Here is a 57,462-nt window from a genome sequence, read left to right on the forward strand (position 1 = left end):
TATTTAAAGTATTTTCTTTCTGCTACTATTATCCCTCCGAAAAAACCTTTTAAATCAATAGTGAAATTACTTTAATCTGTTAATAGTCACTGTTAGATATTTTTTAAAAGGGTGGTTATTTTAACTTAAGTTAAATTTCGACCATTTATTTATTTCTGCTATAGCATTTAATCTTTTATTGAGAATATTGAATTTATGATGAAGAAAATAGTGTTAGCCGCGACCTTAATAACCGCAACTTTATTAAGCGGTTGTGCGACTGAGTCCTCCCGTTCGTTAGAAGTGGCCAAGGTTGCCTCTTACGGCACGCAATACAACGGCACGCGCAGCCCCATTTCCGTTGGCAAGTTTGATAATCGTTCAAGCTATATGAGCGGAATCTTCTCTGATGGTGTGGATCGTTTGGGGGGGCAGTCAAAAACCATTCTGGTGACTCACTTACAACAAACTGGCCGCTTTAATGTATTAGAGCGCACCAACATGGAAGAGTTGAAAAATGAAGCGGCTATTTCTGGGCAAAACCAGCAACTGAAAGGGGCGACTTACGTTGTCACCGGCGATGTGACGGAGTTTGGCCGCAAAGAAACCGGCGACCGCCAGTTATTTGGTATTTTAGGCCGGGGTAAATCTCAGGTTGCTTATGCCAAAGTGAATCTGAATATCGTTAATGTGAATACCTCTGAAGTGGTGTTTTCTTCACAGGGTGCGGGTGAGTATGAACTGTCTAACCGCGAAGTTATTGGCTTTGGCGGAACAGCCAGTTACGACTCAACTTTGAACGGCAAAGTATTGGATTTAGCGATTCGGGAAGCAGTGAATAATCTGGTCGCGGGTATTGAATCAGGTGCATGGCAACCGGCGAAATAAATCTTAATGACGAGTATGGATACCGCAATATGAAACTGACACAAAAGATGTCTCTGTTATTGGCCGCTGCTGTGCTGGCGGGGTGCGCTACGGCACCGAAACCGATTTACCACTGGGATAATTACCAAGCTACGGTTTATCAATACTATAAATCCGATGCCAACCCTGAACAGCAAATTGCTGCTTTAAAAGAAAGTATTGAAAAGTCACGCGCTAAAGGTCTGCCAGTCCCCCCTGGTTTACATGCCCACTTGGGGATGCTGTATGGCAATACCGGTCATACAGACTTAGCGATGACTGAATTTAACACGGAGAAATCGGCATTCCCTGAGTCTGCGCCGTTTATGGATTTCTTGATGAGCAAGGATAAAGGGGCATTTAAATGAAATCTATTTTTGCGATATGTGCTGTCATGATGGCGCTGTTATTGACCGGTTGCGCCAAGCCAGTGCCACAGGACTATTCTGCGTTTAAGCAAAGCAAACCCAAAAGTATTTTGGTGCTATTGCCACAAAATCAGTCACCTGAAGTGTCAGCCAGTCATGGCATGTTATCTCAGGTCACTTACCCGTTATCTGAAGCGGGCTATTATGTATTGCCAGTGGCCGTGGTTGACGAGACCTTTAAACAGAATGGCATGACCAATGCGGGTGATATCAGTGCGGTCAGCCCAGCTAAACTCCACAAAATCTTTGGCGCAGATGCCGTGCTGTACATCACCGTGGTTCAATATGGTACCTCATATCAGATAATTACCAGTGATACTCGGGTCACGGCGACGGCAAAACTGGTTGATTTAAAAACTGGCAAGTTGCTGTGGAGTGGTAGTGCGACGGCATCCAGTAATGAAAGTGATAATGCCTCCGGCGGTATTATTGGCATGTTGGTTCAGGCGGCAATCTCCCAGATTGCCAATACCATGACGGATAAAAGCCATGATATAGCGGGCATAACCAGTGTCAGAATGCTCTCTGCCGGGACGCCAAATGGTATTTTGTACGGCCCGCGTTCTCCACAATACGGTAAAGATGGCAACTAAGTTTCTTTAGTGCCCATGCCCCTGAAATTATCGGGGGCATTTGTTGACTCCCCAATAACGCTTAATTTAATCCCCCATTCTCTAGCTTGTTAATGCCATTTCCAGTGCCATTGCCGGGCACTTAACCACACATTCACCGCACCCATCGCACAGCTCATCAACTAAAGTTGGAGGCTGGTTGGTCTGCCAGACTAGCGCTTGTTTCTCACAATAATCGGCGCAACTATCACAATAGATATAAATATTCTGGCAGGGATTTTTTATCACCGGATGAGGGTGACTTGCCGGTGATGAGTCGCTAGCCGCCCCTTTTAATAAGCCACGAAATAGCCCCCGGCGGCTAATAACCCGGCTTTCCATATAGGCTTTATAGTAGCGTTCGTCTCTGTTCATCGATTTTTTATCACCGATATAGCTCATGGGGATGGGGGAATAAACCCAATTTCAGTTGCAGGGTTTTCAGGTAACACTCGGAAATCTCAGCCAACAGCGGATAAACCTGATGCTCAAGCTGCGCATTTTTGACCAACTCAAGATAGCGCCAGGCCCAGGGTAGCAGGTGCTCAGTGAGCAGCATTATTGCCGCGTCAGTTGGCTGTTGTTGGGCTGAATGTGGCTGCTGCTGAGTTAAATGTGGCTGTTCAATGAGATGCACCCAAGCCAAAAGCATTAAACCAAACTGGTCTTCCGGCTCATGAATCGCACTCTGACTTGCCAGCCCTAATGTTGACAGAAATTCACGATATTGCAGGGTGCTGGTGCCCATCAGAATATTTTCTTTATCCAGATAAACTGACCCCCACGGCGGCGCGGGCATTTCACCTTGCCCCTCAAACAGCACCGAGAAGTCATATTCCAATTGTTCTGGTGAAATATCAGGTAGCTGTTGGCAACAGCGAGCAATGTTGGCCGGGTGGGGCCATGGGAAAAGATCTTTTATTTGCGGCAGCAATGGCCAGAGACGCCGCACTGTATCGGACTGCGGGGGATAGTAAAAACATGCGCCGAGAATGCGTGGCAAGGTGGTGTTTAGTAACGTCAAAATCTTCTCTCCAGGCCCGGTCACTTTAGTCTTGAGTCGCCGCAGGGGAAGGCGGCGACTCGGTTATTAAAAAAAATCAGTAAGTTAAATTACATCGGAACTTGCCAGAGATTATAGAAAGCAATGCGCCCAGCCAATTCACCGATGACTAGCGCTGAAGCACTCACCGCCAGTGTCGTGCGGGGGATTCGGTCTTTCAGTAATGCAGCTGCGGCCACAAAAACGCCCAGAGTGAGCAGCAGGATTTGTACTCCCCAAAACACAGATTGTTGGCTGCTGAGATCCACGGAGCTTTGCCCCAGGAAACTTAAATAGCCGGGTTTATTCACCAACGTCACGATAGCGCCGACTAACAAGGCCGTGGCACCCAACTGACGTGCGCCAGTGAGGATGGCGAAAGCACCGCCGCCGACCAATACTGTCATCCATAGCTGCAATGAGGTATATGAGGTATCCCAGTTAGGCACTGTGGTTAATTGATAAACTTGAGTTATTGACCACGCAAAGGCTAAGCCAAAAATCACTGTCGCCACATTACACAGCATGGCCAGCATGGCATTTTTCACCATGGCGGAGAAGAACACCGTGCCACAAGCCATCGCCACCAACAGACTACTGAGCAGTATTTCATTGCTCATCGGGGAGCGGCCGACGCCGAGTAACATGTTCATCGCGCGTAGGGGTTGCCCAACATGCAGCGCGCCAATGACTAAGCCCACAAGCATCAAGATCAGGCCGAGAATATTAGCCTGTTTGAGCTGCTGTGCCGTGGTCAGGCCGAGTTGGTGACTGAAGAACACTAAAGCAAACAACCCGACGGCGGTTTGCCCCAGTACGGTGAAGAATACCAAAGGTAATTCATGCATTTTATACCTCCGTCGGATTTTGGATGCGGCCTGATGTATCACCGGATGGTTTGGCATCACGATGGCTTCTGATAACCAGATTAGGGTGTGTGAGATGGGCATGAGGCAGGGGCGCTACCGCATTTTCTTCGCCATATTTATCACGTAATACTGTGATTTCATCGAAATCTAATGCTCGCTGCGGGCAAGATTCGACACAAACTGGTTTATGCCCTTCGGCCACACGTTGATAGCAACCATCACACTTGGTCATCAGTTTCTTTTTGGCATCAAATTGCGGCGCACCATAGGGGCAGCGCATCTCACAGTAACGGCAACCCACACACAGATCTTGATTCACCACCACCAAGCCGTCTTCTTCACGTTTGTGCATCGCGCCGGTCGGGCAGCCGGTGACACAAGTCGGTGACGAACAGTGATTACAGGCAATGGACAGATAATAATTGAACACATTTTGTACCCAAATATTGCCCTGTTGCGTCCAACTTCCTCCGCCATATTCATAAACACGGCGTAATTTCGGCCCGAGATCCAAGTTCTTCTCATCCTTGCAGCTGATTTGGCAAGTTTTGCACCCAGTGCACTTGGTGGAGTCGACAAAAAAACCATATTGCTTCATTTTTCAACTCCTTATGCGCGTTTAACTTCAACGAGGTTAGTGTGTTGCGGGTTACCTTTCGCTAATGGCGAAGGGCGCTGGGTCGTCAAAGTATTGATACAACCGCCCACATCAATGCCCTCCTTGTTGATATTGCGCCATGCGCCTTGTGGCACGCTAATGACACCGGGTAAAACGCGCTCGGTAATTTTGACCGCGATACGCATTCGCCCCCGATCATTGAATATTTCGACCATATCGCCGGGTTGAATGCCACGGGTCTGCGCATCAATGGGATTCATCCAAAACTGGTGTGGCACCGCTTCGCGCAACATGGCGACATTATAATAAGATGAGTGACAATGGCCTTTAACATGGAAACCGGTCATTTGTAGTGGGTAGGTTTTCAGGGTTTCTAAATCACTGACACCTTCAAATGTCGGGCAATATTCAGCGACGGCAGTAATGCGATCTCCGGGTGCCAATTGCCACTCTTTTTCCAATGTGGCGAGCGCTTCAGAGTAGATCTCAATTTTGCCAGATGGGGTTTTCAATGGGTTATTTTGCGGGTCATCGCGGAAGTCTTTTAAGGCGATATATTGGCTGCTATCGGCATAAATTCGGTCAATTATTCCTTTGTCATTGGTTTGCTCAAAGGGCGGCAGTGCCGGGTTCTTTTCGCGCATTTTGTTATAACTGATTTCAATCCATTCTTGCTGGGAATGCCCTTCGGTAAAGGCTTCCCCAATGCCACATTTGGTGGCAATTTCGGCTAAAACATCATAAGACGGGCGACATTCCCACATCGGTTCGATAGCATTTTGCAGCCGCGTCACATAGTGATAAGCCCCGCTGGCATAGGAATTATCAATCAAATCATTTGATTCCACCGAGGTGACATCGGGTAATAATAAATCAGCATATTTCGCCGAACGGGTCATGTGGTTTTCCCACACTAAAATAAATTCGCACAGTGATTCATCTTGCAAGATACGGTGGGTTTTATTCAGGTCAGAATGCTGATTTCCAATCACATTACTGGCGTAATTCCACATAAACTTAATATTGGTATCAAGTTTATCTTTATTCTTCACATGGGCATTTTTAGCGGTCATCTCAGTGCCACGGAAAATAGCGTCTGTCCACATAAAACAAGGAATAGCCGTTTTTACTGGATTGGGAATACTGAATCCCGGCACTGGATATTTAACATTCCCGCCCCAGGCTCCGGTATTGGTACCGGCTTTGCCGATATTACCGGTCATCAATGGCAGCATCATAATTGAGCGCGCAGCTTGCTCACCATTGGCACTGCGCTGAATGCCCCAACCTTGGGAAATCCAGGCAGCACGGGCATTTCCTAACTCGCGTGCGAGTTGGATAATACGGGTTGGTGCAATACCGGTTATTTCACTGGCCCATTGCGGTGTTTTTTCTACACCATCGATACCCAGACCTAAAATATAATCTTTATATGAACTATTGGCCGGGGCAGAAGCGGGTAATGTGCTGGCATCCCAGCCTACACAATATTCCTTCAGGAAATCCTCATCGGTCAGGTTTTCTTTAATTAATACATAGCCCAATGCGGCGACCAGTGCGGCATCGGTGCCGGGGAGTATCGGTATCCACTCAGCATTGAGGGTGGTGACACTGTCGGTCATCCGTGGGTCGATAATAATGACTTTAGCTTTACTCTTCCCCAGCGCATGAACTGTTTCAATATATTGGCCACCGCCGGACATGCGTGTTTCTGCCAGATTATGGCCGAACATCACCACTAAGTCGGAGTTTTTAATTTCATCCAACAGGGTTTCATCGGTATTACCATAAATATAAGGCATCACGGTATTAATTTGCGCCGTGGAGTAGGTGCCGTGTTGATCCAGAAAACCGCCGAGTAAACTGAGCATTCTTTTACAAGCATTACGGCCTTGTAAATTAGCCCCGGTAGAGCCAGAACCATATTGATAATAAATGGCTTCATTGCCGTGTTGTTGAATGGTTTTTTTTAGATTGTCAGCCACAATAGTGGTGGCTTCATCCCAACTGATTCGTTTGAATTTACCTTCGCCGCGTTTGCCCACTCGCAACATGGGATATTTTACTCGGTCGGGATTATATGTTTTCCATCTGACCGAGCGGCCACGTAAACAGGGGCGAATTTGATGTTCGCCAAAGGTGGAATCATCATAAATAGCTTCATTAGCAATTTTAATAATTTCGCCATTTTTGACATGTACTTTTAGTGGGCAGCGGCTGCCGCAGTTAACCAGGCAAGCACTGTATTTAATGGTTTCTTTGTTGACTGGGGCCGCCTGTTCTGGCGCGGCTTGCACAGAGAAAGGCAGGGTGATTGAGCCAGCAATTGCCGCAGCCCCGGTGACTGCGGCAGATGTTTGAATAAATTCACGGCGGCTCAGTGATCCAGCGATAGATCTTTTATTGTTATTCATCGACATTCCCTTTGCGAAGGACACTATTTTGACGAAAATAAAGCATAGAATAGAGTGTTAATACTCCACCTTAGGAAATAATTTGTTACTTTCATATGATATAAATCAATTAAGACGGGATAACGAAAATAGAGACCTTATTTATGTGAGCATGCCGAGGGTTATTAATGATTTAACGCGAGATATTAACTGTTCTCTATACATAAAATTAATATATTTAATGTAATTAAGTGCTGTAATAAAGAATCAATCTCAAATGAAAGGAATGTATTACTATTTCCGAGTTTATTTGATTTTACTTAATTATAATTGAGAAAACTCTTAATATACCCTAAATAATTCGAGTTGCAGGAAGGCGGCAAGGGAGATAATCCCGATGAGCTTACATAAGTAAGTGATTCGGGTTATTGAGCGTAGCCAACGCACATGCAGCTTGAAGTATGACGGGTATAAATGACTGCTGATTATTAGTGACTCTTCCCTGAAATGGATTTCAAGGGCATGAGAGTTATGCAAAAAATGGCTAAAAATATAAGTTTATTTTTTTCTAACGGAAGAGAAAATCGGCATCACGATTTTTAGCTCTGCCCTGAGTAAACTGCTATTCTATATCGATACTCTTCATAGTATTACCATGCAGGGAATGAGTGCGATGTTGAATATGAAAAATCGATTTGAGCGTAATAACCTCTTCGGAGAGAAAAATATCCATGCTGTTTTTGAAGTCAGCCTGCTGCTGAAAGCGATATTAGCTATCATGGAGGTTGTGGCGGGTATTTTAACCTTCTTTATTACTCCCCAGTTTTTACTGAATATATTGCATCGCCTCACACAAGTTGAATTTATTGAAGACAGGGGCGATGTGGTCGCCAATTATGTGTTGCATGCGGCACAAAACCTTTCCATCAGCAGTCTGCACTTTGCCGCTTTTTATTTACTCATACATGGCATTGTTAAGCTGTGGATCATTATTGGCTTGTGGCGCAAAAAACTAGGTTATTACCCTGCGGCAATAGTGATTTTTAGCTTGTTTATTGTCTATCAACTCTATCGTTATACCTTTACTCATTCGGTGCTTTTGATCCTGATAACGGTACTGGATGTGGTAGTTATCGTGCTGACCGTGCTGGAGTATCGGCAGTTGCGACTGAAACAAAAAAGGCCCTAAGCGAGGCCGTTGTAATAGCGATTAAATAGCTACTTGAGCGATTAAATAGCTATTGGGCTATCAGCGGCGGGTGATACCTTCATAAATCAAACGCAGCCCAAATGCCCCCACGGCAACCCCGATAATACCACTTAACAGATGTTGAACTTTACCATATGCACGCCGCACTGCTGGGCGCGAGAATGCCATGCTAAGCAATGACCGCCAGAGGACAGAGGCCAGAACAATACCGAGCCAGGCGACTATTTTTGCCCATGCGGGTGTGGTCGGAGTGAGCGTTACCGAGAAAATACTGATAAAAAACAGCACGGTCTGCGGGTTAGATAAATCAGTCAATAGCCCACGGCGGAAGAACACATACCAAGGTGTCACCGAGGAAGTGGCGACAGCCCCCATGCCCATATGCAGTTCCTGACGGTGGCGCAGCATATTATAGGCATACCACATCAGATACAAACCGCCGCCGATTTTAATTGCCGAGAACAATGCGCCGCCCTCAGCAATCAGTGCAGCCATACCAAATAACCCCAATCCTGAGTAAATCGCGTCCCCCAAGGCCACACCCAGCCCAGTGAGTAAACCTGCATTTTTGCCAGAGCTGAGGCTGGTTTGCACCACAATAAGTAAGTTAGCGCCAGGATTGATAAAGGTGAGTACAAATAGCCCGATGGTCAATATGATGACATGCATTTCATCCATTCTGTGCGGCTCCGGTAGTCGTGATTTCAGTAGCATAATGCAATCTGCGGGAGCGAACAGCGCATTAATCGTGTTTATTGCATTCAGTTAATAGAAATGTGTCGTCAGTCACTCAGCAAAAATATGGGCCTGACCCACTATCGTCAAATCAACCATTAAGCCAACATGGAGCCCTTCGCGACTGATGGTTTTAATTTCTACCATTTCGTCATGTTGAATAACTTTCTCATGCTGGACAATAGATAAAGTGAGCGTCGAAATAAAACCAGCAAAATCAATACTGATAATTTTAGCCAGACAGTGAGTTGGATAATGGTGAGCCGCGGGCAAAGGTGTGATGGTCACTTGTTCGGGACGCAGCATAATGCGAGCTTGCCCATGACGTGTTGCGTCGTCAACGTTGACCCGGCCTAGTGCGCAATCGGCCCATCCGGCCTCAATATGAGCAGAAAGAATTAGCGTTTCACCCAGGAATGTGGCGGTCGGCTCATCAATCGGTCTCAGATAAAGTTCTTGCGGTGGGCCAACATGAGCCAACTTGCCCGCGCGCATTACGGCCACCTGATCGGCAAAAGACAGCGCTTCGCTTTGGTCGTGCGTAACTAAAATGGAGGCGATATTAGCTTGTGACAGTAACTCGGCCACTGCTTTGCGGGTTGATGCGCGCAAGGCGGTATCCAGTGCTGAGAAAGGTTCGTCCAATAACATCAATACCGGACTTTGCGCCAATGCTCTGGCGAGTGCGACCCGTTGTTGCTGACCGCCGGATATTTCATGGGGCCAAAGCTGTGCTAATCGCCGGTCTAGCGCGACCATTTCCATTAACTCATCAACCCGCCGGGCTTTATCCTGTTTACTGCCTTTTAGCCCATAAGCAATATTGCCCGCCACGGTAAAATGTGGAAACAAAGCACCATCTTGTGGGACAAAGCCAATCCCGCGTTTATGAGCAGGCACCTGGATTGAGTGGTCAAATACGGGATTCCCTTGCAAAATTACCTTGCCGCTATCCGGCGTTTCGAAACCGGCAATAATACGCAGTAAGGTCGTTTTACCCGAGCCAGATGGCCCGACAATCGCCGTGCGGCTTCCCGCCGTAACCTGTAAATCAATGCCGTCTAATACATTGACCGATTGGTAAGATTTGCCAATTTGTTGAAGTTCAAGCGTGCTCATAATCCTGCCGTACGTTGAGATTGAGAATAAAGAAGCCAGGTTAGCGGCAGGGAGAGCGCCACCATGAGCAGGGCGTAAGGTGATGCAGCAACGTAATCTATTTCACTGGTCAATGCCCAAAACCCTGTCGCCAATGTGCGGGTGCCATTCGGGGCCAATAACAAGGTGGCGGTCAGTTCATTGGAGATAGCTAAAAATACCAAGGCCGCGCCCGCCGCAGCGCCGGGGGCCGCCAAGCGCATCGTGGTGCTCCAGATAGCTTGGGTGGGCGTTTTCCCTAAACTGCGCGCCACGTTCTCAAGTTCGACCGGCGCGGTCGCAATACCGGCCCGTAAACTGATTAAGGCGCGTGGCGTAAACATCAATAAATAGGCCAGTAAAAGAGTAAATTCGGTTTGATACAGTGGCCGTGCAATCCGGATGGTGATGGTCACCAACGCCAGTGCGACCACAATACCGGGCAGCGAACTGGTGACATAATTACAGCCCTCCATGACCCGGTGTAAACGGCCTGGGTAGCGCACGGATAACCAGGCCATCGGTATGGCGCATAGGGTGATAATCACCGCGCCACTCAGCGCCAATGCCAATGTTTGTTTCAATGCTGGCAGCAATTCAGGATTCAACCATACATCAATGCCGCCAATATAGAGCCAGCGGGTGAGAGTGATAAGGGGCACGCCGAGCGAGAGGGCTGTCATCGCCAGTGGTAACAGCAGACACAGTAAGGTGAGGGCGGTTCCCATTGAATAAGCAGTTTGTCTGCGTGCGCTACCCGAACCCACGCGCGCGTAGCGGTTATAGCCGCGGCTGGTGGCTTCAATTAGCAATAATCCCAAGCAACATAACGCCAGAACACCCGCTAACATATTGGCCGCCGGGCCATTAAATGTAGATTGGAATTGATCAAAAATCGCGGTGGTGAAAGTATCGAAACGGATCATGGCGTATAGCCCATATTCTGCTAATAAATGCAGTGCAATCAGTATCGAACCACCCCAAACAGCTAATTTTAATTGTGGCAATACCACCCGGAAGAATACTGCGGCAGGCGTGCTACCCAGTGAGGCGGCTGCATCCTCAAGGCCGGGATCAAGGCGGCGCAATACTGCTGAAGCGGGCAGATAAATAAAAGGAAAATAGGCAATAACAGAGATAAATACCCCCGCGCCCAGCCCATGCATTGAGGGTATCAGGCTAATCCAGGCATAACTTTGCACAAAAGCAGGAACAGCCAGCGGGGCGATAGCCAGCAGTGACCAAATTCGTCTGCCGGGTAGAGCGGTGCGTTCAGTGAGCCACGCCAAAGCCACACCAATAATGGCGCAGAGTGGCAAGGTGAATGCCACCAGTAATGCGGTGTTAAGCAGCAACTCCCCGACGCGAGGGCGGAAAACAAGTGCTTTTACTGTTGGCCAGCCAGAATCAATGGCAATGCCAATAACAAACCCCAGCGGCAACAGGGATAGTAATGAAAGCATCACGGCAATGGCCACAATCCTAGATCCGGGACGGCGGCTATAGTGCACTTGAGCGGCTTGACTCAGTGGCATTGGGATAACATCGGGGTTTACATTGGCCATAATCGTCAAGGCACTCGGCGTGTTAATGCCCGTCGGGTCAGAAACTCGACGGGCTAAAAGTACATATTTTCAGCAGGTTGACTTTATTACAGCAAGCCAGCTTCTGTCATCAACTCAACCACTTTCTTGCTGTTCAGTTTAGACGGTTCTACTTTTGGCGCATCCAACTCTTTCAGTGGCACTAATTTAGGGTTAGATGCAGCATCGACCCCCACGGCATATTCAAAAGCATTATTAGTGCGCAAGATATCCTGACCGGATTTACTGGTTATCCATTTCATGAATTCCTGGGCTTCTTTCGGATGCTTGCTTGATGCCAACACGCCGCCGCCTGAGATACTCACAAAGGCACCTGGATCTTGATGTTTGAAGTAGTACAATTGAGTCTTGCCGCTGTTCTCACCGGTTTTGGCTTGGTCAACAAAGCGATAATAATGATAGATAACCCCGCCATCAATCTGGCCGGCGTTGACTGCTTTCATCACCGTGCTATTGCCCTTATACGCGGTGGAGTTGGCTTTCATGGCTTTTAACCATTCCAATGTGGCTTTTTCGCCTTTCAGTTCCAGCATGGCGCTAACAATTGCCTGGAAATCAGCTCCGGAGGGTGATGCCGCCCAGCGGCCTTTCCACTCAGGTTTTGCCAAATCCATAATAGATTTAGGTAACTCGGCTTCACTGATTTTTTCCGGATTATAGACAAAAACAGTGCTGCGGGCGGCAATGCCAGTCCAGCGGCCATGTTCAGGGCGATATTCTTTCGCCACCTGAGCTTGTGTTGCCGCATCCAATGGCGCGAACAATTTTGCATTATCGACCAGCACCATGGCGGGGGAGTTTTCTGTCAAGAAAACGTCTGCGGGTGATGCGCTACCCTCCTGAACCAACTGATTACCTAACTCGCTGTCCCCGCCGTTTCGCAGGGTCACTTTAATTCCGGTATCTTTGGTAAAGCCGTCAACCCAGGATTTCACCAGATTTTCGTGTTGGGCGTTATACACCACAATGCCTTCGTCATTGGATGCTGCATTAGCGGAAAACGCCAGCATCATTGAGGAAGCCAATAGAGCTGCGGGGCAGAGAGAGGATAAACGTAACTTCATAAAGACATCCTTTAACAGGTCAAAGAAGAAAACGAAAGTGTCAGGCAACAGCGAAACAGCTCGATTGTATAGAAAATCAGCATTAATGATAGTGAAAATCATTCGTATTATTTGCTACGAAATGTTTCACTAATGTTGCCATAATTCCTTATTGTTCAAGGGGTTTAGTGTGGTTTTTCCTGAAAAATAAAGGGCGGTGAGCACAATTTCTTGATCAATTACTGCGAAGTATCCCGCATTTTCCTGTTTGTTCGTTACAGACAATGACTTAACATAGCTATTACTTTTTGGCATGGTTTATGGATATACGATGCGTCATTTAGCTGTCATTCTTCCCTCACTCATTTTGCTTTCCGCCTGTAGCAGCAAGCCGACGCCTCCTGTTGCTGCGACGCCGTCAGATAGCCTGACACACAGCGGTTTTTTACTTGAACCACAGCATATGGGCCACGTGCCAAACGGTGATTTTGCCTATAATGCAGATACCGCCCGTTTTGTTGACAAAATGGTGCGTGAGCATGGCTTTGAACGTCAGCAACTCCATGATGTATTAGCACAAACTAAAAAACTGGATTTTGTTATCCGCTTGATGGATAAGCAAGCGCCGAGTTCTGGCCGCCCCTCGGGGCCAAATGGTGCCTGGAACCGCTATCGCAGCCAATTTATTACTCCGGATAATGTGCAGAATGGCGTGAATTTCTGGAATCAATATGAAGATGCCCTGCAACGCGCTTATGAGGTATACGGGGTTCCACCAGAAATTATTGTCGGCATTATCGGTGTTGAAACTCGCTGGGGCAGGGTGATGGGTAAGACCCGTATCATTGATGCGCTGGCAACACTTTCCTTTGCTTATCCCCGCCGTGCCGAGTATTTCTCCGCAGAGCTGGAAACCTTCTTGCTGATGGCGCGGGCCGAAGGTAATGACCCGCTCAGTTTACGTGGCTCTTATGCCGGGGCCATGGGTTATGGTCAATTTATGCCATCGTCATTCAAAGATTATGCTGTTGATTTTGATGGTAATGGCCATGTTAATTTGTGGGATCCGGTGGATGCTATCGGCAGTGTGGCGAATTACTTTAAAGCACATGGCTGGACCAAAGGGGCGGTGGTCGCGATACCGGCAAACGGGCAAGCGCCGAATCTCGACAATGGTTTTAAGACCAAATACCCGGTTTCGGCTTTATCTGCCGCAGGGCTAAGCCCAAGGGGTTCGCTGGGTGATTATCAGGAAGCCAGCTTGCTGCGCCTGGATGTCGGCACCGGTTATCAATATTGGTATGGTTTGCCCAACTTCTACACTATCACTCGCTACAACCACAGTACCCATTACGCCATGGCAGTGTGGCAGTTGGGCGAGGCGGTCGGCCGGGCGTGGCGCGGTTAATTTGAACTGAGCGGATATAACAAAGCAGAAGGCGAACAAAGTTAAATGAAGGGGAATCGTGCCGTCGGGGTCGTAGTCGCTTAAGCGACCGGAGCGCCCCTAGGGGCGGTAAACCCTTCACTCACTGAGCTATCAATTGTTTTGTCATTTATCTTAAACCAGGGCCACATTAAGTAGCCCTTTTCACTCATCACAGTAGATGGGAAATATCATCCGGATGAACTGATGGCGGGGATTGACGCCAGCCGCGAGTGAGCCACAGCAGGTAAATAAAGCCCGCCAGTAACCACAGCAGGCCCACCTCCAGCGCGCGCTGTTCGAGGTGAACCCACAGCCAGACTGACATCACAAACCCCATCATCGGCAACAGCCCGTATTTAAACATGGCCGAAGCGCCACGACGTTTCTCATTGAAAATAAAGTGTTTTATGACACTCAAATTCACAAAAGTGAACGCGCCGAGCGCACCAAAGCTTATCATCGACACCACTAAATTCAGGTCAAGGAACAGCGCCAGCAGCGAGATGGTCGCCACGAATACAATCGCGCGCCATGGCGTATGGAACTTGCGATGCAGATGGAAAAATACTTTGCGCGGCAGCACACCCTCGCGCCCCATGGCATAGAAAATGCGCGACACACTAGTTTGTGCGGTCATCGCCGAAGCATAAACGCCGGTCAGGTAAGTGGCCATAAAGAAGTTATACATCCACTTCCCGCCGACATGCTCGGAGATAATCAGGCTGGCGGTGTCCTGATAAGGAATTAATGATTTCCAGTCTGGATAAGCCAAGTGTGCAGCATAAGACACCGCAATAAAGATGGCACCGGCGCTGATTACGGTAAACAGAATCGCGCGTGGCAGGGTGCGCTTAGCATCGTGGGCTTCTTCTGCCATGGTGGCGATAGCATCAAAACCGAGGAATGCCAGACAAAGCACCGCAGCGCCGGATAATAAGCCCGACATATCACCCGCGTTGACCAACAGCGGCTTCATTAATGCCGCCGGGCTTAAATCCGCCTGACTGAAAGAAAGCGCAATAAATAAGACGATAAACACCATTTGTGCGGCGATCAGCGAGAAATTCACTGAAGTAAGCAGACGCACACCCAGAATATTCAGCAGGCTGACACTGACGATAGACGCAATAATAAAGACCGGAGCCGGGATCGCCGGGAATGCCTCGTGCAAGAAAATACCTAAAACCAAATAGTTAAGGATTGGCAGGAACAGATAATCCAAAATTTGCGCCCAACCCACCAGAAAACCGGTTTTCCCACCAAAACTACGCTGAACGTAAGAATAGGCGGAACCTGATAACGGCATGGCGTTAGTCATCCGGCAATAACTGAGGGCGGTAAATAGAATGGTGGCGACGGTGACCAGGTAGGCAATGGGTAAATGCCCTTGACTTAATACAGTCACCTGTCCGTAGGTCGTAAATACGCCCAAAGGCACCATATAGGCAAGCCCGAAAGCGACCAGCGCGGGGGTTTTAAGCACTCTGCGCAACTGAATGTTTTGTGGCATTACCGTATCATCTCCTGGTGTGGATAAGCACCGCTAAGCTGTATTTCACAGCTTTAAAATATAAAGGAGCGGATTTTGACACAAGGGGAACAGGTTTGAAAGCCAATCCCTTTCCGACTGGGTATTGCCGCGTTATTCGCCAGATTGATGAGTTGGCCCATTCATGGGAATTACTGTTGATTTTGGCATATTTAGCCCCCGAATCACCGAGTTACGCCAGTGACTCGGGGGCTAATGCCTATTTATCCGGCCTGATAAACCACTTTACCGCCGATCAAGGTAGATTCTACCTGAGTTTGATAAATCGTCTCTGACGATTGCTCAAACAGGTTATTTTTCAGAATGATAATGTCGGCGAATTTGCCCGCTTCCAGTGAACCAATATAGTGTTCTTTGGCAATCATATAAGCCGCATCAATGGTCGCGGAGCGCAATGTCTCAATCAGTGTCAGGTCGCGGTCATTATCCAGCCGAGGGCCAGCAGGATTGCCGTCAAGATGCCATGCACGGCGGGTCATCCCCACTTGCAGGTTGTACCATTCATCCAAGCGGTCAATCGGCCAGTCACTACCATAAGCAATGCGCGCCCCGGCATCGAGGAAACGCGCCGCTGGCTCCATATGTTGGAAACGGGCTTCGCCCAGCATCTCGCGCTCTTCATCAATCAGCACCCCCGGCAAACCGCCCCACTGGAAAGAGAGCACCGCAGTGGCCCCTAATTTGGCAAAACGGTCATACTGATGGGGAGCTACCAGCTCATTGTGGGCCAGCCCCGGCCGGATATCTTTGCCCGGCAAGGCGGCGCGCATCTGTTCCACCGCGTCCAGCACCATTTCAATTGCGCCATCACCCACCGTGTGAGTGTGCGGGTGCAGACCGGCGCGGGCACATTCCAGAATCACCGCATTGACCAGCGGCGCGGTAAAATAGAGGTCGCCATAGTGCTCGGTTGGCTGCCAGTCTGGGTTTTCTGCCGTGCCGTGGTTGGCGCGATAAGGTTCGAGCAGAGCGGCGGTCATGGTGGGTGGCTGTAATACACCGTCGATAAACAATTTCAAGTGATCGACGGCGAATCCCGGTGCCGGTGTCCACTGATTACTGCCCCACTGGCGGCCAAATTCCACCACTTCCTGCACCACACGCGCGGCATCTTCCGGCCCTTGCAGGCTATCTGGCGTCACTTCTTTGGCCCCCAGAACCCGCAAAGTCAGCTCATTGCGCTGATATAACTGATGGAAAGCGACTAATTGCTCGGAAAATACGCGGGTATCCATCACTGTTGTGACGCCCTGAGCATTCAAAACTTGCTGCACATGGGCGGCAATTTGCACATTTTTTTCTGGCGTAGCAGAAGGAATGCTGTCAAAGGCGCGCATGGCGGGCGCATCTTCCAAAATACCGGTGAGTTTTCCGTTCGCATCACGGGCTATTTTGCCGTCCGGCGGGATGGGGGTATTTTCGTCAATGCCGAGCAACTCAAGCGCGCGGCTATTGGCCGCCAGCGTGTGACAGTCATTTGAGAATAAAGCTACCGGGCGACGAGTATTGAGTGAGTCGAGGGCGGCTCGGCTCATATCGGCCCCGACCGGCGTCATCGCCTGGCGTTGCCAGGCGCGGACGGTCAGCCAGTCATTTTCACCCTTAAAAGGGTCACTATCGAGATGTTGCTGGATGATATCCAACGTCTGCTCAACACTCAGTGCCGCATAATTAAGATTACAACCAATCAGCTGCTTACCGCCCCAAAAGGGGTGCATATGGCTGTCGATAAGGCCGGGCATCATAAACTTACCCGCCAGATCGATAAGTTGAGTTTTCGGGGAGGAAAACTGGGGGATGAGTTCATCACCGCCAGTTGCCAGAATATAACCCTGGCCCAGTGCAATGGCGCTGCAAACCCGGTTATTGGCATCAGCGGTGTAAATCGTGCCGTTGTAATAGATAACATCGGCGACAGTAGATTGTTGAGTCATAGTTGGCTCTCAATAATCCCTTTTTTCCTTGATGTTGCAGCAGTTTTCACGACTTTGCAGCAACACCACGATTTTGGGAATCGGTGGATTTATAGCCATCATGACCGGTGTCTCGAGTAAAACCTGTGATAAAAGACCGGCTGAGGCTGGTGTTAAGTTAAGGGGTTTTAAGTAACTCGGTCTGCATCATGACCGCCAGATGGCGCAGTATCTCGGCTTCGGAAAAACCTAATTCAGTTAATTGTGTCAATCCATCCAGACCACAGACCAGCCCAATCAAGCGCCATGCGACATCACCGGCATTGATATCAGAGCGAAATTCATCATTGGCTATTCCTGCATTAATCACTTCGACGGTGGCTTGATGCCAATCCGACATTGAGGTGGCGCAGGCCGCTTTAATCAGGTCATCGCGCTCGGCGAGTAGCGAGATTTCATTCCATAACCGAGTCTCGCGTTTGCCCGCTTCATCTTGCGGATAGCCCAATACCAAGAGCACCCGTTCGGAGGCAGGCAAGTTTTGGCTGTTTATCGCGAAAGCCGCCAAAGATTGTTTCACTAATAATAGAAAAGCATCAGCCCGCAGCCGTGAAACTGACGAAAAGTGATGATGCACTTGCCCGACAGCCACCCCCGCTTCACTGGCGACACGGCGCACGGTAGTGGCGGCCATCCCCTCAGTGATTGCAACACGCATCGCCGCTTGCAAAATGGTGTTGTGCCGCTCTTCACGGTTCAAATAGGCCAAAGAGATTCCTTTATCTGACTCATTAGTGTTTTCACCATTATGTGATGAATTGGACGTTAGTTCAACTTTCCGCTATTATTGCAATATTGAACAAGTGTTCAACAATAATATATCTCTAATCCGAGCGTTTTTGTATGTCTAAAAAGTGGATGATTTTCTACGTTATTATTCTGATGTATCTCCCGGTTTCTATTGATGCAACCGTACTTCATGTGGCCGCCCCCCGGCTGGGGATCGCCCTGGCGGCCACCGGTAGTGAGTTACTGTGGATTATTGATATTTACTCATTGGTGATGGCCTGTTTATTACTCCCGATGGGGGCACTGGGTGATCGCATCGGTTTTAAACGCTTGGCTTTACTGGGATCGGTACTGTTTGGTTTGGCCTCTCTGGGGGCGGCTTTAGCACCTTCGGTGGCGGCGTTGATTACTGCGCGCGCCTTTTTGGCGATTGGCGCGGCGATGATTCTGCCCGCGACATTGTCTGCGGTGCGCCATATCTTTACCGATGAACGCGAAAGGGCTTTGGCGTTAGGGATTTGGGTGGCTATCGGCACCATGGGCGCGGCGATGGGGCCGCTGGTCGGTGGGCTGTTAATGGAATACTTCTATTGGGGCTCCGTTTTCCTGATTAATATCCCCATTATTATTGCGGTAGTTATTGCTACATTGGTGGTTATTCCTCAGCAGCCCATGCGCACTGAACAGACGTGGAAAATAGCCCCTGCACTGGTATTGGTGACCGCGATCCTGATGTTGGTTTATGCTGCCAAGACTGGGCTGCGCGGTAACGGCGATCCGCTGATGACGTCACTGGCGGCATTGGTGGGCGGCGTGATGTTATTTGCTTTTGTGCGCCATCAATTATCAGCATCCGCTCCAATGATCGATTTTCGGCTGATAAGCCAGCGAGTTATTGCGGTGGGTATGGTCATGGCGATGACGGCGATGATAACGCTAGTGGGGTTTGAATTACTTCTGACTCAAGAATTGCAATTTGTGTTAGGGAAAACGCCACTTGAGGCGGGGATATTTTTGCTACCGCTGATGATAGCCAGTGGGGTGAGCGGGCCGCTATCGGGCTGGTTAGTGGCTAAACTGGGGTTGCGCACCGTCGCCAGTGCCGGTATTGCATTGAGCTCATTGAGTTTTCTGGGATTGGCCTGGACAGATTTTGCCACGCAGATTTATCTGGCATGGGGGTGGATGATATTACTCGGTTTTAGTATTGAAGCTTCTCTATTGGCTTCCACTGCGGCAATCATGAGCGCCGCCCCCCCTGAAAAAGCCGGTGCGGCGGGTGCAGTCGAGGGCATGGCTTATGAGTTGGGGGCAGGGCTGGGGGTGGCAATCTTTGGTTTGATGCTATCGCGGGCTTATACCGCCTCCATTGTGCTGCCAGAAGATTTGCCGCTGAGTTTAGTCGAGCAGGCCAGCGCCTCCATCAGCGAAACCATTCAGGTGGTAAATAACCTTGGTGGTTATGAAGCACTGCTCAATAGTGCCAAACTCGCGTTTTCAGCCTCGCACAGCTTAGTGCTCGGTACTGCCAGCGGTTTGTTGATCCTGCTGGCGGTCGTGGTGTGGTTTGCAATGCCGGGGCAGCGCGTATCGCAGTGGGAAAAAACACCGCACGACAACGCCACCTATTAGCCGCCAGAGGTTAAATTCTCAGTAAATAAATAGTCCTTACTCTTTAGCCATTACACTGAGTAAAGTGTGTGATATACCTATTTAAGGTAGTGATGTGCGTTTTGATAGCTAAATAGTTTTTATAGGCTAAATGGTTTTTATAGGCTAAATAGTTTTTATAGGCTAAAGAGTATCAAAACCCTATTCCAATAAAGAGTAAGGCTTTATCTATGACCGCGCGGCCGTTCACAGCACAACTCGATATCGACAGCTCGACTCAACCTGTCCGGGTCTCTATCAAAGGGGATTGGGTGCTGGCGCATTACCGCGATTTAGAACCGGTTGTGGCGCAATTTTGCACTAACTCGCCCCCGTCAGTGGTCTTTGATCTCAACCAACTGGGCGCTTTGGACACCGCGGGTGCCACCTTATTAGCCTTGCTGCTGGGTGAGGCGCGCATCAGCCATCTGCGTGAACTCGCCCCTAAGTTGCCAGAAGAACGCCGCATTTTACTGGAAACAGTGAGCCGCGTTTTGCCGGATTTAGCCGCCGAACCATCAGAAAAACCGCCGTCATTTTGGCTTGAGTTATTGGCGAATACCGGCCGGTCGGTGGACAATTTATGGCAAGATATCAAATCGTTACTGGGCTTTGTCGGCCTGACACTTGAGGCCTTATTCGGCACGATTTTCCGGCCATCACGCTGGCGCATGACTTCACTGATTGCCAATATTCAGCAAATTGGCTTGAATGCCGTTCCCATCATTATGTTGCTGACTTTTCTGGTCGGGGCGGTTATTGCTTTCCTCGGGGCCACGGTATTAACCACTTTTGGTGCGGGTATTTTCACCGTCGATTTGGTGGTGTTTTCTTTTCTGCGGGAATTTGCCGTGCTGCTCACCGCCATTTTGATGGCTGGGCGCACCGCCAGCGCCTTTACGGCTGAAATCGGGCTGATGAAAGCTAATGAGGAAATCGACGCCATCCAAACTCTGGGGTTAAATCCGGTGGAGTTATTGGTGTTGCCGCGGGTCTTGGCGCTGTTGATTGCATTACCGATGTTGACTTTTATTGGCATGGTTTGCGGTATTTTCGGCGGCATGGTGGTGTGTGCATTAACACTCGATATTTCGCCCACAATGTTTTTGTCAATTATGCAAAACAGTAATGGATTGCAGCATTTTCTGGTGGGGATAAGCAAAGCGCCTATTTTCGCCTTCCTGATTGCGATTATTGGTTGTCTGGAGGGGTTCAATGTCACCGGCAGTGCTGAGTCTGTTGGCGTGCACACCACCACCAGTGTGGTGCATTCTATCTTTGTGGTGATTTTGCTCGATGCCGTCGCGGCGCTATTTTTCATGGAAATGGGATGGTGAGCCAAATGACGCAAGACCCAATCATTCAAATTCGTAATCTGGTTAACAGCTTTGGCCCACAGTGTGTGCATCAAGATCTCAATCTTGATGTGCAGCGCGGCGAAGTTCTCGGCGTTGTTGGCGGGTCAGGCACCGGTAAGTCGGTGTTATTGCGCAGTATTGTGGGGCTACGCCGTCCAACTGCCGGGCAGATTCATGTATTTGGTCAGGATTTAATGACATTATCGGGCCAGGCCCGTTCCCAAGTTGAGCGCCGATTTGGTGTATTGTTTCAACGTGGCGCCTTATTCAGCTCTTTGACGGTGACGGAAAACGTGGCCTTGCCATTAATCGAAAATGCGGGCTTGCCGCGTGGCGAGGCCGAGCGGTTAGCGCAAGTTAAGTTAGCATTGGCGGGGTTACCGCCGGGGGCGGGCAGTAAATATCCCGCTTCACTGTCGGGGGGGATGGTCAAACGCGTTGCTTTGGCCCGCGCGTTGGCATTAGACCCGGATATTCTGTTTCTCGATGAGCCGACGGCGGGCCTTGATCCTATTGGTGCGGCGGCGTTTGACAGTTTGATCCGTACCTTGCGCGATGCACTCAATTTGACGGTATTTCTGGTCACTCACGATCTGGATACGCTCTATACCCTGTGTGACCGCGTGGCTGTGTTGTCACAAAAGAAAGTGTTGGTGGTGGATACCTTGGATAAGGTGGCTGCAACTGATGATGACTGGATTCAAGCGTATTTTCATGGCCCACGTGGGCGGGCTGCTTATCAGGCGGCGGCAGCGATTAATAGCGAAGAGAGGTTGTAAATGGAAACCCGTGCTCACCATGTTGTCATTGGTTTGTTTACTCTCATTGTGGTCAGCGCCGCACTGTTATTCTGCCTATGGCTGACCAATGCCGGTTCTAATCGCCAGTTCAAGCTATACGATATTGTCTTCAATGAGCCGGTGAGCGGGCTGTCTCAGGGCAGCATCGTGCAATACAGTGGCATTCGGGTTGGCGAAGTGATTCAGTTGCGTTTGGACAGCGAAAACCCCAATAAGGTTTGGGCGCGTATTCGTGTGTCGGCTTCGACGCCTATCCGCGAAGATACTCAAGCTCGGCTGACAGTTGCAGGAATCACTGGCACCTCCAATATTCAATTTAGTAGCAGCACCCCATCAAGCCCGCTATTGGAGGGCAAAGATGGCGAAATTCCTATTATTATCGCCACCCCGTCACCGATGAGCCAATTGCTGGCAAATGGTGAGAATTTCATGAGTAACGCCAATGAAGTGTTGATGCGGCTGAACCAACTACTGGCACCTGATAATCAACAGCGGCTTATCACCACGTTGGATAATCTCGCGCTTGTCACCCAGACTGTCGCTGATCAACGCCAAGATATTCGCACTATGCTGCAACAGTTAGCGCAAGCCAGCAAACAGGCCAATGAGACACTGGCGCAAACCAACCGCTTACTGCGCAATGCCAATGGTTTGATGGATGGGCAGGGCAAACAACTGGTTAATGATGCCGCTAAGACCATGGCATCATTGCAAAATACCAGCATTATCCTCAATAAATTGGTCAGTGAAAATCAAACTTCACTCAATAATGGTATGCAAGGGATGAATGAATTGGGGCCAGCCGTTGATGAATTACGCAGAACATTAGCGACATTGCGTGCTGCCGTTTCCCGTTTGGAAGAAAACCCAGCGGCTCTGCTGCGTGGTCGTGAAAGAACACAGGAGTTTACGCCTCGATGATATCTTTGAAGATAATGCGCTTTGTGGGCCGCCGTATCGGGCTGTTGATGTTATCCATGCTGGCGATGTTACTGTCAGCTTGTACTATTTTACCGACTGCGCCGATATCACAGGTTTATCTGCTGCCGGTGTCCCCAGCGGCAAATGCACCGCGCGCGCAGACCGTGAATTGGTCACTGCGGGTTTCACAACCGGCGACCAACCAGTTTATTAATAGCTCGCGCATTGCTGTTCAGCCCGAGGGGCAGGAAATTGCAGTCTACAAAAATTCGCGCTGGACTGATCCCACACCTATTCTGGTGCGTAATCGCCTGATTCAAGAATTCCGCACTGATGGCCGAATTCCCGCGGTCAGCAGTGATGATGATAGCCTTCAAGCTGATGTAGAGTTGAGTGGCGACTTATCGGCATTTCAGGGTGTGTATAAAGCGGATAACAGTGAAGTATTGATCCGTTTTGATGCCCGGCTGGTGAGAATTTCAGATCGTAGAATTATGGCGACTCGCCATTTTGAAGTTCGCCAGCCTATTAACGGTGCGCAGATGAATGAAGTGGTGGCGGCCTTTGGCTTAGCAAGTGATCAGTTGGCTTCACAGGTATTAAACTGGACACTGCAACAGTCCCCTCAGTAATTGTTTTCTCAGTTAAATAAGCTGCCTTCATCTCAAGTATGCCCTAAATAATTCGAGTTGCAGGAAGGCGGCAAGCGATAAAATCCCGATGAGTTGACGCCAGTCAATGATTCGGGTGATTGAGTGCAGCTAACACACCTGCAGCTTGAAGTATGACGGGTATATGTCAGGTTAAGTAAAGTTCGACAGTTATATTGACTGAGTAATGATCAACTGTTGCAAAATAACTGACCGCAGTTACAAAAATATATCTTATGTCAAATAAGTGTTGATTTTATATTTCATAATGTTTGACTATTGCTCTATGAATTGAGCAAAAGGGAATCATTATGCTTTGGAAAAATACCAAGGAGCAGTTCGGCCGCATCACTATTAGTGTCCACTGGCTGGTGGCATTAACAGTATATTCACTGTTTGCACTTGGTTTATGGATGGTGACTCTGGGCTACTATGATGGCTGGTATCATCAGGCACCAGAAATACATAAAAGTATTGGCTGTATATTATTCGCTGTCATGTTATTTAGAGTCATCTGGCGATTTATTTCGCCACCGCCAAAGCCATTGTCGAGTTATAGCCGATTTACCCGTGTTAGTGCGCTATTAGCGCATCTGGTTTTATATATTTTTTTATTTTGTATTATGTTTAGTGGTTATTTAATCTCGACGGCTGATGGGCAACCCATCAATGTGTTTGGCTGGTTTGCTGTTCCTGCCACTTTAACGGGTTTACCTGATCAAGCTGATACCGCGGGTACTGTACATCTTTATCTGGCCTGGGCTGTTGTAGTGCTTTCACTATTACATGGACTCGCCGCAATTAAACACCATGTTATTGATGGTGATATTACCCTCAAACGGATGCTGGGACATAGCACCGATTAACCAACTGTATTATGGAGAATTAAGCATGTTTAATAAGACCCTCTTGGGCCTGACTGTAGGCGCACTGATGTTTACCGCAGGTAGCGCTGTAGCCGCCGAATATAAAATTGATAAAGAAGGTCAACACGCCTTTATTGAATTTCGGATTAAACACTTAGGCTATAGCTGGTTATACGGCAGTTTTAATGACTTTGATGGGTCTTTCACTTTTGATGAGAAAGATCCAGCAGCTGATAAAGTCAATGTGGTGATCAACACTAATAGCGTTGATACCAATCATGCTGAACGTGATAAACATCTGCGCAGTAAAGAATTCCTGAATGTCAGCAAATTCCCACAGGCGACATTTGAGTCGACCGAAATGAAGAAAAATGCCGAAGGTTATACCCTGGTCGGTAATCTGACATTAAATGGCGTCACTAAGCCAGTGACCTTGGAAAGTAAACTGACCGGGCAGGGTAATGACCCATGGGGTGGTTATCGCGCCGGTTTTGAAGCTAACGGTAATATTAAGCTGAAAGACTTTAATATCACCACGGACTTAGGCCCAGCTTCACAAGAAGTTGAACTGATTTTATCCGTTGAAGGTGTTCGGGTTAAATAACCTTTGTAGTTTTATTTGAAGGAGCCTTTGGCTCCTTTTTTATCGCCCATGTTATAGTCAATAATCGTTATTTTACTTTGAGTGAGTTAAAAAAAGGCCCTTTACTGACCGAATCTCGGATGAGTAATTCAGATTGAAATATATTCTCATTTGATAAATATCCGCCATCCAGCATGGATATCAGCCGATTAATAACTTCATTTATCATGCCACTGACGGGGTCTTTGATGCTGGATAATGGCGGGAGCAGAAAAGGCGCAATAGGAATATTATCAAACCCGATAATGGAAATATCCTCAGGGACTTTTAAACCGGCTTCATTTAATTTCTTCATCGCACCAATGGCCATATCATCATTACTGGCGATAATGGCGCTGAAAGGTAACTGACTGGTTAATAAAGACTCAACCGCAGTTGCGCCACTGGCTGGTGTCCATTTACCTTGCACAATAAGTTTGTCTTGAACTGGCAGCAAAAATTCAGTTAATGCTGCTTTATATCCGGAAAGCCGCTCAATGGCGGTAGGTGAATCAAGTGAGCCAGTAATAAAGGCGATATCCTGATGACCTTGGTCAATAAGATATTTAGTTGCATTATAGCTCGAGCCTTTATGATCACAAAAAATACAATGGCTATGATTTTTTCGCAGCTTTCTGTTAACCACCATAATCGGCTGTTTATATTTATCAATAATAAGATCCATGGCATCAACAGTTAAAAACCGAGGATAAATAATTATGGCATCACAGCGTAAATCAAGTAGAAATTGAATAGCGTCTTGTTCCTCTTCCGCACTGTGTTTCCCATCAACCAGTACCAACTGACGACCATTTTTTTCTAATTTCTGCGCCGCCTGAGACAGTATTTCATTAAAGTAACTGCCGTTATACAGAGTATTGGTTACCACTAATCCGATGCATTCAGATTTATTGGTCGCCAGATTTCTCGCCAGTAAATTTGGCCGATATCCGGTCTCTTCAATGGCTTTAAAAACCTGATTTTTAGTTGCTTCACTGACATAGCCTTTGCCCGACAAAACCCGCGAAACAGTGGCTTTTGAAACACCGGCTTTCTTTGCCACTTCTTGCATTGTAGACATAGGCCCTTCCTGACACGTTGAAATTATTGTCATTCTATACTCTTCGCCCTTGAAATTGCAGAAGAGTTAGCGGCATTCGTGACTTGGCCGTAGCAGTGAACCACAGCCGTTTACGAGATTCTGATATCGATCACCATCACAGAATTAAAATAGAATAAATTCATCTCTTGAATTTTACCTCATATTTTAAGATTCTCACGTGGAACCGGTTACCTATGTGTCAGGGAATAGCTAGCGACATCACCTTTCCGGTCAATGAATAATTTATAACTATATGAATTTAATGGCTAATGGTGGATTTGTGACGATGAGAAATTTTATCTCAGCGCAGAAATGACACTTAGCTCGGCGCGTGCCATTACGGGGAGTTGTTACTCATGTCAAAAAATTATGCCGCAGTATCACAGCAAATCGTCGATGCTATTGGCGGGGCCAATAATATCGGGGCTGTGACTCATTGTATGACGCGTTTACGCTTTGTACTCAATGATGCAAGTGCGGTTGATTTGGCTAAGCTGAAAGCCATAACGGGTGTGCTAGGTGTGGTACATAGTGAGAATCAGTGCCAGGTTATCATTGGCAATAATGTGAGCTATGCCTTTGCTGAAGTGATTAAACTGCTCCCAGAAGGCGCATTACCGGTAAACGCGCTGCCCCAGAAAAATAAAATCACCTTAAAGCGGATAGGGGCGGGGATACTGGATGCATTGATTGGCACCATGTCACCGTTGATCCCGGCCATCATCGGCGGTTCCATGGTGAAACTGCTGGCGATGATACTGGATATGACCGGCCTCTTTGGGAAAGGCTCATCAACTCTCATTATTCTGAATGTCATTGGTGACGGCGCTTTCTTCTTCTTGCCAGTGATGGTGGCGGCTTCTGCGGCGATAAAATTCAAAACCAATATGTCGCTGGCTATCGCTATTGCCGGGGTATTGGTTCATCCGGCCTTTATTGATTTAATGGCAAAAGCTGCGCAAGGCCAACATGTTGAATTTATGGGCGTAACTGTCACTGCGGTGAAGTACACCTATACCGTGATCCCGGCACTTTGTATGACTTGGTTGCTGTCTTATATTGAGCGATGGGTTGACCGCATCACTCCAGCAGTGACTAAAAACTTCCTTAAACCGATGCTGATCGTGCTGATCTCAGCGCCTATTGCCATCATGTTTATTGGGCCGTTGGGAATATGGATTGGTAGCGGCATTTCTTCTTTGGTGTATACCGTTCATGATTATCTGGGTTGGCTCTCCGTGGCGATTATGGGCGCACTCTGGCCATTATTGGTTATGACTGGTATGCACCGTGTTTTTACGCCAACCATCATTCAGACCATTGCCGAAACAGGGAAAGAGGGCATGGTGATGCCATCAGAAATTGGTGCAAACCTTTCATTGGGCGGCTCATCCCTGGCGGTTGCCTGGCGCACCAAAAATCCCGAGTTGCGGCAAACGGCGTTGGCCGCCGCGGCTTCAGCGATTGTAGCGGGTATCTCTGAACCGGCACTTTATGGGGTGGCGTTGCGGCTCAAACGCCCCTTAATCGCCAGCCTTATCAGCGGATTTATCTGTGGCGCGGTGGCCGGAATCGGTGGGCTAGCTAGCCATTCCATGGCTTCACCTGGGTTATTTACCAGTGTTCAGTTCTTCGATCCGGCTAATCCAATGAGCATTGTATGGGTGTTTGGCGTCATGGTTCTGGCGATAGTTATCTCTTTCGTCACGACACTTTTACTGGGATTTGAAGATATTCCTGTTGAAGACAGCGTAAGTGGCGGCGCCCATTCTACTGACCCTGCTGTTTCGCACAGTGCAGTAAAAATTAACTAAATGAAGAGGTATTGAATGTCAGTATCAACATTTCCCGACGGTTTTTTATGGGGCGGCGCATTGGCCGCAAACCAGGCCGAAGGTGCTTGTTTTGAAGGTGGAAAAGGCCTGACGACGGTAGATATGATCCCTCACGGGCCACACCGTTTGGCAGTAAAATTAGGGCAGGAAAAGCGTTTTATCTTAAGAGATGATGAGTTTTATCCAAGCCATCAGGCAATTGATTTTTATCATCGCTATAAAGAGGATATCGCATTAATGGCGGAAATGGGGTTTACCGTATTCCGTACATCGATAGCATGGAGCCGGATTTACCCTAATGGTGATGAATTGACGCCTAACGCCGAGGGCATTGCTTTTTACCGCGACCTCTTTAATGAATGTAAAAAGTACAATATTGAGCCGCTGGTAACACTATGTCACTTTGATGTTCCCATGCATCTGGTGACGGAATATGGCTCGTGGCGTAACCGAAAAATGGTTGAATTTTTCACAGATTATGCCCGAACATGCTTTGAAGCTTTCGATGGTTTGGTGAAGTATTGGCTCACATTTAACGAAATTAATATTCTTCTCCATAGCCCATTCTCTGGCGCGGGATTAGTGTTTGAGCCGAATGAAAATCAGGAGCAAGTCAAATACCAAGCCGCCCATCACGAACTGCTCGCCAGCGCATTAGCAACCAAAATTGCTCATGAGGTCAACCCTGAAAATCAGGTAGGTTGCATGCTGGCAGGCGGGAACTTTTACCCGCGAACCTGTAAACCCGAAGATGTTTGGGCGGCGCTGGAAAAAGACCGCGAAAATCTATTTTTCATTGATGTGCAAGCCCGTGGGGCTTATCCCGCTTACACCAAACGCCTTTTCAGGGAGAAAGGTATTTCAATTGCCACACAAGTGGGCGACGACGATATTCTTAAACATACAGTAGATTTCGTCTCCTTTAGCTATTACGCCTCGCGCTGTGCTTCGGCGGATATGAATGAACATAACAGCAGCGCAGCTAATATCGTGAAATCTTTGAAAAACCCACATATTCAGGCCAGTGAATGGGGGTGGGGTATTGATCCTTTAGGGCTACGCATCACCATGAATATGATGTATGACCGCTACCAGAAGCCACTTTTCTTAGTTGAAAATGGACTGGGTGCTAAAGATGAAATTAATCCGCAGGGTGAAATTGAAGACGATTACCGTATTAGTTATTTACGTGAACATATTAAAGCCATGGGGGAGGCCATTGATGATGGTATTCCGGTCATCGGATATACCTCATGGGGATGCATTGATCTGGTTTCCGCCTCTACCGGGGAAATGAGCAAACGCTATGGTTTTATCTATGTTGATCGCGACGATCTGGGAAAGGGTTCCTTAGCGCGTAAGAAAAAGAAATCCTTCTATTGGTATAAAAAAGTTATTGCCAGTAATGGTGCTGACTTGAGTTAAATAACTCGCCGGGAATGACGTCTATGACTGATATTCCCGGCAATGAATTTTATTCGAATACAGCGGTATTTTTATTGTTATTTTTTGATGTGTTACTCGTGGCGATCGCGTGTCGAGCCTTTCTTCAAGTTGATCATAAAATCCATAAATGCAGTCCGCAATGGGGTAAATATCGGGTGTTTGCGATTCTCCATCATAGTTTCCGAAAACAGCTTCAGACCTAATGCAAATGCGGCTGTTTTCTCTTTACCAAAGTCCAAGTCTTCGCGCGCCTGTAACCGTTCGATGATGCCGAGGATCTCATCGTGATTCTCGGCTTCGAATGTTACCGGGGCTTTATCTATGGCTTCACCTGTGCGATCAGTCAGTGGCTCAATGGTGATCCTATAGCGATATCCCGGCATTAGTTTTTCTCCGCTTCTTGAGTCTCTGCCGCCTTGGGTTCTAACTCTTTTTCAATGGTTTCTACTGCCGTCAATAATGCTGCATTAATATGCTCAACCTGTTGTGGCGTCACATCTGAGCGCATCATACTGCTGCGTAGAATGTGGCGTAAACGGTGCATGGCCTCAGAAATCCCTTCAGCCAAGTTCCCCTCTGGGCGGCGGTTTACCTGCGCCAGTCGTGAAAAAATAACATCAACCATCTGTTGGTTTTGCTGCAATTCAGCTTTTCCAGCATCCGTGATTTGGTAGCTTTTACGCCCATTGCCGGTTGCCACTGGGGTAACAAAATCCTGTTCTTCTAACAATGTTAGTGTTGGATAAATAACTCCTGGGCTTGGAACATATAAGCCTGAGGATGCCTCTTCGATAGCTTTAATCAGTTCGTAACCATGGCAGGGCTTTTTATCAAGTAGTGCTAGCAGGACAACCCGCAAATCACCATGTTCAAACAGGCGATGCATTTTTTCACCACGCCCACGTCTGCTGCCTCTTGCGGCTTCGATTGCTTCCGCTGCCATAGGGTGGCGACCGCCGCGATGCATTCTTTCGTCGCAACGGTGCTGCCCTTCATGGTGTTCTCTACCACAACGATGACCACGTTTTGAAAAACCAAACATAATGAATCTCCTTTAGATATATCGAAACGATTTCGATATATCTAATTTAGATCGATATATCGAAATTAGCAAGGAGGGATGTAAAAAAGATATATCTAAATGATTTTTTCATCAGAATGGCTGAGGGGGATTTCTTAGGTGAGAGACGGAATGGGGCGGTGCAATGAGGGCAATGCGCAATATTTCCTGACTGATTTTCTCAAGCAGGAAACTAAGCCGCAGTAATAAGCGGTGCTATAAAATCCCCTTGCTCCGCAGAACCGCACAGGGCAAGGGGAAAATAGCGGGTTAAGCCATTAGCTTTTCTTCACAAACTCAGATTTCAGCTTCATTGGGCCAAATCCATCAATTTTACAATCAATATTGTGGTCACCTTCAACTAGGCGGATGCTTTTCACTTTGGTTCCGATTTTCAGAGTTGAAGAGCTGCCTTTTACTTTTAGGTCTTTAACCACAGTTACCGCATCACCGTCAGCCAGTAAATTACCATTGGCATCACGCACCACCAGGCCTTCATCGGCTGCTGCGGAATCGCTATTTTCCGACCACTCATGACCACATTCTGGGCAATTTAATTTTTCCCCTTCCTGCCATGTATATTCAGAACTGCACTTCGGACAGTTTGGTAAACCCATCACGCTAACCTCTTGAAATTAAAATTAATAAATATAAAAAAGTGACAAATCACAGACTATTGTATTGATATACACCTATTTTACACATTTTATCACATTAAAGGGTAGGTTTGTCATTGTCCCTATGCGGATAGCCAAGGAATAACGTCATGCTGTTCAGAATACGCATGACCCGAACGCCCAAAATCCCGGCCTCGGCTTCACGGAGCATACAGATGATCTGTTTTTACTTAACTGATGAGTGTCATTGACCCATGACAAGGCTGTTGGGGTGGCTCCACTTTATAATCAAGGCCATTTATTTTCTCAGTGGTATGAAAGTATGGCTTATCAACTTAACCTTAATTGGCCCGAATTTTTAGAGAAATATTGGCAAAAACAGCCAGTTGTATTAAAAAATGCCTTCCCGAATTTTGTCGATCCGATTACGCCGGACGAGTTGGCGGGCTTGGCAATGGAAGCAGAGGTAGATAGCCGTCTGGTCAGCCATACAAATGGTCAATGGCAGGCGAGTAACGGGCCATTTGAGCACTTTGATAACCTGGGTGAGACCAATTGGTCACTGTTAGCTCAGGCGGTTAACCATTGGCATGCCCCTTCTGCTGAGTTAGTGCGGCCGTTTCGTGTGCTGCCAGATTGGCGTTTAGACGACTTAATGATCTCCTTTTCGGTCCCAGGTGGCGGAGTTGGGCCGCATATTGATCAATATGATGTGTTTATTATCCAAGGGATGGGCAGCCGCCGTTGGCGGGTTGGCGATAAACTACCGTTAAAGCAGTTTTGCCCACATCCGGCACTGCTACATGTTGAGCCATTCACACCCATTATTGATGAAGATTTGGCGCCGGGCGATATTCTTTATATTCCACCAGGTTTCCCGCACGATGGTTTCACGCACGAAACGGCGTTTAACTACTCGGTGGGTTTTCGCGGGCCAAATGGGCGGGATTTAATCAGCAGTTTTGCTGACTATGCGCTGGAAAACGATCTTGGTAATGAGCACTACAGCGACCCTGATTTAACCTGTCGAGAACATCCAGGCCGGGTTGAGGAATATGAACTCGACCGTCTGCGTGGGATGATGATCGAGATGATTAATCAACCAGAAGACTTTAAACAATGGTTTGGCCGCTTTGCAACGACACCCCGCCATGAGTTGGATATTGCTCCAGCGGAGCCGCCTTATGAGCCGAAAGAGATTGTCGATGCCCTGATGGACGGTGAGGTCTTGACTCGCCTTAGTGGGCTGCGGGTTCTACAAGTGGGGGACGGTTTCTTTATCAATAGTGAGCGGTTGGAAATAGGTGACTCAAAAGCCGCTGATGCGCTGTGTCGCTATACTATTCTCGGCAAGGAGGAACTGGGGGAGGCGCTCCGTAATCCGGCTTTCATTGCGGAGTTAACTGAGTTAGTTAATCAGGGATACTGGTTCTTCGACGAATAATTATATTTTTAATAGCGGTTTCCGAAAGCGTATATTGTGAGCCAATTCGGAAGCCGCACCTTACCTATGCCTGTTAGCGGGTATCCAACCAGCCAGTCCCCGATAAGTTATCAAAAACGCATGATTATTTGGGGCAATATATTGCCTTGTTTATTAGGCCATTACCTTGATACGTGGCAGAATATAAAAAAGCAATCATTCCCATTTCACCTGAGATGATAAATATATAAATATGGATCGCTCCCGTATATTCAAGTTTCTGTTACCTTATTTGTGGCCTAAAAATAACTCGAAACTCCGTTATTACCTGATTGCCGCCGTCCTATTTATGGTGGTTTCTAAGGTCAGTACCACACTTGTGCCCCTTGCCTACAGGGCGATGATCGACACATTAAGCAGTGAAAGTGCCAAGATGATGGCTATCCCCATCACCTTGATAATTGCTTATGGGGTCGCGAGAGTCAGTGCCTCCCTATTTGAAGAATTGCGTAACGTGATGTTTGTACACGTCAGCCAGAATGCGACTCGATTACTTGGTTTACGGGTATTTAAACAATTACATGCGCTAAGTTTGCGTTTTCATCTGGACAGACAAACAGGCGGGCTATCTTTATCTATTGAGCGCGGTACACAAGCGGTTGCAACAGTACTTTCCCGCATTTTGTTCTCTATATTCCCCATTTTATTTGAGATAACCCTGGTCTCTCTTATTATGTGGCATCTGTTAGATGGTTGGTTTGCGGCCGCTATTCTGGCGACAGTGGCATGCTATATCCTATTTACTGTTGTGGCGGTCAGTTGGCGAACCCGTTTTCGGCGTGAGCTAAATCAAGCTAATTCAGATGCTAACACCAAGTCTATCGACAGCCTGATAAATTATGAAACGGTAAAATATTTTGGTAATGAAGAGTTTGAAGCTGAGCGCTTTAATACTTCGCGCCAACTGTATGAATATGCTGCAATTAAAAATCAGTTCAGTTTTACGGCGTTAAGTCTCGGGCAGACGGCAATTATTTCCATCGGGTTGGTGGTGATGATGTCCATGGCGGCGCAAGGTATCACGCAAGGTCGTATGAGCATTGGTGATTTTGTGTTAGTGAATGCTTATCTTCTTCAGTTGTACCAGCCGCTCAATTTCTTTGGGTTTATTTACTCCGAAATTCGGCAAGCATTAATTGATATGGAAAATATGCTTGATTTGCTGATGGTGGAGAAAGAGATTACCGATAATCCTAATGCGCCTGCTTTGCAGTTGACCAAGGGCGAAGTGCGCTTTGATGCTGTCAGTTTTGGTTATGATCCGCGTAGACCTATTCTAAATAAAGTGAGTTTCACTATCCCAGCGGGCAAAACCGTGGCGGTTGTTGGTGCATCGGGGGCCGGTAAATCAACACTATCTCGACTATTATTCCGGTTTTACGATGTGACTGATGGCGCGATTTATATTGATGATCAAGATATCCGCCATGTGACTCAAGCGAGTTTACGTGAGGCCATTGGCATCGTGCCGCAAGATACAGTGCTCTTCAATGACACGCTGCGTTATAACATTGCTTACGGCAGAACTTCTTCCAGTTTTGCAGAAATAGAACGCGCGGCGAAACTGGCCCATATTCATGATTTTATCATTAGTTTGCCAGATGGTTATGACACGCGAGTAGGGGAGCGTGGGCTTAAGTTATCGGGGGGTGAGAAACAGCGAGTGGCGATTGCGCGCACGATTCTTAAAAAACCGGCTATTTTAGTTTTTGATGAGGCGACCAGCGCGTTAGATACACATACTGAGCGCGAAATTCAGGCCCACCTGCGCGAAGTGAGCCGCGACCATACTACTCTGGTTATTGCCCACCGCTTATCCACCATTATTGATGCCGATGAAATTATTGTGATGGAAGCGGGCTCAATAGTTGAACGCGGGCGGCATGAGGCATTATTGCTGAAAAATGGCCGGTACGCAGCCATGTGGCAGAATCAATACCATGAAGAGGAGCAACTTGCATAATAACAAGTTGCTTATAAAGACTCTGCAAAAGGGTGCATGAACATGAATGTGCACTCTTTTCGCTGATATTGATTGATTTGTGGAACCAGTCGCCTGAAATGCTCTGAAGCACAATGTATATCTAATGCTGCTTGGTCTGGCCATTCTTCAATAAAAATAAAGTTGCCGGGATCTTTGTGATTGATAAATAAATCATAGGAAATACAAAGTGGCTCAAGTTTTGTTCTTTCCACCAATTCTTTATAGAGTGGCATGACATCACTGATGTGCTCAGGTTTTATAAAATCTTGTGCAATGACTTTTAACATAGGTCTGGCGCTAGGCTCCGGTAAAATGCGTGTAAGCGAATACTGCCAGCGCAATTGCGATCATAATTATCGTCGTTTTTCTCATTTCAATTCTCGTTATAAATGATGAGTTTCAAGTTGGCTTGCCAAACGATAACGTAAAACCCGCTAAAAAACAGCTATCCGCGACAGAATATCGAATTTCAGGGTAATGTCAGTAAAATCAATCAAGTCACACTGGACGGGGTTCTTACGGGAGATTAATCCTGTTTAAGTTGATATTGATCTCATTTTTAATATAATTATTTGTGTTAACTTTCATGATGTGCTTTGTCACATAAGGGGGATAATATGTCAGCACTTGAGAAACTCGTTTCAGCATATTGCCATACCAGCCTGGACTTTGTGGCATCCACGGTTGCTTTTATGGAAAACCAAAAAAAGAAAATAAATGTTGATGAAATTGAAGCGAAACTTTCGCCTGATGAATGTGATTTTTTCCGGGAAAGATTAGCTCATTACAGAGATATATACCGGCCTCAGTGATCTTATGGCGGTTTTGTCCTGCATTCGACATTAAATAAGCCGCCTGATGGCGGCTTATTCGATGATAAAAATAGAATCTATGAAGATAGGGCGCTCTTATACTTTCTTGGTAGCAAGAATGACACTTGATGCTTTAAATAATGCAGTGACTTCACTTCCTACAGATAGCGCCATTTCTTCCAAACTTTCATTGGTAATAACTGAAATCAGTGCTAACCCATTAACGGTAACAACTTCAACAGTAGAGTTAACGGCACCTTTTGAGATGGTCTGGACTTTACCCGTAAATTGGTTGCGAGCTGAAAAATTCAAACCACAATCCAGAGAAGTCAAAATAACCCAAGGTGCTTTGACTAAGGCAATTGCAGGTTTTCCAACCGCCAGACCTAATGCTTTGCAGCTCGTTTTAGTAATGACGGTAGTCAGCTTTTCACCGCCATCTAAAAATAGAACAACCTCATCATTGACTGAACCTTCAACAATGGCATGGACTGTTCCAGATAACTGGTTTCGTGCAGAGATAGACATCGTATTCCCTCATGGTCATGTCAAATTGACATCGCGCCAGACGAGATTCCAGCCCGACACCTCATTTGACCAAATACACTTACAGGAGTACAGGTATGATGCTCATGTGTCATAGAAAAAAATGGACGCGTGCTAGCGATCGCACAAATCAAAATGAGATAAAGCGCGATGTATATTTATTGAGTAATAAAATCCGCGATAACAACACTGATGCAGCAAATACGGATAATAGTAATGTGAACCTTAATGTGACATCCGATAAGTTATATGCGCTGGCAATGAAATAGAAAATTCCATCATGCAAAATATAGACCCCAATCATGGATGGGCTGATATAGGCTAATGTTTTCTTTATCCATTCGTGTTGAGTGTCAAAGTTATCAAATATGACAAATAAGCATAAACTCAGTATTAAAACATGTAAGTTATCGAGGAAATAGCTGGCATTTACTGTTTTATAGACATACATCGACATAAAACTTTCATAGAAGTACATGGAAACTGCTGTCGGGATAAGAAGTACTTTTGCTGCAAGACGTATTCTCGGCATTTTGGTTATTCTTTGGCAAACTTTGGAGCAAAGGAACCTGCCGGTCATATAATAGAAAATCCACGTCCATAACCTAAAGTATTGCGGAAAATCAATTAGGTAGGGTTTTTCACTGAATGCACTGATTAAATCGATAGAAACAGAAAATATAACCAGGCACGAGAGGGTTATGATTGCTGTTCTGTTACTTTTTAATATCTTAGATATTATTGGGTTGATTAAATAAATAATAGCAATACTGAATAAAAGCCAACTTTGCAGGAAGTAACCCCGCTTGAAGCCATCTTCGTTGATAAAGTAGAAAAGCACGTTCCAGAAAATAATAATGGTTATTATAGATTTTAATTTTCTGAGTATATCTGCTTGATCTATCTCATCATTCGAGTCGATATAACCAATAATCATAAAGAAAAGTGGCGTTGCGATAATCGATAAAAAGTACAGAACACTCATCACTTCGCCACCGAGAAAACACTGTTCAGTACAAGTTTTACTGGCAGAATAAAAGGTAACGGCAGAAAAGCAGCTTAATGTTTTCAGCGCATGTAAACCGACGTTTCTCATAAAGTTGTTTGGCTTAAAATAAAGTTAAATGAGATATCCAGCTTCAGATAACGTAGGTATAGCATTAGAACCTTCCTGTTTAGGCTACTAATTTTTCACTATTTTTACATACAATCCCAATGCTGTCACGTCTGGCAGACTTAAAGCTAAATAAACAACTAAGAAATATTCTTTTTAGAAAAAGACGTTTCCTACACTCTCCGGTGTTGACATCCTATATATATCTTCGCTCCCCTATGGTTTACTGCAAAGTAAGGTGTGTTCTGGGCTATCTACATAATTTTTAATAGCTTTTATTTCATCACAAACAGATGTGAGTTAACAATTCATAGGGTGCTGAAGCACTAGCGGGTGTAGCCAATATGATAAGTTGTATGATCGTTGATAACGACAAATATCAAACGTTGGGTATGGTAACCATCGTAAAAAAGATATTTACATCGTTAGGGTTTAAAAAAGAGATTAAATTCTATCGTAAAGCATTTTATTCAGCAGATATCATTTTTATTGGCGTTGATGAGTTTAGTTTTTTCGATGCTTTAAAACGCCTGGATAAAGCGCCTTCAGAAGCAGATGTTTTTTTGATTTGTGATTCCCGATTGAATAGCTTTTTACAGGGTATCCCAAGGTTCAGTAATGTAACGATGATCTTCAGAGAAGACTCCATCGATACTGTTACCAACAAGATTTCAACTGTTTTTAAACGTAAGGTTCGCGGACTTAAAGAGAGTCTAACTGAGCGAAAATCCCCGAAAGTATTAAGCCAATCATCGTCAGAGCGGCAATATTTGACGCCAAATGAAAATATCGTGCTGAAATTGTTCAATGAAGGGTTTTCGGGCGGAGATATCGCCAGAATTTTGAAAAAGAGTGAGAAAACAGTGAGTGGGCAAAAACGGTCTGCCATGAAAAAATTGGGTGCCCGTACTGACGTTGAGTTAATTAAAATGTTTATGTTCAAGTAGTTAATGTAAAAACGGACTGAATTTTGCTTGCTTTTCCGTCGACACCAGAGAATACCAAAGGGATTTTCTTGTGCTAGCGGGCAGGGATGCCGCTTCAAAACCCCGGGAAGCCCCCGAACAGCCCCAAAGTTATTTGGGGCTGTTTATGGGTTGCGATGCCGCGTTGTTTCGGTAAAAAAACAAAACCCAGACTAAATACTCTTCAACTTGGCAATCGTACTGTCGATATCAACTTCATGCTCAGAGAATGTGTATGTAGTATTTTGGAACGTCGTTATTGATAACATTTTCAATGGCACGGTTTTTTCTGAAATATCTTCTTCCTGCGGTCGGATTTTATTCATCAGTAAATTGACTGAAAGGATGGTATTGGCTTTATCGACTTCAGCCTGTGCAGGAACTTCTTTAGTAAAGGTATTGAATGACTTGATACTGGTGAGTTTGATTCTCTCATTGGCAATAAATATGTATTTGCTCTCAACGGCCACTTTCACTGCAAATGCGGATAACCCTTTAGTATTGGTTGTCGGTTCGAAAGTGACTTCCGCGCCTTTTTTGATCATCTCGGGATTAGCAACTTTAATAACGTGAAAATAACGGTTATCTCCGTTCTCATCGGTGATAAAACCAAAGCCTTTATCTTCAAAAAAAGTTGTTATTCTACCGTTCATCATGCATCTCATATTAGCGTATCCAATGGGTAAGTATAATACAGGTGAATCGCTTTCAGATACAGTCTGGTGCTTTCTTCAAGCCCTTTAGGGTGTGTTGTAAAAGAAAAAAATATGGATTTCTGTGCTAGTAATTGAGCAGAAAAGCTGGCTTTTTCACTTTTTATCTAATTTTTGTGACCTCTACCGTGGACAAAAAACGGTTCTATTGCTGTACTGTATTGGACACACATTTTGTGTCCAACATTCACGTAAAGGTAAGTTTGATGTCTAAGATTAAAGGTAGCGTTAAGTGGTTCAATGAATCTAAAGGCTTTGGTTTCATTACCCCAGAAGATGGCAGCAAGGACGTTTTCGTTCATTTCTCAGCCATCGCTAGCAACGGTTTCAAAACTCTTGCTGAAGGCCAGCGTGTAGAATTTGAAATCACGAACGGTGCCAAAGGGCCATCTGCTGCTAATGTTATCGCTATCTAAGTAGCCCATATTTCTTAAAACCCGCCTCATTGTTATCAGGCGGGTTTTTTATTTCTAGCCCGGAGAGAATTAACTAAAAGAGATATGCCTTTAAGAAGGCGGCGGTGATTAATAGGCAAAAAATGACTGCCAGCCATTCGGTTCCTGTTTTAGGTAAACTAAACATAGGATTTATCCAGCACATCAGTCACCCCAGCGGTTACTGTTCTTAGCTAAATAATTATCCAGTCTGTAGATTAAGAAAACATTAAGACGATGTAAAAAATAGCGCTGTCTTGCCCGCGATTATTGACCAGCAAAGTAATTAACTAATATGAAAGCCAGCATAGTCATAGTAAGTGAACCGGCCAGATTAAGTGCAACCGTACCTGCCGCCCAAGCTAATTTCCCATCCTGAAGTAAATAGACAACTTCAACAGAAAAAGTTGAAAATGTCGTCAGACCACCGCAAAAACCCGTGGTAATCAGTAACTTCCAAACGGGGTCAATGTGTGTAATTCGGGTGAATAGTGCTAATGTCAGGCCGATAATAAAAGCGCCAACCAAGTTTACAATAAGCGTACCCACTGGGATATTGGGTGAAAAACTGTTTAGCTTCATACTGACTAGCCAACGGGCAACGCTACCCACTCCACCACCAATAAATACTGCCAGTAATGTATTAAACATAAACACCTTTCTTTAGATATAACACTATGCCGGTACTTTGCCGTTATTCAGCTTGCTAGTTCAATACGGTTACGGCCATTGTCTTTTGCCAGATACAGTGCGGAGTCGGCGGCTTTTAGCCATTGCTGATAGTTAATCATATCGTGTCGATAATCCGCGATACCGGCACTGACTCTAAGCTGCAAGGAGGGAGCTTGGGTAAAAACTAAATCAGCCAGTTTTTCCTGAATTCGCATTAATACTTCCCGTGTTTGTTCTGCTGTAGTATTAGGCAAAATAGCACCGAACTCATCCCCGCCGTAACGGCCAACAATGTCGATGGCTCGCAGCCCTAGTAATAATTCTTCGGCAAGAACAGTAATTGCTTCATCACCCACTGCATGACCAAAGGTATCATTAATCGATTTGAAGTTATCAATATCAAGTAAAATAAGTGTGGCACCGTGTTGGTAGCGTCGACAACTATCAAATTGATTATGTAGTTGATGTTCCCAATGTCTGCGGTTATAAAGCCCGGTTAATCCATCCCTGACACTAATACGCAATAACTCTTCTTTATTTTCGGCCAGGCGTTTTGCAGTTCGATAGGTGACTAATCCAAGTAGAGACGGATAGATAATTATCATCGGTAAACAGGCATAGACCTGGAGTGGCGAGGTCTCAGGTTTAAAGGGCAAATTAAATATCCATGCAGTCAGTAAACTACAGGCAATCTGCAATGCAAGGCCTTTGCAAAAAACGTTTTTCCCGCCAGAAGCAATATTGTTCATGCTCATCATTGAAAGAATCACGACGGACGGCAGAGCATTGAATGACATTATTGCGACCCAGACACCACCTAGTGCTGAGTCTATTTTCATATTGATGATTTCTTGTTCAAACGGTTGTTCAGAGCGTGTGGCCAGTAGGTATGAAATATGTGGCCAGACTAATCCATTAAGGACGAGCATGAACCAAAGCCATAATGGAGCATTCTGAGTGTAGAGTACTGAGCCGACACAAAACATACCAACGCCTAAGCCAAATACGCGAGGTAAATAAGTCCTTTTAGCAAAACTTAACCCAGATCGGCGGGTATTTATTCTACTTGAATAAGGCAATTGGCGATTCCCTCGTTTTTTCTGCTTTGGGGGGATGTTAACGGCAATGTCTCATCCGGAATGAGTCAAAATAAGTGAGAAAAGACTCTGAGTAAATCATAGTTCACTAACGAAATCTGTTACATATTACTCTTGTTTTAATCGGCAATTTATTCGTAAATAGCCCATGCTTTAATAAACAGTGCTAATCAAGAAGGTGTGTATGGAAGGTCTCAGTATTACCAAATTATTGGTAGTCGGCATATTGATTGTGTTGTTGTTTGGTACCAGCAAATTGCGCACGCTGGGGGCGGACTTAGGTGCAGCCTTGAAAGGTTTTAAAAAGGCCATGGGCAATGATGATGCTCCGCCAGCCAGCACGACCGCTGAGTCTAAAACAGCAACAGAAGCCAAACCGCCGATCGAGCATAAAGACTGATTATACTTGCTTAGCCGCCATCTAGGTCGCCATAGAAGAATGATCATGCATTAGCCGGGGTATTATCAGCAATTGTTCTGTGGTTGATAATGTAAACGGGTTGATAATGGAAACAGGCTGACAATTAAAAACGGATCTCCAATGGAAATCCGTTTTTGGTTATTTATTATTTAAGGTGTAATAAAATATTTCATCCAAATTGGCCTGAACATATATTCAGGTCAATTTGCTTATTTAACTTCCAACCCTTTTGCTTGCAAGTCTGCATGGTAAGAGGAACGCACAAATGGGCCACAAGCCGCATGGGTGAAGCCCATTGCCATTGCTTCCGCTTTCATCTCATCAAACTCTGCCGGGCTGACATAGCGCTGTACCGGTAAATGGTGGCGGCTAGGTTGTAAATATTGCCCTAACGTTAGCATAGTGACGCCGTGGCGGCGTAAATCATGCATAACTTCCACAATTTCGGCATTAGTCTCACCTAAACCCACCATTAATCCAGACTTGGTAGGAATATCTGGATGAGCTTCTTTAAAGCGCTCCAATAATTTAAGCGACCATTCATAGTTAGCCCCTGGGCGAACCTGACGATATACCCGAGGAACGTTTTCCAGGTTATGGTTAAATACATCCGGTGGCGTGACAGTCAGAATATCTAATGCGCGATCCATACGGCCACGGAAATCAGGCACTAGCGTTTCTATTTTAATCGTTGGATTCTTGGCTCGAATGGCTGAGATGCAATCTGCAAAGTGCTGAGCACCCCCATCACGCAAATCATCCCGGTCAACAGACGTGATAACGACATAGCGCAAACCCATATCTTTAATGGTCTGAGCCAGTTTTTCTGGTTCATTGGCATCCGGTGTTACCGGGCGACCATGGGCAACGTCGCAGAATGGACAACGGCGGGTACAAATTGCCCCGAGGATCATAAATGTTGCGGTACCGTGGTTAAAGCACTCCGACAGGTTAGGGCAGGAGGCCTCTTCGCAAACCGAGTGCAGACCATTTTTACGCATTGCAGCCTTGATACCCTGAATGCGGCTGGAGTCAGCAGGAAGCTTGATTTTCATCCACTCGGGTTTTCGTAGCAGCTCTTGGCGTTCGGTAACCACGGTTTTAATCGGGATTAACGCCATTTTATCTGCGTCGCGGTATTTGACGCCGCGTTCCATCTGAATCGGTTTACTCATAATCGTACAGGTTCCAGTTCTGAATCTCTCAATTTGAGATTTTTCATTAAATTCAACGGGATGTGGCGTTCGTTAAAAAATTTTTGAAAATTGTTTAAAAATTATATCATCTTTAGCCCGTCCCATTCAGCCCCCAATTTTGTAGGCGTTTGTAAATGGGATGCTATAGGGTATTTGAACACCCCATATTGACAGTTATTGGACTATTGGGTGCCGACAGGCAAATAGTCAGCCAATGACCAAGGTTGCTGTTCTGCCGGTGAATAGCCTAATTCACGGGTAAACTCGCGCACTAATATGGGTTGGATATCGGCAATAGTAGTGCCCGTTTTTAGCGCGCTGACCTGGGTCATTTGCATTCCGGCGTAACCACATGGATTGATGCGCTGGAATGGCTCCAAATCCATGGCGACATTGAGTGCCAGACCGTGAAATGAGCAGCCTCGACGAATACGCAGGCCCAATGAGCAAATTTTCTGTTGGCCAACATACACACCGGGAGCATCCGGGCGAGCCCGTGAATCAATGCCAAAATGAGCTAGCGTCTCAATGACAGTATTCTCAATCGCGGTGACTAATTGCCGCACGCCCAATTTGGCGCGCTTGAGGTCAATCATGATATACATGACTTGCTGACCAGGGCCATGGTAGGTGACCTGGCCCCCTCGGTCACTTTGGATAATCGGAATATCTCCGGGCATCAGAACATGTTCAGCTTTTCCTGCCTGACCCTGAGTAAAAACTTGCTGATGCTCAACCAGCCAGATTTCATCCGCGCTGCTATTGGTGCGAAACTCAGTGAAATTATGCATGGCTTGAGATACGGGGGCATAGGGTTGTAACCCTAGCTGGCGTAAAATGATCTTGTGTTGTTGCAAGCGAGGCATCATCTGGTTACAGAAATGGTAGCGTCAGTATACCAGCCCAGCAGTGAGGAGCCACTATTTTGGCGATTGAAAGAGATAGTTTGGTGATTGAAGGAATAATTTAGAGATAAAAATAAGGCCCGAAAGCTGAGTCAGCCGTTCGGACCATAGGTGAAAAGGCAGTATTGGAATAGCGTTACAGCACCATTCTGACCAGTTCCAGGTTACCTAATTCTTCATACAGCGTTTCCACCTGATCGATATGGGTCGCTGTGATGGTGATGGAAACGGAGTGATAGTTGCCTTTGCTGCTCGGTTTTACTTCGGGGGTATAATCGCCCGGAGCATGGCGCTGTACCACTTCAACCACCTGGTTAACCAGTTGAGGTTCAGCAATGCCCATAACTTTGTAGGTAAAGGGGCAAGGGAACTCAAGCAGTTCATTCAGTTTAGTTTTCATGTGCGCTCCTGGGGTTGACGGACAGTTTGTTGTCGAAAAAATTATTGCCGGATAGGTATTAAGATAACAATAAAAATTGCCGACTATAAAATTATAACTCCCGCCGGGGCGGGAGTTTGACATTATTTGTAATATGGGGCTTATTTGTGGCTTTTCAAGCCAGGGCCTAGCCAAACCAGCGGTGGAACATGAGCTTGATGTAATCCACCATGCGGCTGAAGATACCACCTTCTTTAACTTCATTCATTACCACCAGTGGGCGTTGATCGATGGTTTTGCCATCCAACTGGAAGTTAATCATCCCGACAACTTGATTCTTTGCCAGTGGCGCATGAATTTCAGGGGTATTAAGCACATAGCTGGCCTTCAGGTCTTTCATCCGGCCACGCGGGATTGTCAGATAAACGTCTTTATCAACCCCTAACTGTACGCGGTCGCTGTCACCAAACCAGACCGGTTCAGAAGCAAATTCTTTACCGACTTTCAGTGGCGCGACGGTTTCAAAGAAACGGAAGCCCCAAGTCAGCAGTTTTTTACTCTCGGTTTCACGGCCTTTATAAGTGTGGCCCCCCAAGACGGCTGAAATCAAGCGCATTTGCCCATCAGTGGCTGATGCCACCAGATTATAACCAGCGGCTTCAGTATGGCCGGTTTTAATACCATCAACATTCAGGCTAGTGTCCCACAACAAACCATTACGGTTCATTTGACGGATATTGTTGAAGGTGAATTCTTTCTCTTTATAAATAGCGTATTCATCCGGTACATCACGGATCAGTGCTTGACCAATGAGAGCCATATCGCGTGCTGAGCTGTACTGCCCTTCAGCATCTAAACCGTGAACGGTTTTGAACTGGGTGTTTTGCAGGCCCAGCGCTTTAACATAGTTGTTCATCAGGTTTACGAATGAGTCTTGGCTACCGGCAACGTAATCGGCCATCGCGACACAAGCATCGTTACCGGATTGCAAGTTGATACCACGGGTCAGTTTAGATACCGGCACACGGTCGCCTGGTTTCAGGAACATCAACGAGGAGCCTTTGAACTCTGGATTGCCAGTCGCCCAGGCATCTTTACCCACGGTGACCATATCTTCTGGCCCGATTTTACCTGCTTTGATTGCCTGCCCAATAACATAGCTGGTCATCATTTTGGTCAGGCTAGCCGGGTTGCGGCGCGCATCCGCATTCATTTCTGCTAATACTTTGCCGGAGTTGTAATCAATCAGAACGTAGGCTTCCGCGTCGATCTGTGGCACACCGGGGATCATGGTTTTTAAATTGACGTCATCAGCGTTTGCAGCAGAAGCTGCGCTCATAACAATGACAGTGCCGAGCGTCAGGCTCTTGATAATGCGAGAAGTAGTTACATATTTCATGATCAGGACAACAACATCCGTGGGAGTAAGTTAAAAAAGTGCTACATCATACCATAGCCTTCTTACTTGACGTTGCTGCCTTGCTGCAACGCCAATTAATTTGGTTATAAACGATGTAGCGTTTATGGTTTTAACCGTAACATCCTGTTTGGACTGAGAGTTACGGTTATTTTTAGTAGACGGGCCTTAAATTGCTACAAGGTATGTATGATTTAAGGTGCCGCCACCACAAATGACTGCTGCTGAGCTTCGCTCGACAGGCGTTGTTGCAGTTCAACGGCCTGCTGGCGGCTGCTGAATGGCCCAAGTTGAACGCGGTGTACGCTACCATTGGCGGTCACTTTCCCCGGTACACCAAAACGTTGGCTCAAACTTTGCTGCCAGGTTTGCGCCCGCTGCGCATCACTCAACGCACCGACTTGAACCACATAACCACCCGATGACGGCGTTGCGGCCGCTGACGAGGTCACCGGGCCGGGGTTGGCGACTACCGGCGGCTGTACAGGTTGTGAACTCACTGCCGTGGGTTCTGAGCTTTCCAGCACTCCCGCCGGAACTGGCGTTGATGCACGCAGGAAGCCACTGCTTTGTGGGGCCACCGGCTGGGTAGCATCGGCACCGGACAAATGACTATTATCAATAGGACGGACAGGCGCACTGACTGCGGGAGCATCCTGTTGAACTGGGGTGCCCATCTCGCTGGAAGTCAAGTCTGGGCGGCTTGGCAATGCATAACTTTGCTTCGCGATAGTGGTACCCACCATACCGGGTCCAGATAATGAGCCATCCGGTGCCACATTGATAAAATCAATCTTCACTTTGGTATTATTTGAAATATTTAGGCGGTCAGCTGCCGCTTTGGATAAATCGATCACCCGACCTGGCGTGTAAGGGCCGCGGTCGTTGACTCGAACCACAATCTGGCGACCATTGCTAATGTTAGTGACTCGCACATAGCTTGGGATAGGCAGAGTGGGGTGGGCCGCTGTCAATGCGTTGGGATCAAAAGTTTCGCCAGTAGCCGTGGTGTTGCCATTGGCCTCTTCGCCATACCACGCCGCGAGGCCAACCTGACTGAAGTTTTGTGGGTCTTTGACAATGCTATAGGACTGGCCATTAACCTTATAATCTTGATTAAAATTAGGATTAAAGGGCTCATAGCGAGGCTCTGCACCGCCGATTTCTTCCACCGGGCCGCTGTATGTTTGCTGCACTTGTTGCTGGGGTGCCGGAGGCTGACTGGTACATGCTGATAACAGCACGCCTGCGATGCCTATCCAAAGCCATTCCTTACGCATTGCTCACCTCTATAAATTCTTAGATAACATTTTTCGATGAGTATGTATCGACATCACGATACCAAACCCGGCCATCAGCACTATCAGCGCCGAGCCTCCATAGCTGACCAAAGGCAAAGGTACGCCAACCACCGGTAAAATTCCACTTACCATACCGATGTTAACAAACACGTAGACAAAGAGTATCAGCATTAACCCCCCGACCATCACCCGGCCGAAGGTAGTTTGCGCGTGGGCCGCAATCACCAGGCCGCGCATAATAAGGCACAGATAAAGGGCTAATAACACCAGCACACCAATTAAGCCCAATTCTTCGGCTAACACGGCAAAGATAAAGTCTGTATGGCGCTCGGGTAAGAATTCCAGCTGTGACTGAGTTCCATGTAGCCAGCCTTTACCTGATAAACCACCGGAACCAATAGCAATTTTAGACTGAATAATATGATAGCCAGCCCCAAGAGGGTCACTTTCCGGGTCCAGCAGCATCATCACGCGATCGCGTTGGTAGCCATGCATCAGGAAGAACCACAGGATAGGAATAAATGCAGCAACCAAAACAGCGGCAATCGCGATTAAGCGCCAGCTCATGCCCGAAAGGAACAAAACGAATAACCCGGAGGCGGCGACCAGGATAGAGGTGCCAAGGTCGGGTTGCGCGGCGACTAATAACGTCGGCATAAAGATTAAAATCAGTGCAATGCCGGTATTTTTCAATGAGGGTGGGCAGACGTCACGGTTCATAAAACGGGCGACCATCAATGGAACCGCAATTTTCGCAATTTCAGAGGGTTGGAAGCGGATAAAACCCAAATCCAGCCAGCGCTGTGCCCCTTTACTGATTTGCCCAAATGCATCGACCAGCACCAGTAAAATGACACAAACGAAATAGAGATAGGGCGCCCAACTTTCGTAGACGCGGGGCGGTATCTGCGCCATCACCAGCATCACAACCAAGCCCATCGCAATTTGACCTACCTTGCGTTCCATCATGCCGATGTCTTGACCGCTAGCGCTCCACATCACGAAGGCGCTATAAGCCAGCAGCGCCAATACGCAAATTAGAAACGGCAGGTCAATGTGCATTTTGTACCACAAAGAGCCTTTTTGTTGATTATCAGTCATGAGTTACCTTAATCCGCTTCAACTAATTTGCTTTCGCTAGTCTGCTTCAACTCCCGGAGGCAGAGGAGCCGCGTCCGGTAATTCAGTGTTGTTATCGCCCAACAAGATATGGTCGAGAATTTGACGAGTAATTGTCCCCACCGCAGGCCCGGCACCGCCATTTTCTAAGATCATGGCGACAGATACCGTCGGGTTTTCATAGGGGGCATAGGCGACCATTAATTTATGGTCACGCAAATGCTCGGCCACTTTATGAGCATTGTAGGTTTCGTAACTGTAAACCTGCGCCGTACCAGATTTTACCGCAGCCTTATACGGCGTACCTTCAAAGAACTTACGGCCTGTTCCGTTAGGGCGGTTGGCTACACCATACATGCCATCTTTGGCGATTTCCCAGTAACCGGAATGTATATCACCAATTTGAGTGGTATCTTCTTGTTTATAAGGCACTAAAACGCCATCAATGCGGGTGCTTTGCAACAAATGCGGTGTTTTAACCGCACCATCATTAATCAGAGTCGTCAATGCTTTTGCCATCTGGATAGGGGTGGCAGTCCAATATCCCTGACCGATACCTACAGGGATAGTATCCCCTTGATACCATGGCTTTTTATGGCGTTTTTGTTTCCATTCGCGAGTCGGCATCAGGCCAGCCCGTTCTTCGGATAAGTCGATACCGGTATATTCACCATAACCGAATTTGGTCATCCATGAGGATAAACGGTCAATCCCCATGTCATAAGCGACCTGATAGAAGAAGGTGTCGGCCGACTCTTCCAGCGCTTTGGTGACATTCAACCGGCCATGGCCCCATTTCTTCCAGTCGCGAAAACGTTTTTCTGAACCGGGCAGTTGCCACCAGCCGGGGTCAAACAGACTGGTATTTTTGGTGATAACACCGGCACTGAGAGCCGAAACAGCAATATAAGGTTTTACCGTCGAAGCGGGCGGGTAAACACCTTGAGTGGCACGGTTTATCAGTGGGCGATTCGGGTCGTTCAATAGCCCTTGATAATCTTTATTGGAGATGCCATCAACAAACAAGTTAGGGTCATAGCTAGGATTGGATACCAAGGCTAAAATCCCACCGGTTCGTGGGTCGGTAACGACAACCGCCGCGCGGCTGCCACTCAACAATTGCTCAATATAGGTTTGCAGATGCAAATCAATCGTCAGATAAATATCTTTACCGGCCTGTGGCGGCTGCTCATGCAGTTGGCGGATTACTCGGCCACGGTTATTCACTTCAACTTCTTCATAACCGGTTTTTCCGTGCAGCACAGACTCATAATAGCGTTCAATACCTAGCTTACCGATATCGTGCGTTGCTGCATAGTTAGCGAGAATCCCGTCTTTATCCAGGCGTTCGACGTCTTTATCATTAATCTTGGAAACATAGCCAATGACGTGTGTCAGTGCTGAACCATAAGGGTAGAAGCGGCGCTGATAGCCTTTGACTTCAATGCCGGGGAAGCGGAATTGATTAACGGCGAAGCGAGCGACTTGTACTTCGGAGAGCGGTGTTTTGACCGCAATTGAAGTAAATCGGCGTGAGCGCTTACGCTCTTTTTCAAAATTGGCGATATCCTCATCCGTCAGATCCACTACCGGGCGCAGTGCATTGAGGGTGGCAGGGAGATCTTCAATTTTTTCCGGCATCAGCTCTAACTGATAAATTGTCCGGTTCATCGCCAGTGGGGTGCCGTTACGGTCAAATATCATGCCACGGCTCGGGGCGATGGGAACCAACTTAATACGGTTTTCATTGGAACGGGTGCGATAGTCTTCAAAACGGACTATCTGCAAATTGTACAGGTTTGCGACCAATACTCCGCTAAGCAGCAGGATACCAAGAAAGGCCACCAGGGCACGACGGACAAACAAGGCTGATTCAGCCGAATAGTCGCGAAAAGGATTAGGTTCTTTTTTCATCCTGCTACTGACTTCACTCTATTTAGGGTTACCACTTCACTCAGATTCATCGCCCACTTATTCCCGGTGATAAGGGTGATTGGTCGTAATACTCCAGGCGCGATAGAGGCTTTCGGCCACTAAAACACGCACTAAAGGATGAGGTAGCGTCAGCGGAGAGAGCGACCAGCTCTGCTCGGCGGCGGCTTTACAGGCCGGGGCTAACCCTTCCGGCCCGCCAATCAGCAAACTGACATCTCGGCCATCTTGCTTCCAGCGTTCTAATTGTTGAGCCAACTGTGGAGTCTCCCAGGGGGTCCCTGGGATATCCAGCGTGACAATGCGGTTGTTTTTCCCAACCGCCGCCAGCATTAGCTCGCCTTCTTTTTCCAAAATGCGTTTGATGTCCGCATTTTTACCCCGTTTACCTGCGGGTATCTCTACCAGCTCGAAGGGCATGTCTTTGGGAAAGCGGCGCAGGTAATCGATAAAACCTGTCTGCACCCAGTCTGGCATTTTTGTACCGACGGCTACCAGTTGCAGTTTCACCGCTTAGCTCCAGAGTTTTTCCAGTTCGTAAATACGGCGACTTTCTTCTTGCATCACATGCACAATGACTTCGCCTAAGTCGACGACGACCCAGTCAGAGACACCCTGACCTTCGATACCAAAAGGTATCATGCCGGCCGCGCGCGATTCCTGAACCAGATTATCTGCCAGTGCCATAACATGGCGAGTGGACGTCCCGGTACAAATAATCATGAAATCAGTGATGCTGGACTTACCCTGAACATCCAGAGTGATAATGTCTTGGCCTTTTAAATCATCGAGCTTGTCGATAACAAATTCTTGGAGCGCTTTACCTTGCAAAGGTTCCCCCTCGGGTGATTTCTGTCTATACCCTTCGTACTTGAAGTAGCAGGGGTGTTAGCTACACTTTCTCACCCGAGTCACTTACTCATGTAAGCTCTTCGGGATTCGTGCGCTGGCTGCCTACCTGCAACGTCAAATTCTTTGGGTATATAACGTTCTTAAGTATTGTTTGCAGGAGATCCCGCGAACAGTTACCGGTATGAACAGTTAGAATGTAACGTTTTTTCAGCGAATACCTGAAATTTAGCGGCGGAGTATAACATGGGTAAATGCATCGCGATATAAACCCTCAGCCACGAACCGCCTTCATACTTGAAGCCGCAGGAGTGTTCGCTACGTTCACTCACCTGAATCACTTACCTGAGTAAGCTCATCGGGGCTAATGAGCCTCATCCTTGAGGCTCACCCTACGGGCTAGCATAAATGCTGTTCAAATCGGTTCAGACCGATTTGTCATTCTCTTGCTGCCTACCTGCAACTTCAATTTTTTTGGCGATACAAACCTTGTAACTCAATATATCGCTGTACTGCACGAGGCAGTAAGTCATCGCAACTTTCGCCATTATGACGCCGATGGCGAATATCGGTAGCAGAAATGTTCAATAAAGGTGTGTCTGCCAGATAGATTGCCCCATGGGGCCGCAGGCTTAACGCCTCTGGTTCAAAGACACGATGGGCATCAAGCCATTGCTGTAATTCAGGTGTTTCCAGTGTTTGCGAGTAGCCAGGGCGAGCGCAAACCAACAAGTGACACACATCTAGCAATGATTGCCAGCGATGCCATTTATGCAGCGACAGTAATGAGTCTTGCCCAATAATAAACGCTAAAGGCTGTGTAGCACCACGTTCTTTACGCAGTGCTTCCAGTGTATCAATGGTGAATGATGGGCTGTCGCGTAATAACTCGCGTGAATCAACGCTGAACAAAGGATTGTCGGCCACTGCCAGTTCGACCATTTTTAGCCGCTGTTGTGCATTGGCTTCAGGTTGCGGACGATGCGGAGGGACATGATTAGGCAACAAAATAATGTGTTGTAAACCGACTTGTTGAGCCAATGCTTCAACTGGCTTTAAATGACCATAATGAATGGGGTCAAAAGTCCCACCGAACAGGGCAAACAGCGTGCGAGTCGGGGATTTATTCGGCATCAAAAAAACTCTCAGGTAAATTTTTTCCACACATCAGCATAGATAGTGTTTCTAACTCCGGCCAGACTGACTGACCATAGTCCTGTTTCAGACGGACTTCTATCTGTGCTAATAAATGCACAGCTTGTTGCAGTTGTTGCATGGAAAGGCGCTGTAGTGCTTGAGTCATCATCGGACGGCGATTTTGCCACACTTTGAATTGGTCAAATAAAGTTCTCAGTGGCACTTGTCCCATTCGGCGCTTTAGCGTTAACAACTGTAATAATTCGCGCTGAAGTGTGCGCAGTAAGATAACTGGCTCACTGTCTTCCTGCTGCAATTGTTGCAGAATATGCCAGGCGCGTTTGCTTTTCCCTGCCAGTAAGGCATCAAGCCAGTGATACGGGGTGAAATGTGCGGCGTCGTTGACGGCTTGCTCTACTTTGGGCAGTGTTAGTTTGCCGTCAGGGTAAAGCAAGGAGAGCCGTTCCAATGCTTGTGATAACGCCAGCAAGTTACCTTCATAGCAGTAGCAAAGCAGTTGAACGGCGGCATCATCTACCTCTAGATTCAGACTCTTAGCGCGAATACTTACCCAGCGTGGAAGCTGCGCTTGTTCTGGTGTTTGGCAACTGACAAAAACACCATTCTGGCTGAGGGCCTTAAACCAAGCGCTGTTTTCTTGCGCCTTAGTCAGCTTGTTTGCCCGCAATATCAGCAAGATATCAGGGTGCAGCAAGCCAGATAATTTAACTAACTGTTCATTCATTGGCGCGGTCAATCCGCTGTCCGGGAAACTCAATAGAAGAGTTTGGCGGCTGGCAAATAAACTCAGTGCCTGACAAAGACTAAAAATATTGTCCCATTCAGTGTGAGCATCCAGCGCGAAACTGAAATGCTCGGTGAAATCATGGGATATTGCTACACGGCGAATATGGTCTTGGCTTTCCTGTAACAATAAGGGTTCGTTACCACATAACAGATAACAAGCACGCAGCCCCTCATGGAGCTGCGCGACAAGTTGTTCAGGATAGACTCGGATCATTGGGCCGGGGTACTGACAGCAGGTTTGCCAATATTGATTTCTTCGACAACAGCCGTTTTAGCGGCACCAGGAGCAGTATTACCTTTCGTTAGTGCATCGCCATTTTCCCGCGCATTTTGCACTTCAGCAGCATGCACAACCAAAAGCTTACGCACTAACTGTTGAGCCGCCTGATCACGCATTTCCTGACGTAAAACATCGGCTTCCGCCGCTTTCGCCAGTGCTGTTAGCGGGTTATCGAAGAAAGTACGGAAGACATTGACCTGTATTGGGTAAATATCATGACCTGGAATCAGAACTTGCGCCTGTACATGCAAGACTAACTGATACTCCGCCGTCACACCGTTACGGAAGACTGACACTGTATTCTGACTCTGGGATGAGCCAATAATCCGTAGTATCGGTAGGTCCTTACGCATCGGGTCATCAACAATAGTGACGTTACTTAAACGCAACTGTTGGCGTATCGCACGAGTTAACGGGCCATAAGGGTCGCTACTTTCCAGCAACAGTTTTTGTAGCTCAGGTGGCACCTGAGTGGTGCCCCGCAAATTAAAGCCACAGCCAGCGGTGACCAGCACCGCCAACCCCAGCAACAGCGTCAGAATACGATGTCGCACAACTCCTCCTTGTCTTAACCTACAACCAGGTTAAGCAGTTTGCCTGGGACATAGATGACTTTACGCACGGTAACGCCATCCAGGTATTTAGCCACCAAGTGCTCTTGACCAGCGCGCTCACGGACTTGCTGCTCAGTGGCATCGGCAGGCACAGTAATTCGGCCCCGCACTTTGCCATTAACCTGTATGACCACTAATTTAGAGTCTTCGACCATTGCTTGTTCATCTGCAATTGGCCATGGCGCGATATCAATATCACCTTCGCCACCCAGAGCTTGCCACAAGCTGAAGCAAACGTGAGGGGTGAATGGATATAGCATACGCACCACTGCCAGCAATGCTTCTTGCAACAGAGCGCGGTCTTGCTCAGTTTCCTGAGGTGCGCGGCCCAGCTTGTTCATCAACTCCATCACCGCAGCAATGGCGGTATTGAACGTTTGACGGCGGCCCACGTCATCAGTGACTTTGGCAATTGTTTTGTGCAACTCACGACGTAAAGATTTTTGTTCTTCCGTCAGGCTAGCGATATCCAGTGCGGCTACCGCCCCTTTAGTGGTGTGGTCAAACACCAAGCGCCAGACGCGTTTCAGGAAGCGGTTAGCGCCTTCTACACCAGATTCCTGCCACTCCAGCGTCATTTCTGCTGGTGAAGCAAACATCATAAACAGGCGCACGGTGTCGGCACCGTATTTTTCTACCATGATTTGTGGGTCGATACCGTTATTTTTCGATTTCGACATTTTGCTCATACCGGCATAAACCAGTTCATGGCCTTCGGCATCGGCTGCTTTAACAATGCGGCCTTTGTCATCGCGCTCAACAATAGCATCAGCGGGAGAAACCCAGATGCGCTCACCGCTAGTGCCGGCATAGTAGAAGGCATCTGCCAGCACCATACCCTGACACAGCAGGCGCTTGGCGGGTTCGTCTGAATTCACCAGGCCGGCATCGCGCAGCAGTTTGTGGAAGAAGCGGAAATACATCAGGTGCATGATGGCATGTTCAATCCCGCCGATGTATTGATCGACTGGCAGCCAATAGTTAGCCGCCGCCGGATCCAGCATCCCTTCATCATATTGTGGGCAGGTGTAGCGCGCGTAATACCAGGAAGATTCCATAAAGGTATCGAAAGTATCGGTTTCCCGCAGGCCAGGCATACCATTGACGGTGGTTTTAGCCCACTCAGGGTCGGCCTTGATCGGGCTGGTAATGCCATCCATGACGACATCTTCCGGCAGGATAACCGGCAGTTGATCTTCAGGTGTCGGCACTACGGTGCCGTCTTCCAGTGTCACCATCGGGATAGGCGCGCCCCAATAGCGTTGACGGGAAACACCCCAGTCACGCAGGCGGTAATTGACTTTGCGCTGACCGACACCCAGATCGACCAGTTTGTCGGCGATAGCATTGAAGCCATCTTCATAATTCAGACCATCAAACTCACCCGAGTTAAACAGGGTGCCTTTTTCGGTCATCGCTTCCTGACTTAAGTCTGGCTCACTGCCATCAGCCGCTAAAATGACCGGTTTGATTGGCAGGTTATATTTGGTCGCAAATTCCCAGTCACGAGCATCGTGACCTGGAACCGCCATGACTGCGCCGGTGCCGTAATCCATCAAGACAAAGTTAGCCGCCCAGATAGGCAGTTTTTCACCCGTCAGTGGATGGATAGCGTACAGGCCGGTTGCCATGCCTTTTTTCTCCATCGTGGCCATTTCAGCTTCGGCAACTTTGGTGTTGCGGCATTCAGCAACAAAATCAGCCAGTGCCGGGTGGGTGGCCGCGGCTTGCAATGACAATGGATGGCCCGCAGCAACCGCCAGGTAGGTCACACCCATAAAGGTGTCTGGGCGAGTGGTGTAGACGGAGAGTTTTTCTTCGCTGTCGGCGACAGCGAAAACGATATCAACCCCTTCAGAGCGGCCAATCCAGTTACGTTGCATGGTCTTAACTTGTTCTGGCCAGCTTTCCAGCTGGTCCAGGTCATTAAGCAATTGGTCAGCGTAATCGGTGATTTTAATGAACCACTGTGGAATTTCTTTGCGTTCAACTTTGGTATCACAGCGCCAGCAGCAGCCGTCGATCACTTGCTCGTTAGCCAGCACAGTTAAGTCGTGTGGACACCAGTTAACCGCGGAGGTCTTTTTGTAGACCATGCCTTTTTCATACAACTTGGTGAAAAACCACTGTTCCCAACGGTAATAATCAGGTTTACAGGTGGCAATCTCGCGATCCCAGTCATAACCGAAGCCCAGTAATTTTAACTGGTTCTTCATATATTCGATGTTGTCGTAAGTCCAAGGGGCAGGTGCGGTGTTGTTTTTGACCGCCGCGCCTTCAGCCGGCAGACCAAATGCATCCCAACCGATAGGCTGTAACACGTTTTTGCCCAGCATGCGCTGGTAGCGGGAGATAACATCACCAATGGTGTAGTTACGAACGTGCCCCATATGTAGGCGCCCTGACGGATACGGCAGCATGGATAGGCAGTAATATTTTTCTTTGCTGGTATCTTCAGTGACTTTAAAAGTTTGCTTCTCTTGCCAGTGAAGCTGTACTTGCGTTTCGATATCTTCTGGGCGGTATTGCTCTTGCATGGCGGCCGGTGGTCCTATAGTGAAAAACAGCTACGCCTGTAGCATCATCTGTTTCATATCATAAAGAGAGATCCGCATAGCATAGCTGATAAGCGGCAGCGGCAACAACACTCTGCATCCTACAGGAGGCATTTTCTGCGCAGTGAATGGCAGAAATCATCAAAGTGGGGCGAGAACAAGCTGATGATGACGTGACTTCAGTCATTTACGACTAAAATTATTAACGTTAGCTTTAATATCAAAGTAAGTACCCGCAGATAACAGGAGCGAAGTAAGCAAAGTAGGCACTTTATCCCTATTTCTTTGTCACAACTTTTGCTTTATCACAATTTGCTTTATCACAATTTGCTTCATCACAATCGTGGATCGAGGAGACTGTATGAACAAGGTAGCTCAATATTATCGTGAGTTGGTGGCATCACTGACTGAACGCTTGAAAAATGGTGAACGTGATATCGATAAGCTGGTGGACAGCGCTGAACAGCGGTTAGATGCGGTAGAAGACTTAACCCGTAGTGAAGTTGAGCAAATTATTCAGGCGGTACGGCGCGATTTGGAAGAATTTGCTCGTAGCTATGAAGAAAGTAAGGATGAATTTACTGATAGCGTATTCATGCGAGTTATTAAAGAAAGTTTATGGCAGGAGCTGGCTGATATCACCGACAAAACGCAATTGGAGTGGCGTGAGGTGTTCAAAGATGTCAGTCATCATGGGGTTTATCACAGTGGCGAGGTGGTCGGGCTGGGGAATTTGGTCTGTGAAAAATGCCATTACCACCTGGCTTTTTATACCCCAGAAGTGTTGCCGCTTTGCCCTAAATGTGGCCATGACCAATTTAATCGCCGGCCTTTCCAGCCTTAAAGCCCGTAAAATGTTATTTGCCCCTCTTTTACAATAGAGAGGGGCAGATAGAGCGGTTAATGCAGAATTTTCGCCAGGAAGTCTTTGGCACGGTCAGATTTAGGATTGTTAAAGAAATCATCTTTGTTACTGTCTTCGACGATTTTCCCCTCATCCATGAAAATAACCCGGTTAGCCACTTTACGGGCGAAGCCCATTTCGTGGGTCACTACCATCATGGTCATACCCTCTAGCGCCAGTTTAACCATCACATCCAGCACCTCGTTGATCATTTCTGGGTCAAGAGCTGACGTCGGTTCGTCAAACAACATGGCGATAGGGTCCATACACAGTGCGCGGGCAATCGCGACACGCTGTTGCTGGCCACCAGATAACTGAGAGGGGAATTTATCTGCGTGGGTGGTAAGACCGACGCGCTCTAACAGTTTTAGCCCTTTTTCCCGCGCTTCTGTTTTATCGCGTTTGAGCACTTTGACTTGCGCCAGTGTCAGGTTTTCAATGATAGACAAGTGTGGGAACAGTTCAAAATGCTGGAACACCATGCCGACTTTGGAGCGTAATTGCGCCAAGTTGGTGCCCTTATCATTCACCGCAATCCCATTTACTGTAATGTTGCCTTTTTGAATAGGTTCTAGCCCATTAACAGTTTTGATTAAGGTCGATTTGCCTGAGCCTGAAGGGCCGCAGACCACCACGACCTCGC

57 protein-coding genes (1 of these 57 only partly in view) are annotated in these 57,462 nt (G+C 47.2%); 21 read left to right on the top strand and 36 right to left on the bottom strand.

Annotated features, from left to right (window positions below):
* Positions 1-195: 195 nt before the first annotated feature.
* From FTA91_RS01270 to FTA91_RS01280, 3 genes are read left to right on the top strand one after another with little or no spacing between them, the layout of a single operon-like run.
* Positions 196-867: a CsgG/HfaB family protein gene (locus tag FTA91_RS01270; protein WP_145535588.1), complete on the top strand. Its 672-nt coding sequence runs from the start codon at positions 196-198 to the stop codon at positions 865-867.
* 29 nt (positions 868-896) lie between these two features.
* Complete coding sequence (locus FTA91_RS01275) at positions 897-1,253, top strand: DUF4810 domain-containing protein (RefSeq protein ID WP_050112580.1); 357 nt, start codon at positions 897-899, stop codon at positions 1,251-1,253.
* Positions 1,250-1,906, top strand: coding sequence for a DUF799 domain-containing protein (locus FTA91_RS01280; RefSeq protein ID WP_050112581.1), 657 nt, complete (start codon positions 1,250-1,252; stop codon positions 1,904-1,906). Before FTA91_RS01275 ends, FTA91_RS01280 begins: the two co-directional genes overlap by 4 nt.
* Before the next feature lie 81 nt (positions 1,907-1,987).
* On the opposite strand, the gene FTA91_RS01285 is transcribed toward FTA91_RS01280, so the two are convergent.
* From FTA91_RS01285 to FTA91_RS01305, 5 genes are all read right to left on the bottom strand, one after another.
* Positions 1,988-2,317, bottom strand: a complete 330-nt coding sequence (locus tag FTA91_RS01285) for a 4Fe-4S binding protein (protein ID WP_186366611.1) — start codon at positions 2,315-2,317, stop codon at positions 1,988-1,990.
* Positions 2,310-2,948 carry a TorD/DmsD family molecular chaperone gene (locus FTA91_RS01290; RefSeq protein ID WP_145535591.1) on the bottom strand — a complete coding sequence of 213 codons (639 nt, stop codon included), beginning with the start codon at positions 2,946-2,948 and terminating at the stop codon, positions 2,310-2,312. Before FTA91_RS01290 ends, FTA91_RS01285 begins: the two co-directional genes overlap by 8 nt.
* An 89-nt stretch (positions 2,949-3,037) precedes the next feature.
* Positions 3,038-3,814, bottom strand: a complete 777-nt coding sequence (locus FTA91_RS01295) for a dimethyl sulfoxide reductase anchor subunit family protein (protein ID WP_050112583.1) — start codon at positions 3,812-3,814, stop codon at positions 3,038-3,040.
* 1 nt (position 3,815) lies between these two features.
* Positions 3,816-4,433, bottom strand: a complete 618-nt coding sequence (locus FTA91_RS01300) for a DMSO/selenate family reductase complex B subunit (protein WP_050112584.1) — start codon at positions 4,431-4,433, stop codon at positions 3,816-3,818.
* An 11-nt stretch (positions 4,434-4,444) separates the two neighbouring features.
* The gene (locus FTA91_RS01305; protein WP_145535593.1) at positions 4,445-6,868 is read right to left on the bottom strand and encodes a DmsA/YnfE/YnfF family dimethyl sulfoxide reductase; all 2,424 of its coding nucleotides are present in this window, start codon (positions 6,866-6,868) and stop codon (positions 4,445-4,447) included.
* 652 nt (positions 6,869-7,520) lie between these two features.
* Between FTA91_RS01305 and FTA91_RS01310 the strand changes: the two genes are divergently transcribed.
* The gene (locus tag FTA91_RS01310; RefSeq protein WP_145535890.1) at positions 7,521-8,036 is read left to right on the top strand and encodes a DUF2127 domain-containing protein; all 516 of its coding nucleotides are present in this window, start codon (positions 7,521-7,523) and stop codon (positions 8,034-8,036) included.
* A gap of 60 nt (positions 8,037-8,096) precedes the next feature.
* On the opposite strand, the gene FTA91_RS01315 is transcribed toward FTA91_RS01310, so the two are convergent.
* The 4 genes from FTA91_RS01315 to FTA91_RS01330 form a co-directional block, all read right to left on the bottom strand.
* The gene (locus FTA91_RS01315; protein ID WP_050112586.1) at positions 8,097-8,735 is read right to left on the bottom strand and encodes a LysE family transporter; all 639 of its coding nucleotides are present in this window, start codon (positions 8,733-8,735) and stop codon (positions 8,097-8,099) included.
* A 108-nt stretch (positions 8,736-8,843) separates the two neighbouring features.
* A complete protein-coding gene (locus FTA91_RS01320; RefSeq protein ID WP_145582799.1) occupies positions 8,844-9,911 on the bottom strand; it encodes an ABC transporter ATP-binding protein in 1,068 nt (355 codons plus the stop codon).
* Positions 9,908-11,494: an ABC transporter permease gene (locus FTA91_RS01325; protein WP_145582801.1), complete on the bottom strand. Its 1,587-nt coding sequence runs from the start codon at positions 11,492-11,494 to the stop codon at positions 9,908-9,910. Before FTA91_RS01325 ends, FTA91_RS01320 begins: the two co-directional genes overlap by 4 nt.
* Before the next feature lie 86 nt (positions 11,495-11,580).
* Positions 11,581-12,597, bottom strand: a complete 1,017-nt coding sequence (locus FTA91_RS01330; RefSeq protein ID WP_145582803.1) for an iron ABC transporter substrate-binding protein — start codon at positions 12,595-12,597, stop codon at positions 11,581-11,583.
* Between the two features lie 310 nt (positions 12,598-12,907).
* Here FTA91_RS01330 and mltB point away from each other — a divergent pair, with 310 nt between their 5' ends.
* A complete protein-coding gene (gene mltB / locus FTA91_RS01335) occupies positions 12,908-13,984 on the top strand; it encodes a lytic murein transglycosylase B (protein ID WP_186366623.1) in 1,077 nt (358 codons plus the stop codon).
* Between the two features lie 190 nt (positions 13,985-14,174).
* Here the strand turns inward: mltB and FTA91_RS01340 are convergent, their stop codons facing one another.
* The 3 genes from FTA91_RS01340 to FTA91_RS01350 all read right to left on the bottom strand — a co-directional run bounded on the left by FTA91_RS01340 (position 14,175) and on the right by FTA91_RS01350 (position 18,236).
* Entirely contained in the window at positions 14,175-15,515 is a 1,341-nt protein-coding gene (locus FTA91_RS01340; RefSeq protein ID WP_145535886.1) for an APC family permease, read from the bottom strand.
* 242 nt (positions 15,516-15,757) lie between these two features.
* The gene (locus FTA91_RS01345) at positions 15,758-17,488 is read right to left on the bottom strand and encodes an amidohydrolase (protein ID WP_145535884.1); all 1,731 of its coding nucleotides are present in this window, start codon (positions 17,486-17,488) and stop codon (positions 15,758-15,760) included.
* A gap of 157 nt (positions 17,489-17,645) precedes the next feature.
* Positions 17,646-18,236: a TetR family transcriptional regulator gene (locus tag FTA91_RS01350; RefSeq protein ID WP_050112592.1), complete on the bottom strand. Its 591-nt coding sequence runs from the start codon at positions 18,234-18,236 to the stop codon at positions 17,646-17,648.
* A 134-nt stretch (positions 18,237-18,370) separates the two neighbouring features.
* On the opposite strand from FTA91_RS01350, the gene FTA91_RS01355 reads away from it, so the two are divergent.
* The 7 genes from FTA91_RS01355 (at position 18,371) to FTA91_RS01385 (ending at position 25,105) form a co-directional block, all read left to right on the top strand.
* The gene (locus FTA91_RS01355) at positions 18,371-19,888 is read left to right on the top strand and encodes an MFS transporter (protein WP_072082442.1); all 1,518 of its coding nucleotides are present in this window, start codon (positions 18,371-18,373) and stop codon (positions 19,886-19,888) included.
* Between the two features lie 209 nt (positions 19,889-20,097).
* Positions 20,098-21,243 (top strand): MlaE family ABC transporter permease, encoded by a 1,146-nt coding sequence (locus FTA91_RS01360; RefSeq protein ID WP_050112594.1) that lies wholly within the window; start codon positions 20,098-20,100, stop codon positions 21,241-21,243.
* Positions 21,237-22,043: an ABC transporter ATP-binding protein gene (locus FTA91_RS01365; RefSeq protein ID WP_050112595.1), complete on the top strand. Its 807-nt coding sequence runs from the start codon at positions 21,237-21,239 to the stop codon at positions 22,041-22,043. Before FTA91_RS01360 ends, FTA91_RS01365 begins: the two co-directional genes overlap by 7 nt.
* Positions 22,044-22,985 (top strand): MlaD family protein, encoded by a 942-nt coding sequence (locus FTA91_RS01370; RefSeq protein ID WP_050112596.1) that lies wholly within the window; start codon positions 22,044-22,046, stop codon positions 22,983-22,985.
* Entirely contained in the window at positions 22,982-23,617 is a 636-nt protein-coding gene (locus tag FTA91_RS01375; protein ID WP_050112597.1) for an ABC-type transport auxiliary lipoprotein family protein, read from the top strand. Before FTA91_RS01370 ends, FTA91_RS01375 begins: the two co-directional genes overlap by 4 nt.
* 329 nt (positions 23,618-23,946) lie before the next feature.
* Positions 23,947-24,501 (top strand): cytochrome b, encoded by a 555-nt coding sequence (locus FTA91_RS01380; RefSeq protein ID WP_145582805.1) that lies wholly within the window; start codon positions 23,947-23,949, stop codon positions 24,499-24,501.
* A gap of 25 nt (positions 24,502-24,526) precedes the next feature.
* Positions 24,527-25,105, top strand: a complete 579-nt coding sequence (locus tag FTA91_RS01385; protein WP_050112599.1) for a YceI family protein — start codon at positions 24,527-24,529, stop codon at positions 25,103-25,105.
* A gap of 67 nt (positions 25,106-25,172) precedes the next feature.
* On the opposite strand, the gene FTA91_RS01390 is transcribed toward FTA91_RS01385, so the two are convergent.
* Positions 25,173-26,204 carry a LacI family DNA-binding transcriptional regulator gene (locus FTA91_RS01390; protein ID WP_145582807.1) on the bottom strand — a complete coding sequence of 344 codons (1,032 nt, stop codon included), beginning with the start codon at positions 26,202-26,204 and terminating at the stop codon, positions 25,173-25,175.
* A 377-nt stretch (positions 26,205-26,581) separates the two neighbouring features.
* Here FTA91_RS01390 and ascF point away from each other — a divergent pair, with 377 nt between their 5' ends.
* Complete coding sequence (gene ascF, locus FTA91_RS01395) at positions 26,582-28,039, top strand: PTS cellobiose/arbutin/salicin transporter subunit IIBC (RefSeq protein ID WP_050112601.1); 1,458 nt, start codon at positions 26,582-26,584, stop codon at positions 28,037-28,039.
* A 15-nt stretch (positions 28,040-28,054) separates the two neighbouring features.
* Complete coding sequence (locus FTA91_RS01400; RefSeq protein WP_050112602.1) at positions 28,055-29,485, top strand: 6-phospho-beta-glucosidase; 1,431 nt, start codon at positions 28,055-28,057, stop codon at positions 29,483-29,485.
* 92 nt (positions 29,486-29,577) lie between these two features.
* On the opposite strand, the gene FTA91_RS01405 is transcribed toward FTA91_RS01400, so the two are convergent.
* The 3 genes from FTA91_RS01405 to FTA91_RS01415 all read right to left on the bottom strand — a co-directional run bounded on the left by FTA91_RS01405 (position 29,578) and on the right by FTA91_RS01415 (position 31,186).
* The gene (locus tag FTA91_RS01405; protein ID WP_050112603.1) at positions 29,578-29,889 is read right to left on the bottom strand and encodes a DUF3861 domain-containing protein; all 312 of its coding nucleotides are present in this window, start codon (positions 29,887-29,889) and stop codon (positions 29,578-29,580) included.
* On the bottom strand, positions 29,889-30,548 hold the full coding sequence (locus tag FTA91_RS01410) for a PadR family transcriptional regulator (protein ID WP_050112604.1): 660 nt from the start codon (positions 30,546-30,548) through the stop codon (positions 29,889-29,891). The genes FTA91_RS01405 and FTA91_RS01410 overlap by 1 nt, the downstream gene beginning before the upstream one ends.
* Positions 30,549-30,844: 296 nt before the next feature.
* Positions 30,845-31,186: a zinc ribbon domain-containing protein YjdM gene (locus FTA91_RS01415; RefSeq protein WP_162472775.1), complete on the bottom strand. Its 342-nt coding sequence runs from the start codon at positions 31,184-31,186 to the stop codon at positions 30,845-30,847.
* 319 nt (positions 31,187-31,505) lie between these two features.
* Here FTA91_RS01415 and FTA91_RS01420 point away from each other — a divergent pair, with 319 nt between their 5' ends.
* Complete coding sequence (locus FTA91_RS01420) at positions 31,506-32,627, top strand: ribosomal protein uL16 3-hydroxylase (RefSeq protein ID WP_050112885.1); 1,122 nt, start codon at positions 31,506-31,508, stop codon at positions 32,625-32,627.
* A 232-nt stretch (positions 32,628-32,859) separates the two neighbouring features.
* Complete coding sequence (locus FTA91_RS01425; protein WP_145535880.1) at positions 32,860-34,629, top strand: ABCB family ABC transporter ATP-binding protein/permease; 1,770 nt, start codon at positions 32,860-32,862, stop codon at positions 34,627-34,629.
* Positions 34,630-34,640: 11 nt separating this feature from the next.
* Here FTA91_RS01425 and FTA91_RS01430 read toward each other — a convergent pair whose 3' ends face one another.
* Positions 34,641-34,937, bottom strand: coding sequence for a putative quinol monooxygenase (locus FTA91_RS01430; protein WP_050112606.1), 297 nt, complete (start codon positions 34,935-34,937; stop codon positions 34,641-34,643).
* A 330-nt stretch (positions 34,938-35,267) separates the two neighbouring features.
* Between FTA91_RS01430 and FTA91_RS01435 the strand changes: the two genes are divergently transcribed.
* Complete coding sequence (locus FTA91_RS01435) at positions 35,268-35,462, top strand: glycogen synthase (protein WP_050112607.1); 195 nt, start codon at positions 35,268-35,270, stop codon at positions 35,460-35,462.
* 96 nt (positions 35,463-35,558) lie between these two features.
* Here FTA91_RS01435 and FTA91_RS01440 read toward each other — a convergent pair whose 3' ends face one another.
* Both FTA91_RS01440 and FTA91_RS01445 read right to left on the bottom strand, forming a co-directional pair.
* The gene (locus FTA91_RS01440) at positions 35,559-35,990 is read right to left on the bottom strand and encodes a TOBE domain-containing protein (protein ID WP_145582809.1); all 432 of its coding nucleotides are present in this window, start codon (positions 35,988-35,990) and stop codon (positions 35,559-35,561) included.
* 148 nt (positions 35,991-36,138) lie between these two features.
* Positions 36,139-37,104: an acyltransferase gene (locus FTA91_RS01445; RefSeq protein ID WP_145535878.1), complete on the bottom strand. Its 966-nt coding sequence runs from the start codon at positions 37,102-37,104 to the stop codon at positions 36,139-36,141.
* Between the two features lie 374 nt (positions 37,105-37,478).
* Here FTA91_RS01445 and FTA91_RS01450 point away from each other — a divergent pair, with 374 nt between their 5' ends.
* Positions 37,479-38,069 (top strand): helix-turn-helix transcriptional regulator, encoded by a 591-nt coding sequence (locus tag FTA91_RS01450; protein ID WP_050112610.1) that lies wholly within the window; start codon positions 37,479-37,481, stop codon positions 38,067-38,069.
* Between the two features lie 191 nt (positions 38,070-38,260).
* Here the strand turns inward: FTA91_RS01450 and FTA91_RS01455 are convergent, their stop codons facing one another.
* Positions 38,261-38,740: a cold-shock protein gene (locus FTA91_RS01455; RefSeq protein ID WP_050112611.1), complete on the bottom strand. Its 480-nt coding sequence runs from the start codon at positions 38,738-38,740 to the stop codon at positions 38,261-38,263.
* 266 nt (positions 38,741-39,006) lie between these two features.
* Here FTA91_RS01455 and cspE point away from each other — a divergent pair, with 266 nt between their 5' ends.
* Positions 39,007-39,216 carry a transcription antiterminator/RNA stability regulator CspE gene (gene cspE / locus FTA91_RS01460; RefSeq protein WP_002210315.1) on the top strand — a complete coding sequence of 70 codons (210 nt, stop codon included), beginning with the start codon at positions 39,007-39,009 and terminating at the stop codon, positions 39,214-39,216.
* Between the two features lie 285 nt (positions 39,217-39,501).
* Here the strand turns inward: cspE and crcB are convergent, their stop codons facing one another.
* Together crcB and FTA91_RS01470 are read right to left on the bottom strand one after the other, a co-directional pair.
* Entirely contained in the window at positions 39,502-39,885 is a 384-nt protein-coding gene (gene crcB / locus FTA91_RS01465; protein WP_050112612.1) for a fluoride efflux transporter CrcB, read from the bottom strand.
* A gap of 47 nt (positions 39,886-39,932) precedes the next feature.
* A complete protein-coding gene (locus FTA91_RS01470) occupies positions 39,933-40,985 on the bottom strand; it encodes a diguanylate cyclase (RefSeq protein ID WP_072082444.1) in 1,053 nt (350 codons plus the stop codon).
* A gap of 202 nt (positions 40,986-41,187) precedes the next feature.
* Here FTA91_RS01470 and tatA point away from each other — a divergent pair, with 202 nt between their 5' ends.
* Positions 41,188-41,403, top strand: a complete 216-nt coding sequence (gene tatA, locus FTA91_RS01475) for a Sec-independent protein translocase subunit TatA (protein ID WP_004390612.1) — start codon at positions 41,188-41,190, stop codon at positions 41,401-41,403.
* Between the two features lie 230 nt (positions 41,404-41,633).
* Here the strand turns inward: tatA and lipA are convergent, their stop codons facing one another.
* The 13 genes from lipA to leuS form a co-directional block, all read right to left on the bottom strand.
* Positions 41,634-42,599 carry a lipoyl synthase gene (gene lipA, locus FTA91_RS01480; RefSeq protein ID WP_005182711.1) on the bottom strand — a complete coding sequence of 322 codons (966 nt, stop codon included), beginning with the start codon at positions 42,597-42,599 and terminating at the stop codon, positions 41,634-41,636.
* A 203-nt stretch (positions 42,600-42,802) separates the two neighbouring features.
* Positions 42,803-43,489, bottom strand: coding sequence for a lipoyl(octanoyl) transferase LipB (gene lipB / locus FTA91_RS01485; RefSeq protein ID WP_050112613.1), 687 nt, complete (start codon positions 43,487-43,489; stop codon positions 42,803-42,805).
* A 172-nt stretch (positions 43,490-43,661) separates the two neighbouring features.
* Positions 43,662-43,925: a DUF493 family protein YbeD gene (gene ybeD, locus FTA91_RS01490; protein ID WP_005158389.1), complete on the bottom strand. Its 264-nt coding sequence runs from the start codon at positions 43,923-43,925 to the stop codon at positions 43,662-43,664.
* Positions 43,926-44,091: 166 nt separating this feature from the next.
* The gene (dacA, locus tag FTA91_RS01495) at positions 44,092-45,303 is read right to left on the bottom strand and encodes a D-alanyl-D-alanine carboxypeptidase DacA (protein WP_050112614.1); all 1,212 of its coding nucleotides are present in this window, start codon (positions 45,301-45,303) and stop codon (positions 44,092-44,094) included.
* A 212-nt stretch (positions 45,304-45,515) separates the two neighbouring features.
* Entirely contained in the window at positions 45,516-46,601 is a 1,086-nt protein-coding gene (gene rlpA, locus FTA91_RS01500) for an endolytic peptidoglycan transglycosylase RlpA (protein ID WP_050112615.1), read from the bottom strand.
* Between the two features lie 9 nt (positions 46,602-46,610).
* Entirely contained in the window at positions 46,611-47,723 is a 1,113-nt protein-coding gene (gene mrdB, locus FTA91_RS01505) for a peptidoglycan glycosyltransferase MrdB (protein WP_038634793.1), read from the bottom strand.
* Between the two features lie 36 nt (positions 47,724-47,759).
* Positions 47,760-49,655: a peptidoglycan DD-transpeptidase MrdA gene (gene mrdA, locus FTA91_RS01510; RefSeq protein WP_050112616.1), complete on the bottom strand. Its 1,896-nt coding sequence runs from the start codon at positions 49,653-49,655 to the stop codon at positions 47,760-47,762.
* A gap of 57 nt (positions 49,656-49,712) precedes the next feature.
* The gene (rlmH, locus tag FTA91_RS01515; protein WP_004390602.1) at positions 49,713-50,183 is read right to left on the bottom strand and encodes a 23S rRNA (pseudouridine(1915)-N(3))-methyltransferase RlmH; all 471 of its coding nucleotides are present in this window, start codon (positions 50,181-50,183) and stop codon (positions 49,713-49,715) included.
* A gap of 3 nt (positions 50,184-50,186) precedes the next feature.
* Positions 50,187-50,504 carry a ribosome silencing factor gene (gene rsfS / locus FTA91_RS01520; RefSeq protein WP_004390601.1) on the bottom strand — a complete coding sequence of 106 codons (318 nt, stop codon included), beginning with the start codon at positions 50,502-50,504 and terminating at the stop codon, positions 50,187-50,189.
* Positions 50,505-50,987: 483 nt separating this feature from the next.
* Positions 50,988-51,656, bottom strand: a complete 669-nt coding sequence (gene nadD / locus FTA91_RS01525; RefSeq protein WP_038634788.1) for a nicotinate-nucleotide adenylyltransferase — start codon at positions 51,654-51,656, stop codon at positions 50,988-50,990.
* Complete coding sequence (holA, locus tag FTA91_RS01530) at positions 51,646-52,680, bottom strand: DNA polymerase III subunit delta (protein WP_038634785.1); 1,035 nt, start codon at positions 52,678-52,680, stop codon at positions 51,646-51,648. Before holA ends, nadD begins: the two co-directional genes overlap by 11 nt.
* Positions 52,677-53,300: an LPS assembly lipoprotein LptE gene (gene lptE / locus FTA91_RS01535; RefSeq protein WP_038634782.1), complete on the bottom strand. Its 624-nt coding sequence runs from the start codon at positions 53,298-53,300 to the stop codon at positions 52,677-52,679. The genes holA and lptE overlap by 4 nt, the downstream gene beginning before the upstream one ends.
* 14 nt (positions 53,301-53,314) lie before the next feature.
* Positions 53,315-55,897: a leucine--tRNA ligase gene (gene leuS / locus FTA91_RS01540; RefSeq protein ID WP_145582811.1), complete on the bottom strand. Its 2,583-nt coding sequence runs from the start codon at positions 55,895-55,897 to the stop codon at positions 53,315-53,317.
* 379 nt (positions 55,898-56,276) lie between these two features.
* Here leuS and FTA91_RS01545 point away from each other — a divergent pair, with 379 nt between their 5' ends.
* On the top strand, positions 56,277-56,759 hold the full coding sequence (locus FTA91_RS01545; RefSeq protein ID WP_050112638.1) for a zinc ribbon-containing protein: 483 nt from the start codon (positions 56,277-56,279) through the stop codon (positions 56,757-56,759).
* A gap of 56 nt (positions 56,760-56,815) precedes the next feature.
* Here the strand turns inward: FTA91_RS01545 and FTA91_RS01550 are convergent, their stop codons facing one another.
* Positions 56,816-57,462: the 3' portion of an amino acid ABC transporter ATP-binding protein gene (locus tag FTA91_RS01550; protein WP_004390594.1), read on the bottom strand. The gene runs 79 nt beyond the window's last position; only the last 647 of its 726 coding nucleotides appear in the window; the start codon falls outside the window, past its right edge — the gene reads right to left on this strand; the stop codon is at positions 56,816-56,818.

Source organism: Yersinia thracica, assembly GCF_902170565.1.
Taxonomy (GTDB): Bacteria; Pseudomonadota; Gammaproteobacteria; order Enterobacterales; family Enterobacteriaceae; genus Yersinia; species Yersinia thracica.

Bases quoted from the DNA above. Each gene is read 5' to 3' on its own strand.
- FTA91_RS01270 (WP_145535588.1), top strand. From the start codon at position 196: ATGATGAAGAAAATAGTGTTAGCCGCGACCTTAATAACCGCAACTTTA.
- FTA91_RS01275 (WP_050112580.1), top strand. From the start codon at position 897: ATGAAACTGACACAAAAGATGTCTCTGTTATTGGCCGCTGCTGTGCTG.
- FTA91_RS01280 (WP_050112581.1), top strand. From the start codon at position 1,250: ATGAAATCTATTTTTGCGATATGTGCTGTCATGATGGCGCTGTTATTG.
- FTA91_RS01295 (WP_050112583.1), bottom strand. From the start codon at position 3,814: ATGCATGAATTACCTTTGGTATTCTTCACCGTACTGGGGCAAACCGCC.
- FTA91_RS01300 (WP_050112584.1), bottom strand. From the start codon at position 4,433: ATGAAGCAATATGGTTTTTTTGTCGACTCCACCAAGTGCACTGGGTGC.
- FTA91_RS01305 (WP_145535593.1), bottom strand. From the start codon at position 6,868: ATGAATAACAATAAAAGATCTATCGCTGGATCACTGAGCCGCCGTGAA.
- FTA91_RS01310 (WP_145535890.1), top strand. From the start codon at position 7,521: ATGTTGAATATGAAAAATCGATTTGAGCGTAATAACCTCTTCGGAGAG.
- FTA91_RS01315 (WP_050112586.1), bottom strand. From the start codon at position 8,735: ATGGATGAAATGCATGTCATCATATTGACCATCGGGCTATTTGTACTC.
- FTA91_RS01320 (WP_145582799.1), bottom strand. From the start codon at position 9,911: ATGAGCACGCTTGAACTTCAACAAATTGGCAAATCTTACCAATCGGTC.
- FTA91_RS01325 (WP_145582801.1), bottom strand. From the start codon at position 11,494: ATGGCCAATGTAAACCCCGATGTTATCCCAATGCCACTGAGTCAAGCC.
- FTA91_RS01330 (WP_145582803.1), bottom strand. From the start codon at position 12,597: ATGAAGTTACGTTTATCCTCTCTCTGCCCCGCAGCTCTATTGGCTTCC.
- mltB (WP_186366623.1), top strand. From the start codon at position 12,908: ATGCGTCATTTAGCTGTCATTCTTCCCTCACTCATTTTGCTTTCCGCC.
- FTA91_RS01340 (WP_145535886.1), bottom strand. From the start codon at position 15,515: ATGCCACAAAACATTCAGTTGCGCAGAGTGCTTAAAACCCCCGCGCTG.
- FTA91_RS01345 (WP_145535884.1), bottom strand. From the start codon at position 17,488: ATGACTCAACAATCTACTGTCGCCGATGTTATCTATTACAACGGCACG.
- FTA91_RS01355 (WP_072082442.1), top strand. From the start codon at position 18,371: ATGTCTAAAAAGTGGATGATTTTCTACGTTATTATTCTGATGTATCTC.
- FTA91_RS01360 (WP_050112594.1), top strand. From the start codon at position 20,098: ATGACCGCGCGGCCGTTCACAGCACAACTCGATATCGACAGCTCGACT.
- FTA91_RS01365 (WP_050112595.1), top strand. From the start codon at position 21,237: ATGGTGAGCCAAATGACGCAAGACCCAATCATTCAAATTCGTAATCTG.
- FTA91_RS01370 (WP_050112596.1), top strand. From the start codon at position 22,044: ATGGAAACCCGTGCTCACCATGTTGTCATTGGTTTGTTTACTCTCATT.
- FTA91_RS01375 (WP_050112597.1), top strand. From the start codon at position 22,982: ATGATATCTTTGAAGATAATGCGCTTTGTGGGCCGCCGTATCGGGCTG.
- FTA91_RS01380 (WP_145582805.1), top strand. From the start codon at position 23,947: ATGCTTTGGAAAAATACCAAGGAGCAGTTCGGCCGCATCACTATTAGT.
- FTA91_RS01385 (WP_050112599.1), top strand. From the start codon at position 24,527: ATGTTTAATAAGACCCTCTTGGGCCTGACTGTAGGCGCACTGATGTTT.
- FTA91_RS01390 (WP_145582807.1), bottom strand. From the start codon at position 26,204: ATGTCTACAATGCAAGAAGTGGCAAAGAAAGCCGGTGTTTCAAAAGCC.
- ascF (WP_050112601.1), top strand. From the start codon at position 26,582: ATGTCAAAAAATTATGCCGCAGTATCACAGCAAATCGTCGATGCTATT.
- FTA91_RS01400 (WP_050112602.1), top strand. From the start codon at position 28,055: ATGTCAGTATCAACATTTCCCGACGGTTTTTTATGGGGCGGCGCATTG.
- FTA91_RS01405 (WP_050112603.1), bottom strand. From the start codon at position 29,889: ATGCCGGGATATCGCTATAGGATCACCATTGAGCCACTGACTGATCGC.
- FTA91_RS01410 (WP_050112604.1), bottom strand. From the start codon at position 30,548: ATGTTTGGTTTTTCAAAACGTGGTCATCGTTGTGGTAGAGAACACCAT.
- FTA91_RS01420 (WP_050112885.1), top strand. From the start codon at position 31,506: ATGGCTTATCAACTTAACCTTAATTGGCCCGAATTTTTAGAGAAATAT.
- FTA91_RS01425 (WP_145535880.1), top strand. From the start codon at position 32,860: ATGGATCGCTCCCGTATATTCAAGTTTCTGTTACCTTATTTGTGGCCT.
- FTA91_RS01430 (WP_050112606.1), bottom strand. From the start codon at position 34,937: ATGTTAAAAGTCATTGCACAAGATTTTATAAAACCTGAGCACATCAGT.
- FTA91_RS01435 (WP_050112607.1), top strand. From the start codon at position 35,268: ATGTCAGCACTTGAGAAACTCGTTTCAGCATATTGCCATACCAGCCTG.
- FTA91_RS01440 (WP_145582809.1), bottom strand. From the start codon at position 35,990: ATGTCTATCTCTGCACGAAACCAGTTATCTGGAACAGTCCATGCCATT.
- FTA91_RS01445 (WP_145535878.1), bottom strand. From the start codon at position 37,104: ATGAGAAACGTCGGTTTACATGCGCTGAAAACATTAAGCTGCTTTTCT.
- FTA91_RS01450 (WP_050112610.1), top strand. From the start codon at position 37,479: ATGATCGTTGATAACGACAAATATCAAACGTTGGGTATGGTAACCATC.
- FTA91_RS01455 (WP_050112611.1), bottom strand. From the start codon at position 38,740: ATGAACGGTAGAATAACAACTTTTTTTGAAGATAAAGGCTTTGGTTTT.
- cspE (WP_002210315.1), top strand. From the start codon at position 39,007: ATGTCTAAGATTAAAGGTAGCGTTAAGTGGTTCAATGAATCTAAAGGC.
- crcB (WP_050112612.1), bottom strand. From the start codon at position 39,885: ATGTTTAATACATTACTGGCAGTATTTATTGGTGGTGGAGTGGGTAGC.
- tatA (WP_004390612.1), top strand. From the start codon at position 41,188: ATGGAAGGTCTCAGTATTACCAAATTATTGGTAGTCGGCATATTGATT.
- lipA (WP_005182711.1), bottom strand. From the start codon at position 42,599: ATGAGTAAACCGATTCAGATGGAACGCGGCGTCAAATACCGCGACGCA.
- lipB (WP_050112613.1), bottom strand. From the start codon at position 43,489: ATGATGCCTCGCTTGCAACAACACAAGATCATTTTACGCCAGCTAGGG.
- ybeD (WP_005158389.1), bottom strand. From the start codon at position 43,925: ATGAAAACTAAACTGAATGAACTGCTTGAGTTCCCTTGCCCCTTTACC.
- dacA (WP_050112614.1), bottom strand. From the start codon at position 45,303: ATGAAATATGTAACTACTTCTCGCATTATCAAGAGCCTGACGCTCGGC.
- rlpA (WP_050112615.1), bottom strand. From the start codon at position 46,601: ATGCGTAAGGAATGGCTTTGGATAGGCATCGCAGGCGTGCTGTTATCA.
- mrdB (WP_038634793.1), bottom strand. From the start codon at position 47,723: ATGACTGATAATCAACAAAAAGGCTCTTTGTGGTACAAAATGCACATT.
- mrdA (WP_050112616.1), bottom strand. From the start codon at position 49,655: ATGAAAAAAGAACCTAATCCTTTTCGCGACTATTCGGCTGAATCAGCC.
- nadD (WP_038634788.1), bottom strand. From the start codon at position 51,656: ATGCCGAATAAATCCCCGACTCGCACGCTGTTTGCCCTGTTCGGTGGG.
- holA (WP_038634785.1), bottom strand. From the start codon at position 52,680: ATGATCCGAGTCTATCCTGAACAACTTGTCGCGCAGCTCCATGAGGGG.
- leuS (WP_145582811.1), bottom strand. From the start codon at position 55,897: ATGCAAGAGCAATACCGCCCAGAAGATATCGAAACGCAAGTACAGCTT.
- FTA91_RS01545 (WP_050112638.1), top strand. From the start codon at position 56,277: ATGAACAAGGTAGCTCAATATTATCGTGAGTTGGTGGCATCACTGACT.